Origin of the sequence: Streptomyces sp. NPDC052701 (assembly GCF_040678355.1) — a bacterium.
Taxonomy (GTDB): Bacteria; Actinomycetota; Actinomycetes; order Streptomycetales; family Streptomycetaceae; genus Streptomyces.
This window is the reverse complement of sequence record NZ_JBFATO010000040.1, coordinates 1-54,408: the sequence shown is the minus strand read 5'-3', so window position 1 is coordinate 54,408 and position 54,408 is coordinate 1. Positions and strand designations below refer to the sequence as shown.

Here is a 54,408-nt window from a genome sequence, read left to right as displayed (position 1 = left end):
CCGGTCAGGCCGACGAACGAGGGGTCGATGCCCTTGAGCCACTTGCCGAGCTCGGCCGGGGTGTCGCGGTCCGGGTCGGTGGTGACGAACACCACGCGCAGCTTGTCCTGCTGGGCCTTGGGCAGCTCCTTCTTGGCCACGGCGATGTTGTTCATCGTCGTCGGGCAGACGTCGGGGCAGTGCGTGTAGCCGAAGTAGATCAGCGTGGGCCTGCCCGCCGTCTCCTTGCGGAAGTCGTACTTCTCGCCCCGCGTGTCGGTGAGGACGAGGTCCGGCTTCTCGAACGGCTTGTCGAGGACGGTGGCGGCCTTGTCGGAGGACGCCTCCTCCGAGACGACGGCGACGGGCTTGCCGGCGTCGTCGCCGCTGCCGCAGGCGGTCAGGGTGAGGGAGGCGGCGGCCAGCAGGGCGGCCGCGGCGAAAGTCTTGGTGCGCATAGAGAAATGTCCCGGATGTGAGAGATCCGGCGCGCGCCGGGGTGCTCCCGGCCCGTGGGCGGGCGGCCCGTGGACGGGCCCCCGGCGCGCGCCGCTGATGACTGCGGCGGTCTCAGACGGTGGTGCGCCTACGGCCCGCGAGCACGCCGTAGGCCACGCCGGCCGCGCCGACGACGATGCCCACGACGCCCAGGACGCGGGCGGTGGTGTCGGTGCCGTCGGACTCGGCCTCGGACTCGGCCTCGGCGGAGGTGCCGGCGGAGGCGTTCCCGGCCGCCTCGGCGTCGTCGGAGGCGGCGTCGTCCGACGTGCCGTGCGCGTGCCCGTCCTCGGAGGCCTCGGACAGCGCCAGCACCGGCGCCGGGTTGTCGGGCTCCTCCTGGCCCTCCTGCGGCACCTCGATCCAGCGGACGACCTCCTTGTTGGAGTACGTCTGCAGGGCCTTGAACACGAGCTCGTCGGTGTCCTCGGGCAGCGCGCCGAGGGAGACCGGGAACTTCTGGAAGAAGCCGGGCTCGATGCCCTTGCCGTCGGCGGTCCAGGTGACCTTGGTGACCGCCTCGCCGATCTTCTTGCCGTGCAGTTCGAGCGGCTCGGGCAGCTTCGACTTGGTGACCTCGATGTCCCAGCCCTCGACCGGCGCCGGCATGACGGAGGCGATCGGGTGGTCGGTGGGGAAGGCGACCTCGAGCTTGGTGGTCGAGGCGTTGTCGCGCTCGTTGGGGACCTTGAAGCCGACGACCGCGTAGTCGCCCTTCGCGGCGGCGCCCTCGGGCTCCACGGTGACGTGCGCGAACGCGGGGGCGGACAGGGCGAGGGTGGCGGTACCGGCGACGGCGGCGACGGCGGCGATACGGGAAGCCTTCATGGCAGGAGCACTCCGCTTCGAGTGTGGTGTCGACGAGGGGGAACGGATGCGCGCGTGGAGGCCCCGGCCGGGCGGCCGTACGGCTCCCGGACGGCGGGCGCACGCGGCGCCGGGCGCACCCGCGCGGGCCGCGCGACGACGTCCCTGCCCCGGTGTGGCGGAGTGGTGGTGGCGTCGCGTCAGGCGGCCAGGGCGAGTGCGGCGGCGGCCGGCGGGCCGCGCCGGATCACCGTGTGCTGGAGCGCGGTGGCGGAGGGCTTCGGTGGCGCGGGCGGAGCGGTGCGCGGCGGACGCGGGAACCCCTCCGGGGCTCCCGGAAGCCCGGCGCGCAGGGCGCGCACCAGCGCGAGCGCCGCACGCAGGGACCGTACGAGTGCCCCCTCGGCGACACCGTGCGCCGACTGGGCCGACAGCTCCGCGAGCCGCAGCAGGGCCAGGTCGCCCCGGCGCAGCAGCCATCCGGCGACCAGTGCCGCGAGGAGGTGGCCGAGCAGCATCGGCAGGGACGGCAGCAGCGGTGCGGGGGAGTCCGCGGCGGTCGGCAGGGCGTCCGCCGGATGGTGCGCGCCGGGGCCCGTGGCCGGGTGGAGGCGCGCCTGCGTGAGGATCTCCCGGGCCCGGGCGGGACTGATCGCCGCCGCCGTCCCGCACGTCAGCCGCGCGGCCTGCCGGACCAGCGCGGCGTCGGACACGGCGGCCGTGGAGCCCGTCGCCGCGTGCTGGCCCAGCCCGAACAGCGTGTGCAGCACGGCCTGGCCGGCCGTCAGCAGGGCCACGATTCCCGGCAGCGCGCGTTCGCGCCCGGCGAGCGGCGCCGCCACCACGACCATCCCGAGGAAGCCCGCGCCCAGTGTCCACAGCGGGACCGCGGCGCAGGAGGCCAGCGCGTGACCGGCCCCGGCCAGCACGACGCAGACCGCGGCGAACACCGCGGCCCGCAGGATCCGGAGCTCGTGTCCGGGCCGCGCCGTGCGCGGCTGGGGGGCAGACATGGCGGGCTCATCATCCCACTGGCGCGGCCGGCTCCGTGCGCCAGGTCCGCACCCTGCCGTATGACCGGAAGGTCATCCTCTGTCCGCGCGCCCCCCACATACACCGGTCGCGCCCGGGACGCATCCGCCGTACGGGCGGCATCACGCCGACTTCGCGCTTACGGACGGACACTCAGGGCAATACGTAACGGTACGTCGAGCCGCGGCCAGGAGGCTGGAACATGAGCATCTGGTGGTCCGTCCATCTGCGGCGCGAAGCTGCGAGCGTGCCGCTCGCCCGGCGCCTGCTGCTCGGCACGATGGAGACCGCGGGCGTCGATCCCGACGTCTCCTACGACCTCTCCGTCGCCCTGAGCGAGGCCTGCGCGAACGCCGTGGAACACGGTGGGGACGACGCGCGGGACGACCGCTCGCAGGCGTACCGGGTGACCGCCTACCTCGACGGCGAGAAGTGCCGCATCGAGGTCACCGACGCGGGCCCCGGCTTCCCCGGCGCGGGCCGCCCCCGCCTCCAGGCCCGCTCCGTCCCGTCCGACGCGGAGCACGGCCGCGGCCTGTGCCTCATCCGGGAGCTCGCCGACCACGTCCACATCGGCAACGAACCGGGGCGGGGCGGTGCGGTGGTGAGCTTCGACAAGATCCTCAAGTGGCGGAAGGGCGCGCCGCTGATGGCGGTGTAGCGCCGCGCGGGCCGCCACGGCGGGCACCCGGGCCGTGTGCACGCCCCCGGCGGGACACCGCAGGGGCACCTCCCGCGCGACGGCGCGGCCGGCTTCCGGGGACCGCGCGGCCCGCGGGAGCCGAAGCGCCCGCGAACCGCCCCTCAGCCCTTCTCCAGCACCTTCCCCAGCGCCTCCAGCGCCTGCGGGTACACCCGCTCCCGGGGCGTCCCGTACCCCACGACCAGCCCCTGCGGCCGCCCCTCGCCCGGCGTGTGCCAGTGCTCGCCCAGGCTCCCCACCGCGAGCCCCTCCGCCTCTGCCCGGGCCAGTGCCTGAGCCTCGTCGCCGACCGGCACCAGCGCGTGCAGCCCGGCCGCGATCCCGCGGATGCGGCGCCGCGTCCCGAGCCGGTCCAGGAGCTGGTCCCTGCGCCGCCGGTAACGCAGCCGGCAGGCGCGCACGTGCCGGTCGTACGCGTGGCTGTCGATCAGCTCGGCGAGCGCGAGCTGGCCGATGGACTCGGTGTGGTGGTCGCTGTGCAGCTTGGCGTCGGCGACCTCGTCGACGAGGTGGGGCGGCAGCACCATCCAGCCCAGGCGCAGCGCGGGTCCCAGGGTCTTGGAGGCGGTGCCCAGGTAGACGACCTGCCCCGGCGCCATGCCCTGGAGCGCGCCGACGGGCTGCCGGTCGTAGCGGAACTCCCCGTCGTAGTCGTCCTCGACGATCAGCCCGCCCCGCGCGCGTGCCCAGTCGGTGAGCGCCCGCCGCCGCTCGGGGTGCAGGGTCACGCCCGTCGGGTACTGGTGGGCGGGCGTGACGACGACGGCCCGGGCGTCGCCCAGGTCCCCGGCGCGCGCGCCCCGCTCGTCGACCCGCACGGGCACCACGGTCCCGCCGTTGTGCCGCACCACCTCCCGGTGGAACGGCAGCCCGGGATCCTCCATGGCGATCTCGCCGCCGTCCAGCACGCGCGTGAGGAGGGCCAGCCCCTGTACGTACCCGGAGGTGATCACGATCCGCTCCGGCGGCGCGATCACCCCGCGCGCCCGCCCCAGGTAGCCGGACAGCGCCGTGCGCAGCTCGATCCGGCCGCGCGGATCGCCGTAGTCGTACGCCAGGGAGGGCGCCGTCGCGATCGCCCGGCGCAGCGCCCGCAGCCAGGCCGCCGCGGGGAACGCCCCCACGTCGGGGCTGCCGGGCCGCAGGTCGAAACGCGGCGCACGCGCGTGTGCCGGGGCGTCCGGCTGCTCGGCGGGGACGGACGGCAGCGCGGCGACCCGGGTGCCCGAGCCCTGCCGCGCCGTCAGGTACCCCTCGGCGACCAGCTGGTCGTACGCCGCCTTCGCGGTGCCGCGCGAGACGCCGAGCTCGGCCGCGAGCCGCCGGGTCGCCGGCAGCCGCGTCCCGGGCGCCAGCCGCCCCTCGCGCACGGCGTCCCGCAGGGACCGCTCCAGCCGCGCTCTCCGCCCCTGCGCCGAGTCCGGCTCCAGATGCAGGTCCACCCCGACACCGGACCAGAAGTCCGTCACGAAACCCTCCCCCTGGGCGCGTCAAAAACCCAGGGGACCTGCGTGGTCCCCCGGGCACACCGATGGCCGGGTACCCCGTGCGGCACCCGGCCATCCCTCGTGCGTCAGCCCTTGAGGGCCGCCATCCACGCCTCGACCTCGTCCGACCGCCGGGGCAGCGCGGCGCTCAGGTTCCGGTTGCCGTCCTCGGTGACCAGGATGTCGTCCTCGATGCGCACGCCGATGCCCCGGTACTCCTCGGGCACGGTCAGGTCGTCGGCCTGGAAGTACAGGCCCGGCTCGACCGTGAGCACCATGCCGGGCTCCAGGGTCCCCTCGACGTAGGTCTCGGTCCGCGCTGCCGCGCAGTCGTGGACGTCCATGCCGAGCATGTGGCCGGTGCCGTGCAGCGTCCAGCGGCGCTGCAGGCCCAGCTCCAGGACCCGCTCGACCGGGCCCTCGACCAGGCCCCACTCGACGAGCCGTTCGGCCAGCACGCGCTGGGCCGCGTCGTGGAAGTCCCGGTACTTGGCGCCCGGCCGCACGGCCGCGATGCCGGCCTCCTGGGCCTCGTACACGGCGTCGTAGATCTTCTTCTGGATCGCGTCGAAGCGGCCGTTGACCGGCAGCGTGCGCGTGACGTCGGCGGTGTAGTACGTGTGCGTCTCCACGCCCGCGTCGAGCAGGAGCAGGTCGCCGGAGCGGACCGGGCCGTCGTTGCGCACCCAGTGCAGGGTGCAGGCGTGCGGGCCGGCGGCGGCGATGGTGCCGTAGCCGACGTCGTTGCCCTCCACGCGCGCCCGCAGGAAGAACGTTCCCTCGATGTACCGCTCGCTGGTCGCCTCGGCCTTGTCCAGGACCTTCACCACGTCCTCGAAGCCGCGCACCGTGGAGTCGACGGCCTTCTGCAGCTCGCCGATCTCGAAGTCGTCCTTGACCAGCCGCATCTCGGAGAGGAAGACGCGCAGCTCCTCGTCCCGCTCGGCGGTGACCTTGTCGGTCAGCGCGGCCTCGATGCCGGCGTCGTGGCCGCGCACGACCCGCACCGGTCCGGTGGCCTCGCGCAGCCTGCCGGGCAGCTCGCGCACGTCGGAGGCGGGGATGCCGTACAACTGCTCGGCCTCGGTGAGGGAGTGGCGGCGGCCGACCCACAGCTCGCCCTGGCCGTCCAGCCAGAACTCGCCGTTCTCGCGGTTGGAGCGCGGCAGCAGGTAGATCGTCGCCTCGTGGCCCTCGCCCCGGGGCTCCAGGACGAGGACGCCGTCCTCGGTCTGGTTGCCGGTGAGGTAGGCGTACTCGACCGACGCGCGGAACGGGTAGTCGGTGTCGTTGGAGCGGACCTTGAGGTTGCCCGCGGGGATCACCAGGCGCTCGCCCGGGAAGCGCGCGGACAGCGCGGCACGGCGCGCGGCGGTCTCGGCGGCCTGGGGGATCGGCTGCAGGTCACGCAGTTCGGTGTCGGCCCAGCCGCTCTTCATGTTCTCGGCGAGCTCGTCGGACACGCCCGGATACAGGCCGTTCTTGCGCTGCTTGATCGGCTCTTCCTCGGCGGTTTCCGGGGTCTCCGGGAGCTCCTCGGCCACGGTCATCCTCCTCGATACGGCACTGGACCGCCTCCCATCGTACGGACGCGGCGAAAGGGGCCCACGGCCGGACGAGCGGGACGCGTCACTCGAAGCGCGCCGCCAGCAGCACCACGTCCTCCTCGCTGTCCGTCGCGTCCCGCCCGTCCGGCAGCACGGTCCGCAGGACGTGGTCGGCGACCGCGCCCGGGTCGCCCCGCAGCGCCCTGGGGACGCCGGCCGCCGCCGCGTGCAGGCGGGCGAAGGCGCGGTCGGTGGCCTCGCCGGTGCGGTGCAGCAGTCCGTCGGTGTACAGCAGCACCGTCTCGCCGGGCTCCGCGTGGACCTCCACGCTCGGCGCCTCCCAGCAGGCGAGCATGCCCAGGGGGGCCGAGACGGAGGTCTCCACGAACTCCGTGCGGCGGGCGCCGATCAGCAGCGGCGGGCTGTGCCCGGCGCCGGCCAGCGTGATCTTGCGGGCCGCGGGCTCGCAGTAGCCGAACAGGGCGGTGGCCGAGCGGGCGGGCTCGGTCAGCCGCAGCAGCAGCTCCAGGTCGGACAGCACGGCGACCGGGTCCTCGCCCTCCATCACCGCGTACGCCCGCAGGGAGGCCCGCAGCCGGCCCATCGCGGCGACGGCGCTGGGCCCCGACCCGGTGACGGACCCGACGGCGAGGCCGAGCGCGGCGTCCGGCAGCGGCAGCGCGTCGTACCAGTCGCCGCCGCCGCGCGGCCCGGCGCGGCGGCGGGCCGCGAGCTGGACGCCGGCGACGCGCGGCAGGCGGGAGGGGAGCAGTTCCTCGGACATGGTCGCCAGGTACGCGCGCGTGCGCTCGACCTCGAGGAGCCGGGCGAGGTGCTCGGCGGCGTAGCGGGCGTACAGGCCGGCCAGGTGGCGGCGGCGCTCGGACGGTTCGGCGGGTTCGTCGTAGAGCCACGCGGCGGCGCCCAGGCGGCCGGCGGCGCCGGTGGACAGGGGGAGGGCGTAGCTGGCGGCGAAGCCGAGGCGGGCGGCGACCTCGCGGTGGCGCGGGTCGAGCCCCTCCTCGGCGAACAGGTCGGGCTGGGTGATCTCCCGGTCGCCGTCCGGCAGTCCGGCCGCCGTGTCCAGGAGCCGCCCGTGGGGCAGGGAGCTGCGCGGCACGGTCTCGATGTGGCCGAGGTCGGCACGGCCCAGGCCGAGGCCGACGGTGGTGTCGGGGCCGAGGCCGTCGGCGGGTTCCAGCACGACCAGGCCGCGCCGGGCGCCCACCAGGGCGGCCCCGGCGTGCAGCAGTTCCTCCAGGGCCGCGGTGAGCGTGTGGGTGCGGGCCAGGCGTTCGGTGAGTTCGTGGAGCGTCGTGAGGTCCGACACCCAGCCGGCGAGACGGTCCTGCAGGACGGCGGCGGGCGCGTTCAGGGGGCTCGGCGGGGCGGCCGGTGAGGAACCCGCGGGGGCGGACGCGACAGTGTGTGCGGGAGCCGGAACCGTTGAATCGATTCCGGCCACTTTCGAGGGGTGCGGGGCGTTCATGATGTCCGGCTTTCCGACCGGTGCGTACTGCTCAAAAGCATCGCAAACCCCCATGTCATTCTGCGTCGCCGGCAGTGTCTCCACATGTACACGCACTCGTAAGGAGATGTCCAGCATTGTCCTGCTGGGATTCCTGGTGTCCATGAGGCTGGAGTGAACTCCCTCTCGGCCTCTTGCAGAAAAGCGAATTTGGCTTAAAACTGCCTGAGGGGACGGCTTATTGCGGTCGACTGGGCTTGCTCGACGGAGCGTCACAGCGGTCGTGATGGGTACCTACTCGGTGAAGGCCAGGGGCGGTTGGGAACTGCCCGGAACCTGGCGGCTGACCCGGGCGTCCTATCCACCGACGACCGTGCCCCATCCTCCCGTGGCGGAGGCGGAGAGAAATACGCGCGACGGCAAACGCCAGACTTCGCCACCCCACGCCATGCCCATGCTTCCGATGGACGTTGTGTGGGCGGAACAGCTGCGGACGCAGTCAGTGCTCCACCCATGGGGGTTCCCCTTGTCTGCGGCAGGGGTGTGATGCGCCAACAGGTACGCACAGTGAAGTGATCGACACATGGTGTGATGTGACCCACGGTGTTGCCAGGCGTGCAACGGAAAGGAACGAGCGCTCATGCGCGAGATCCTCGGAAGGCGACGCAGGCTCCTGTCCCGACGGAAGGACGGCAGGCCTGAGTTGATCGACGCGGCCCTGACCTTCGCGACGGAGTGGCAGTGGCCCGTGCTCCCGGGCGTGACGGCGGATCCGCGGGGCGGGTCCCGCTGCGGCTGCCCCGACCCGGACTGCACGGTGCCCGGCGCGCATCCCTTCGACCCCGGCCTCCTCGCGGCCACCACCGACGCGCGCATGGTGCGCTGGTGGTGGAGCAACCGGCCCGGCGCCCCGATCGTCCTGGCCACCGGGGGCAAGGCGCCCTGCGCGGTCTCCCTGCCCGCGCTGCCGGCCGCCCGCGCCCTCGCCGCCCTCGACCGCCGCGGCATGCGGCTCGGCCCCGTCGTCGCCTCCGCCGCCCGCTGGGCGATCCTCGTCAAGCCGTACTCCATGGAGCAGCTCGGCGAGCTGCTGTACGCCAAGGACTTCGTGCCCGGCTCCCTCCGCTTCCACGGCGAGGGCGGCTACCTGGCCCTGCCTCCCTCCGAGACCGGGCACGGCGAGGTCCGCTGGGAGCGTGCCCCGCTGCCCGGTTCGGCCTCGCCGTGGGTGCCCGACGTGGAGGCCGTGGTGGACGCCGTGGTCGAGGCCCTGACCCGTACGGGTGTGAACGCGCCCGAGGTGTGAGGGTGCCGGGCGCGCCCGCGCCCGGCACCCGCCCCGGGACGTCGTCCTCCGGGGCCATGCCGCGTCGTGCCGGGGCCGGGGCCGGGCCCGGGATCCCCGATGAGTCCGTCCGCCCTCGGCGTCGTGGTGGCGTGCGCGGTCGCGCTGCCGCCGGCCGTGGCGTCCGCGGGTCCCGTCCGCGACCGGACCGCTCCCGTCCCGGACGCCGTACGGCCCGCCCCGCGCGACGCGGCGAGGCGCCCGCCGCCCCGCCGCCCCCGGGTCTCGGCCTGTCCACCGCCGTGCGCCGCGGACCCGGCCTCTCCTCCCCCGACGGCATCCAGGCACAGAACTGCGTGGTCGCGCGGGCGAGGACACCTGGGCGCGGACCCGCCACCGCGACACGACCGGCGAGGCGCTGGACGCCGTGCTCGGCCTCATGGGCCCGACGACCGGACCGTGCGGCTGCGCCGCGCGGTGGGTACCGGGGACGAGCCCGGGACGAGCCGGGACGTGCGAGACACCCAGGGGGCGCAGCCGGGGGGGCCTGGCGGCGTACACCGCCGTCGCGGAGTTCGCGGAGTTCGCGGAGTTCGCGGAGTTCGCGGGCCGGTCCGGACGGGGGCGCTGCTGCCGCGGCCGGGAAGCAAATCGCCGACGGGAAGGGCATGTGACGCCCTGCTGCGGTGGGCGGGCGGCGGCCCGCACGGAAAGACCCGGTTGCTGGCGACGGGGGATGCACCAGCAACCGGGCTATGGGAACGGTAACAAGAGATCGGCGGTTCGCAAATTCGATCTCATTCTTTCCGGTCACCGACTGGCTTGCCCGTAAGGGGAGTTGTCCGGGACGCGCCCCTCGCGGGCCCCGGTCCGGGGGCCCGGCTGAACGGCCGGTCAGCCGGACCGGGGCGTCGTCGGCACCTCAGCTGAGCGTGACCTGGCGGTTGGTCAGGCCGCCGCGCGCGCGGCGCTCGTCGGCGGTCAGCGGCGCCCGGTCGGCCAGGGCCTCGGCGAGGCGCTCGGCGAACTCGGCGGCCGGCTTCTCCACGTCCTGCGCGCCGACCCCGCTCGGCAGGTCCCACACCGGCACGGTGAGCCCGTGAGCGCGGAAGGAACCCACGAGACGGGTGCCGTCGCCCAGGCTCGACCGGCCGGCCGCGTGCAGGCGCGCGAGCGCGTCCAGAAGCTGCTCCTCCGGATGCGGCATGACCCAGCGCAGGTGGTTCTTGTCCGGCGTCTCGCACCAGTACGCGGCGTCCACGCCCTGGAGCCGGACGGTCGGGATCGCCGCGGCGTTGGCCCGTTCCAGCGAGGCGGCCACCTCCGCGTTGGCGTTCTCCGGGTCCGGGACCCAGAACTCGAAGCCGCTGTGCACAACTGGCTCGAACGCGCCTTCCGGGTCGAGCAGGTCCTGCAGCCGCGGACCGTCGGCCGGAGCGCGGCGGCCCTGCACCGGCGTGCCGGGCTGCGCCTCCAGGGCCCGCCGGAGGGTGTCGGCGAGGTCGCGGCTGATGTCGCCCGAGGCGGTGTCGTTCTGCAGGCCGAGCAGTACCGAGCCGTCGTCGCGGCGCAGGGCGGGCCAGGCCATCGGCAGGACCGTGGCCAGCGTCACCGACGGGACGCCCGCGGGCAGGCCGCCCTTGAGCGTCAGCTCGACCGTGGCGGCCGGCACCAGTTCGCGCAGCGCCACCCAGTCGCACTCGCCCGGCAGGCCCTCGAACGGGCGGCGCACCAGCTCGGTCGCGGCCTGTGCGGCGGCCCGGCCGTGACAGGCCTTGTAGCGGCGGCCGCTGCCGCAGGGGCAGGGCTCGCGGGCGCCGACGACCGGAATCTCCCCGTCAGCGCCTCCGGCGCGGGCTCCGTCCGTGAGCTGCGGGCGCTTGGCCTTCGTCTGCGGTCGCTTCTTGGCCATCGTGGGTGTCTCCCGGTTACGGCTCGTCTCGTACGGGCGGGAGCCTAGCCGTTCGCGTCGGCGGTGACGGGACGCTGCGGACGACGTGCCGTCCGCGGACGACGCGTCGCCCGGGGACGGCCGGCGGGATGGCCCGGGGGCCGCCGGGAACGGGGCCGGTCCCGCGCCGGGTCAGGGAGCGGATCAGCCCTCTGGCCGGGGCGGAGCGGGCCGCGCGGGTCCGGGCGGGTCCGGGATCAGTCGATGTCCTCGAACGCGTCCGTGAAGTCCAGGCCCGGCATCTCGGAGATCCGCGGGGCGGTGACGCGCGTCGCGAAGTCGTCGCGGCGGTGTCCGGCGTCCGGGTCGTACACGTCGTCGTGGACGACCACCCACACCGTGACCTCGCCCCGGACGTCGTCCCGCACGCCCCAGTCGTCGGCCAGCGCGGTGACGATGTTCAGCCCGCGTCCGCCGTGCGCGGTGACCGAGGGCGTGGCCGGCGCCGGGCGGGTCGGGCCGCCGCCGTCCGTGACCTCGACGACGAGCCGGCCGCCCGGGTCCACGCGCCATGCGGCGCGGACGTCGCCGTCCCCGGCCAGGGCGTCGCCCAGGGGCCGGCCGTGCTTGCACGCGTTGCTCAAGAGTTCGGAAAGGATCAGTACGGCGTCGTCGATGACCGGTTCCGCCACGCCACCCCTGCGCAACTGATCACGCATCCGGTGCCTTGCCTCCCCCACGCCCGCAGGGCCATGGGGTACGGCCATGCTCGACGACGTGGGCACCTCCTGTGCCACCACCAACGCCACCCCCGAGACCTCCTTCGCCCCACGCCACGGTGTGGATGCCCCATTGGCCTGTACCGGAAACCGGCCGGTCCGCGTCCGGAGAGGCATTCGCAACGATCGAATACGCACCGAACGCGCCGGAGCACTCCTTGTAAGCGTATGGCTGGATTTCGTCGGTGTGGCCGAGACGTGAGGATGCGCCCGCCGGACGGCGGGGGTCAAGGGGCGTGCGGTAAGTGTGAGGCGGCAGTGACGCGGGAGGCGTTCACCGGCCGAGCTGGTCGAGCACCGCGCGCGGGCGGTTGGTGATGATCGCGTCGACGCCCAGGTCCACGCAGAGGTCCACGTCCCGGGGTTCGTTCACCGTCCACACGTGCACCTGGTGGCCGGCCTGCTTGACGCGCTCCACGTAGGCGGGATGGTTGCGCACGATCCGGATCGAGGGGCCCGCGATCCGGACGCCCGCGGGCAGCCGCCCGTCGCGCAGCCGGGGGGAGAGGAACTGCGTCAGGTGGACCGTCGGCAGCGTCGGCGAGGCGGCGCGCACGCGGTGCAGCGACCGCGCCGAGAAGCTCATGACGCGGACCGGCGACTCCTCCGGGGAGGCCGGGGCGTCGAGGCCGAACCGCTTCAGCAGGACGAGGAGCCGTTCCTCGACCTGTCCCGCCCAGCGCGTGGGGTGCTTGGTCTCGACGGCCAGCTCCACCCGGCGTCCGGCGTCGGCGACGAGTTCGAGCAGCCGCTCCAGGGTGAGGACCGAGGTGGCCTCCCGGTCCTCCGGGCGGTGCTCCCAGTCGGGCTCCTCGCCGCGCCCCCCGAGGGCCTCGCGGGTCTTCCAGGAGCCGAAGTCCAGGGTGGCGAGGTCGGCGAGCTCCAGGGCGGAGACCGCGCCGCGGCCGTTGGACGTACGGTTGACGCGACGGTCGTGGACGCACACCAGGTGCCCGTCGGCCGTCAGGCGCACATCGCACTCGAGGGCGTCGGCACCGTCCTCGATCGCCTTCCGGTACGCGGCCAGGGTGTGCTCCGGGGCGTCCTCGGAGGCCCCGCGGTGGGCGACGACTTGAATCAGCTGCTGCCGTGCGTGGGTCACCGCGTCATGGTGCCACCACGCGCGGGTAGACGTCCGGTCGGACGGACCGGGCGGATACGGCGGTCCGGACGGAGGCACCGGGATTGCATCCTTATCGCTAGTAATGACCTATATAAAGAATGACCCAGGACCCACAGCCACCGCTTACGGTGCCCTGACGGCCGGTGGGAAAAGCTGACGGCATACAAAAGGACATGCGCAGCCGCATCGCGCCGGACGCCGACCTGCGTGAACGGGCGTGACCGAGTGCGACCGAGAACAACAGCCGTGGACCGAGGAGAGAAGCTGTGAGCACCGAGAACGAGGGCACCGCGGTACCCCCCGCCCCGTCCGCACCTCCCGTGCCGGTGGATGCTCCCGCTGCTCAGACGCACCAGGAGCGCGCGGCCGCGGACGGTGGCACGCCGGCCGCGGCGAGCGCGCCGGGCGCCCACGCACAGGGAACCCCCGACCAGCCGGGCCACGGCTCCGTTCCCGGTCCGGCCCCCGCCGGCCCCGGCTCGGCGCCCCACGCCTCCTGGCCCCCGCCCCCGCCGCCGTCCACCCCGTCCTACGGCGACGGCGGCGCGGGATACGGCGCGGGCGGCTGGGGCTCGTCGTACCAGCCGCCGGCGCCGAAGGCCGGCCGCGGGCGCGGCGGCCTGGTCGCCGCGGTCCTGGCGGCCGCGCTGGTCGCGGGCGGCGTGGGCGGCGGCCTCGGCTACACCCTGGCCAGGAACAACGACGACACCGGCTCGACGACGGTCTCCGCCTCGACCAGCGGCGGCGACGTCAAGCGTGACCCGGGCACGGTCGCGGCCGTGGCGGCCAGGGCGCTGCCGAGCACGGTCACCATCGAGGCCGAGAGCGACAGCGGCGAAGGCGGCACCGGCACCGGCTTCGTCTTCGACACCCAGGGCCACATCGTCACCAACAACCACGTGGTGGCGGGCGCCGTCGACGGCGGCAAGCTCACCGCGACCTTCCCCAGCGGCAAGAAGTACGACGCCGAGGTGGTCGGCCACGCGCAGGGGTACGACGTCGCGGTCATCAAGCTCGAGAACGCCCCCTCCGACCTCAAGCCGCTCACCCTGGGCGACTCCGACAAGGTGGCCGTCGGCGACTCGACGATCGCCATCGGCGCCCCCTTCGGCCTGTCCGACACGGTGACCACGGGCATCATCAGCGCCAAGAACCGCCCGGTGGCCTCCAGCGACGGCACCGGCAGCCAGGCCTCCTACATGAGCGCCCTGCAGACCGACGCCTCGATCAACCCGGGCAACTCCGGCGGCCCGCTGCTGGACGCCCAGGGCAACGTCATCGGCATCAACTCCGCGATCCAGTCCACCGGCAACGGCGGCTTCGGCACCGGCCAGTCCGGCTCGATCGGCCTGGGCTTCGCCATCCCGATCAACCAGGCCACGTACGTCGCCCAGCAGCTGATCAAGACCGGCAAGCCGGTGTACGCCAAGATCGGCGCCTCGGTCTCCCTGGAGGACACCTCGGGCGGCGCGCAGATCACCGACCAGGGCGCCGGCGGCTCCGAGCCGGTCGAGCCGGGCGGCCCCGCCGCCAAGGCCGGTCTCAAGCCCGGCGACGTCATCACCAAGCTCGACGACCGGGTGATCGACTCCGGCCCGACCCTGATCGGCGAGATCTGGACCCACAAGCCCGGCGACAAGGTCACGATCACCTACGAGCGCGGCGGCAGGGAGCGCACGGTCGAACTCACCCTGGGCTCCCGCGTCGGCGACAACTGACCCACGCACGCGCGGGCCGACCCGTTACCCTTGTCCCCGCGCCGCCGATCACGGCCGGCGCGGGGAGGCGTGCCCGAGCGGCCGAAGGGAACGGTCTTGAAAACCGTCGTGGCAGCGATGTCACCGTGGGTTCAAATCCCACCGCCTCCGCGCGATGAGCAGTGAGAACGGCCCCTGACCGGGGAGATCGGTCAGGGGCCGTCGTGCTGCGTGCCATCCGTGAGTGCCCGTCGCTCCCCGGTGTTTCCCGCTCGATCGGGCACGGCTGGGGCACGGGATCTGGGCCGTACGCGTCACTTCCTGCGGACGGACACGAGCGCCAGCCCCATGCTCGCGAGCAGCACGAACACCACGAGCGAGGCGAAGAACAGGGCCTCGACCCAGCCGGCGTTCGCACCCGTGAGCGTGCCGTCCGCGGACGCGCATGCCACCTCCGGCGGAAAGCTCTGCCGACGCAGGTCGCCACAGGTGTTCGGCAGATCGTCATTCACGACGTACGCGTTCACCCAGCAAAGCGCCCAGCTGACGAGGAAGACACCCAGCGAGGCCGAGGAGACGCCCCACAACGCGGTCGGGCGGACTGCCGCGGAGCCCGTCGGAGATGCCGTCATGCCCGGGAGCGTACCGGCTGATCTTCCTGGCGCTGTGACCAAACCGGTTATCCGACCACCCCCTCCATACCCGCTCCTCACCCCAGCTCCCACGCCCCGTCCGTACGACCGCATGGGCCGGGCGGGCGGGCGAAGCGACCGGCCGCAGCGCTGGACGCTGCGAAGCCGGAAGAGGGGCAACCCGGCTTCCCCGGTGCACCGTTGGTACGGAGCACCGGTCCCGAGCCGGACGAGTCGGGCGCGCCATCGTCACCGCTCCGACGCCGGCAGGGCGGCGCGTACCAGGTGGCATCCCCGGGCCGGCCTCCGGCAGAGAAGGAGGATCCCCAGGACTGTTCTCCGGAGCCGATGCACGGACAGGACGCGTTCTCCCGCCTCGAAGCGGCCGCCGGCGGCCGTGACCGGGGTTGCCACGGGGACGGCGAATCGCATCCCGTCCACTTGGCACGCTGTCGAGTCGTCAAGCCTCCGGGCTTCGATCCCGAGGCAAACCAGATCGGTGAAAGCATGTCGTGATGGATCCGGCACCAAAGGGAAGTGACACACCGCCACGGCTCGCTCAGCAACCAACGCAACCTGGATCCAGGCATCTTGCGTTGCTCTTTGTGTGAGGGTTACGCCGGGTGGAACAGTGCACTCATGGCGTACACGTCGAAGTACCTGGAGCTGGCGGATGCACCGGCCGCTCGGATCCGGAGGGGGGAGTGCGCACCCGGTGACCGGTTCCCCACCGTGAACGAGCCGGCCGGAGCGCACAGCGTGGCACCCGGCACCGCCAGCCGGACGGTGCAGGTGCTCGAGGAACGCGGTCCGCTCTCGGGCAAGGCCGGCGGCACCACCCGGGTGCGTGTGCAGCCGCCCCACCAGGTCAGGGCCAACGCCCGCTACCAGGTGGAGAAGGATCTCGTCCTCCGGCCGGAAGAGGAGCGCGCGACCGCCGGCGTCGCGGAACTCGACTCCGGCGTGTCGCTGTCGACCACGTACGAGGACCGGGTCGAGCTGGACGTGATCCCGGCCCCGCCTGACGTGGCCGGGTTCCTCGGGCTGGAGACGGGAGCCCTGGTCCTGCGCCGCACCAGCACTCGCCGGCACGAGCAAGGCGCAGGCGCCGACAGGTCCGTCTCGTACGTGCCGCACGACCTGGCCGGCCGGAACCCGCGACTCTTCGGCCTGGAACGAGAGCCCTGGCCCGGCGGAGCTCTGCACCGACTCCACACCGTGGGCATCGAAGTCGACCGCATCGAGGACCGGGTGGCAGCCTCGATGCCCACCGCCGCTGAGACGGAAGCACAGGACGTCCCCCGGGAGTTCCGGTGCTCCGGGCGAGGAAAGTTTCGTACTCCACGGCCGGTCAGGCCGTGGAGGTGACCGACATACCGCTGCCTGCGGACCGCGTGGAAATCCGTTACGTCACACCCCTGGGGCGATGGTCATGACCCGAATCATCAGCGTGGTGACTCCCGTCTACGACGGAGGGGAGAAGTACCTGCGCGAAGCGTACGAGTCCGTTCGGGACGAGCGTGAGCGTCTTCCCGACGGGTGGGACGTGCAGTGGTTAGTCCAGGAAGACGGGACCACGGGCAGGCCGCTGGAAGCCATTCCGAGCGAGCCCTGGATCTCGCCCGGGATGGCGGGTAAGGGCGGCGCCGGGGTGGCGCGCACATCGACCCTGTCGCGCGCGACCGGCGAGTTGGTACGCACGCTCGACGCGGACGACATGATCACCCCCGGGGGCCTGGCCCGGGACATCGCTGCGATGGAGGAGCACCCGGAGATGGGATGGTGCATCTCCGCGGGGCTGGACCTGCTGCCGGACGGGTCCACGGTCGCCGGGCCGTACGACCCCCCGGAGGGGCCCCTCACCTATGAGACGCTGCTGACTGCGTACGATCAAGATCGTTTTCCGGTTGTGGGGACACATCTGACGGCGCGAACGCCGCTGCTCCTCGCGGTGGGGGCGTGGCCGGCCCTGCCGGCATGGGAGACGATCGCCGTGGTTCTTTCCTGCGCCGCCGTCTCCGACGGGTGGATGATCCAGGCGCCGGGTGGCTTCTACCGAAAGCATCCCGACCAGACGACCGCGCAGACCGACTACGTCGGAATCACTGACGCGGATCAGCTTCGAGTCGTCATCAGGGCGCAGGCCGAAGCCCTGCGTGCCTCCGGCTGGCGGTGGCGCGGCCAACCTCCGGCCAACATGGCTCGGAGGAAGCGGCTCGGAGCATCTGAGGCGCAGGTCAGCACACATCTGGACGCGTGAATACGGCTGGCCCCGGAAACCGCCGTGGCAGCGATGTCACCGTGTGGCCGGGGTGCAGGCGCGGACAGGTCGTACGGGCATCGGTGCCGGTCGCGCCCGATGGGGGTTCCCGGCCGGGGCGAGCGGACGGGGCGTGTCGTGCCCCGCGGCGACCGTGCCGCAGTGGATGAATCCTTTCCCGGTGATCACCGCCGGGCGGTGCAGTCCGTGTTGGATTTTCATACAGCGGTATATAGGGGTGGAGTTGATTGCGACAAAATAATTTTCCGTGGATTCCTTCACCCGTTCGCCGCAGCACCCGTCACGGTGGGTGTGCGTTAGTTGAAGCATGACGAAGGCAACTGGGGACGGTTTTTTCGGCATTCTTGCAGCTCAGGGGCGGGTGGGTGAGCCGGTTGGCCTAGCGGTGGCGTGGGGGCCGCACACCTGTGTTCCCGCTCCCGGGCACTCGTCGGCCACCGCCGGCGGAACTCTGACCAAAGGCGGACTCCCGGTCACGCCCCGGGGGGCCGAGTCGCTGTTTCGGAAATTCCTGGAAGTGATGATCCGCCTGGAATCCGGGATCTCCCGCCGTTGGATCGGCGCCCGATACCGTTCCGCATTCTCCGGAGCGGAATAGTCGGGCCGCATCATGTACAACGAACAAACCGACCGCCGTGGCGTTTTCGATCATCCGGGCGTGTTCCAGGAGGCCGGCACGGGCCGGCACCGAGCCCCCGCGGACGTTTTTCTGGACCACCCGGTACCGGCCGACCTGATCTGGGATCCCGCCGAAGAACTGGCCTTCATGCTGCAGGACGCCATGGAGGAGGAACGCGAGCTGCGCCCGAGGATCCCCGCGGCTCGCGAGGAGGCCGCGGCTCGCGAGGAGGCCGCGGCTCGCGAGGAGGCACCGGCCGACGGTCCGGCGCCCGGCACGCCACTGGACGACCTGCAGGAGATCACGGCGGAACTGCCGCCGTTGAGGCAGGCTTCCGGGGGGCACCGCAAGGTCCGTGAACGCCGGCGTCTCGACTACCTGCGCATCCTCAGCCTGTTCATCGCCGGGCTGGCGGCGGCCATCGCGTCCGCGGTGAGCTTCCTCGGCGGCATGGTCGCCTACGGTCCCCTGTACATCGTGGCCGAATCCCGCGCGTCGAGCGGCATGGCCCCCTGGTGGCCCCTGCTCGTGTACGGGCCTTGGCTGGTGGGGGCCCTCTCCGTCCTGCGGGCCGCGCTGCATCGGCGACGCGCCCTCCACTCCTGGTGCGTGGTGCTCTTCTTCTCGGCGACCGCGGTCCTGATGTGCGTCATGCAGACGCCGAGGTCGATCACGGGCCACGCGGCGGCGGCCCTGCCGTGCATCGCGTCGCTGGCGTGCTTCCAGCAACTGGTCCGCCAGATCACCCTGACCCGCCCGCCCCGGCGCGCCTTGCCCCGGCACCGGCTGCGGCGTCCCGCCCCGGACCTCCTCGTGGCCGAACCGGCGCCGTGCGAGGCGTCACGGAATCCTTTGCGCAAACCGCTGTGAGACGGGGAGCCGGCGGGCCCGAGGGAATGCCGGCGCCTTGAGGGCTGCGGGCGCCGCCCGGACCCGCCGACGCCCTGCGCGCCCGGGCCGCCCGCCGCCTCGGTGCGCTGGGGACGCGGGGGCCAGGAGCGGGGGGGTGAGCGGTGTCCCCTCCCGCGTCACGGCTCGCAGCCCCGAGCCGGTTCCTCCCACCGCGCCTCCCGCGGCGCCGGCTCCGCGGCGCAGCCGGACGGGACGCGCGCGATGGGCCGGAACCGGACGACGGCGAGGCGGGAGCGGTGCGGACGGGCCTGCGGGGGCGGCCCTCCGGCACGCCGCCGTACGTCGGCGCGAGCCGCGGCTCGAAGAGGCCGATCCGGCGGCCGGAGGCCAGGACGGCGCGGGCGAGTGCCATGGCGGGCACCCCGAGGCGGTGGCGCATGGCGGTGGCGCATGGTGGTCTTCCGGCTCTCGGGGCGGTGCCCGCCCCGCTGACGGGCGGCTTTCCGGCCCTGTCACGCGGGGCCGCCCGGGTGTCCGGCGCGGCCCCGCGGCTCCTGCGGTCCCGCCGGCCCCTGTCACGGCCGGTGTCCGGTCATCCGCGCCGCCGACGCGATCGTCGCGCGGGCCTCGCGTTCGGACAGGCCCGTGTCGAGGGCCGCGTCGACCAGGGGCTCGACCAGAGCGGGGCCGATGCCGTCCTCGTAGGCGCGGCAGGCCGCCCAGAACAGGCGGGTGTTGCGCTGGCCCTCGTGGGCGGCGAGCACGAACTGCACGAGGCCCTGGCCGTGCCCGCCCGCCGACGGGGGCGTGGCGGGGTGGTGCCGGCGGGGCGGTGGGAGCAGGAGCCGCAGGAGGGAGCGTGGGCAGGCGGCGGGCGGCAGGTGCGCGGTGCCCGGAGCTGTCGTGTACACGCCGTGGTCGGTACGGGAGCCGGGGCCGACCAGGTAGCCGCCGGCGCCGCGGATGTCGATGCCGGGGGCGAGACGGCCCGCCGAGTTGGGGACGACGACGTCGGGCGGGCCGCTGAGCCACAGGTGCCGGCCGCCGCTCGGGGTCAGCACGACCACCGTGGCGGGGATCGTGAACAGGTGGCGCAGGGCCAGTTCGCGCAGCGCGGCCGAGGCGTCCGTGCCGGTCTTCACGTCCAGGTCGACGCCGATCAGGTGGTGCGGGGGCAGTCCGCAGGCGATGCCGTAGCCGGTCGCCCGGGGCGCGGCGGCGAACAGTTCGCGGATGCGGGCCGGGTCGGTGGAGGCGTCGTGGACCCCGTGGCCGGGGCGGCCGCACTCGCCGTGGCAGGGGACGGGGTCGGGGTCGTCGCGGTGGGGGGAGCGCAGGGCCGGAAGTTTCGTCCGGGACAGGGGGATGACGGCCAGTCCGCGTTCGGCGGCTGACAGGGCGTGCGCGAGGGCCAGCGTCGTGGCCTGCCGGTCGGTGGTGGCCATGACGCTATTTTCGTACTCGTGTTCGAAAAAGAAAAGGGGGCGTGGGTGCGGCGCGCCGGGGCGAGCCGGGTGGTCACGGCCTCGGCCGGGGCGGCGGCAGTGTGGCCGTCGGCTTCGCGCCGCCGTGGGGGTGGCCCGAGGGGGGCGGGTGCGGCGCTGCCGGTCCCCTCGCCTCCCGTACGGCTGTGCTCCGGCGCCGCCGCGCGGGCTTTCCCGTACGAGGCGCGGGCGGGGGAGGGGCGGTCCGCGTGCTCCGCGGGTCGGCGCCCGAAGGGCCGACCCGCAGGGGCGAACCCTCAGCTCGCCTCCTCCCCCCGTCCACCTTCAGGAGGTGCAGCCGGCCCCGCCCCTACAACCTGAGGCGGACTCGTCTTCGGCACCTGCGGCCGATCCGCGCCGGGCCCCCCGCTCATAGCGTTGAGCCATGACCACACCCGTCTGCACCAGCGCTTCGGACGCCGCTGCTCCAGCGACAGCGACGCGGACCCTCCCGTACCCGTCGTTCTCGTCGTACATGAGGGCCCGTCAGCCGGTGCTGCTGCGTACCGCCCGGTCGCTGACCGGGAACCCCAGCGACGCGGAGGACCTGCTGCAGACCGCGCTCACCAAGACGTACGTCGCCTGGGAGCGCATCGAGGACCACCGCGCGCTCGACGGCTACGTGCGCCGGGCCCTGCTGAACACGCGGACGTCCCAGTGGCGCAAGCGCAAGGTGGACGAGTTCGCCACCGACGAGCTGCCGGAGCCGGAGCCCGTGCCCGGCTGCGACGACGACCCGGCCGAGCGGCAGGCGCTGCACGACGCGATGTGGCGGGCGATCATGCGGCTGCCCGCCCGGCAGCGGGCGATGGTCGTCCTCAGGTACTACGAGGACCTCAGCGAGGCCCAGACCGCCGAGGTGCTGGGCGTCTCCGTCGGCACGGTGAAGTCGGCCGTGTCCCGGGCCCTGGGCAAGCTCCGGGACGACCCTGAGCTCGAACTTGTTCGATAGTGGGCCGAAGCGTCCGATGACGTCGCCCGATCGATCACCCCGGGCCTAGTGACATACCGCGTGGTATGGGCGCAGAATCAGCGCAGCCCTTACCGCCACGCAGGCAATGTCGCTCGGGAGGACGCCGTGCTGAGCACCATGCAGGACGTACCGCTGCTGATTTCGAGGATCCTGACCCACGGGTCGACGATCCACGGGACGTCGCAGGTGACCACGTGGACCGGTGAGGGCGAACCGCACCGCCGCACCTTCGCCGAGATCGGTGCCCGCGCCGCCCAGCTCGCCCACGCGCTGCGGGAGGACCTCGGGGTCGTCGCCGACGAGCGGGTGGCCACCCTGGCCTGGAACAACGCCGAGCACGTGGAGGCGTACTTCGCCATCCCCTCCATGGGCGCGGTGCTCCACACCCTCAACCTGCGCCTTCCGGCCGAGCAGCTGGCCTGGATCGTCGACCACGCCGCCGACCGGGTGGTCATCGCCAACGGTTCGCTGCTCCCGCTGCTCGCCCCCCTGCTGCCGCACCTGAAGACGGTCGAACACGTGGTCGTCTTCGGTCCCGGTGACCGCTCCCCGCTCGCCGACGCGACCGCGCGGGTGCACGAGTACGAAGACCTGCTCGCCGGAAAGCCGACCGTGTACGACTGGCCGGAACTGGACGAGCGCCAGGCCGCCGCCATGTGCTACACCTCCGGCACCACCGGCGACCCCAAGGGCGTGGTCTACAGCCACCGTTCCATCTACCTGCACTCCATGCAGGTCAACATGACCCAGTCCATGGGCCTGACCGACCAGGACACCTCGCTGGTCGTGGTCCCGCAGTTCCACGTCAACGCCTGGGGGCTGCCGCACGCCACCTTCATGACCGGCGTGAACATGCTGATGCCGGACCGCTTCCTGCAGCCGGCCCCCCTCGCCGAGATGATCGAGACCGAGCGGCCCACCCACGCGGCCGCCGTCCCCACCATCTGGCAGGGCCTGCTCGCCGAGCTGACCGCCAGGCCCCGGGACGTCTCCTCCCTCACCCAGGTCACCATCGGCGGCTCCGCCTGTCCGCCCTCCCTCATGGAGGCGTTCGACGAGCTGGGCATGCGGGTCTGCCACGCCTGGGGCATGACCGAGACCTCCCCGCTCGGCACGGTGGCCCGTCCCCCGGCCCACGCGGTCGGCACCGACGAGGAGTTCGCCTACCGCCTCACCCAGGGCCGCTTCCCGTCCGGTGTCGAGGCCCGCCTCACCGGCCCCGGCGGTGAACGCCTCCCCTGGGACGGCAGGTCCGCCGGCGAGCTGGAGGTCCGCGGCCCGTGGATCGCCGGCGCCTACTACAACGGCCCCGACGCCGAACCCCTGCGCCCGGCCGACAAGTTCAGCGCCGACGGCTGGCTGAAGACGGGCGACGTGGGGACGATCTCCCCCGACGGCTTCCTCACCCTCACCGACCGCGCCAAGGACGTCATCAAGTCCGGCGGCGAGTGGATCTCCTCGGTCGAGCTGGAGAACGCCCTGATGGCCCACCCGGACGTCGCCGAGGCCGCCGTGGTGGCCGTCCCCGACGACAAGTGGGGCGAGCGCCCGCTGGCCACGGTCGTCCTCAAGGAGGGCGCCACCGCCGACTTCGAGACCCTGCGCGCCTTCCTCGCCGACGAGGGCAGGATCGCCAAGTGGCAGCTCCCGGAGCGCTGGACGGTCATCGAGTCGGTGCCGAAGACGAGCGTCGGCAAGTTCGACAAGAAGGTGCTGCGCAGGCGGTACGCCGAGGGGGAGCTGGACGTCACCCGGCTCGGCTGAGTCCGCCGGGTTCCGCGGAGCCCCTGGCTGCCGCCGGGGCTCACCCACCCGGGGCGGCGCGCCGCCCGTCCCCGGTAACGCCGAGGACCGGGCAGGTGCGCCGGGCGAACCGTGCGGCCCGTGCGTGGGGCCCCCGGCGGAGCCGCCGGGGCTCCACGCCGGGGTGTCCGTCGAGGTCGGGCGGTGAGACGGCCGGACCACCGCTCGGGCCCTGGCGGAGGATTTCCGGCAGGGTGCCGGACGGGCCGGCCGCGACGTCGCGGAGGTTCCCCGGCAAGGGCCGCAGGTCCCTGCCACCGGGCCAGGCGCGGTCGTCCCGACCCACGGGTGTGTGATCTCCGCGCACGGGACGGCCCGTCCGCCCTTCCTTCCCGGCGCCGGTCGGACGGCGCGCAACCAGTACCGCGGAGCGACTCCCCGGCCGCCCCGGCCGCCCCGGCCGCCCCGGCCAGGACGGCCAGGACGGCCAGGGCGACCGCGGCCGGCGCGGCCCGTCGCTTCACCGCCGCGGCCGGCTCAGCCCCCACCCCAGGACCAGCCACAGCCCCGCCACCGCGCACACCCCTCCCCAGTCGAAGTGGGCGAAGGCGGTTCCCGCGAGGGCCGAGGCGACGGCGCCGCCCGTGAAGCCGGCGACGACGTAGGCCGTATTGGCGGTGGCCGGGGCGGAGGTGGTCGTCAGGGCCAGGGTCTGGTTGGCGACGTGCGAGGCGACCAGCGCCGCGTGGAGGGCGAGCGCGGCGGCGAACAACGCCCCCATCACCTGCCCGCCCAGCCAGAACAGCGGCACGGACACGGCGGCGAGCAGATAGGCGGACCGCACGACCCTGGCGGCGCCGAAGCGGTCGACGAGTCCGCCCGCCAGCGGGGCCACCACGCTGGCCGCGAGGCCGAAGAGGCCGAAGAGACCGGCGGTGGCGGTGGACAGCCCGTAGGCCGGCCCCGTCAGCAGCAGCGCGAGCGAGGTCCACAGCGCGCTCCACGCGCCGAACATCCCGGCCTGCCGCAGGCAGGCGCGTCGCAGGTCGGGCGAGCTGCGGACCACCGACGGCAGGGCGGCGAGGCCGGACGGCGGGGAGCCGCCGTCCCGGGCCCGCCGCCTCGACGGCAGGGCGTACGCGGTCGTCAGCCCCAGGGCGGCGGTCAGCACGGCCGCGCCCGCGAACACCCACCGCCAGCCGAAGGTCTGTCCGGCCAGACCGCCGAGCACACGGGCCGCGACGATGCCGGTGAACAGTCCGGCGATCACGGCCGCGACGTGGCGGGCGCGGCGGTCGGCGGGCGCGCGTTCGGCGACCAGCGGGACGAGCAGCTGGGGGATGACGGTGGCGGCCGAAGCGACGAAGACGGCGGCCGCCAGCGTGGTCGTCCCCGGTGCCGCCGCGCTCGCGGCGAGGGAGAGGGTGGTGACGACCGTGAGGGCGGCGACCAGGCGGCGCTGGTTCACGCGGTCGCCGAGCGGGGCGAAGAGGAGCAGGCCGACGGCGTAGCCGAGCTGTGCGACCGAGGCGATCCAGGCGACGGCCGAGGGGGTCGAGCCGAAGTCGTGGGCCATCAGGGACAGCAGAGGAGCGGCGAGGTAGATGTTGGCCGCCGTGACCGCGCTGCAGGCGGCGAGCAGGGTGAGGAAGAGGACGGCCGCCGTGGCGCGGGGCCCCCGGGCGGGAACCGGGCGGGTGGTGCGGCGGGTCGGGCTTGCTGAAGGCATGCGCGGGTGACTCCTTCGAGCCTGCTCTAGTAACCAACCAGTTGGTTGCGTGGCGGGAAAACAGTCTGCGACTGTCGGCGATTCCTTGTCAACCAAACAGTTGGTTGCTTGTCGCGCTACCCTGTCCCCATGGCAGCAAGGGACCCCGAGGCCACCAAGGCGCGCATCTTCGAGGCGGCGGTCGCCGAGTTCGCCCGGCACGGCATCGCGGGCGCCCGCATCGACCGCATCGCCGCCGAGGCGAAGGCCAACAAGCAGCTGATCTACGCCCACTTCGGCAACAAGGCGGAGCTGTTCGCCTCCGTCCTGGAGAAGAAGATGGTGGATCTCGCCGAGGCCGTCCCCGTCGACCCGGACGACATCGAGGGCTGGGCCGACCGGCTGATGGACTACCACGCCGCCCACCCCGAACTGCTGCGCCTGCTGTTCTGGGAGGGCCTGGAGTACGGCACGACGGAGCTGCCCCACGAGGAGGAGCGCCAGGAGCACTACGCCCGCAAGGTCGCCGCCCTGCAGGACGGTCAGGACCGGGGTGTCGTCACCGACGCCATCCCGGCGCAGGACCTGCTGCTCCTGCTGACCGCGGTGGTCAACTGGGCCGCGGTCGTCCCGCAGATGCGGCGCATCCTGGTCGGGGACCGGGAGACGGACCGGGACCGGCTGCGGGCGTCCGTGCGGGAGGCGGCCCGCCGTCTGGTCGCGCGCTGACGCCCCGGGAAGCCGACGCCCCGGACCGGCCGCTCAGTTGGTGCCGATCCGGGCCAGCAGGTCGACGATCCGTGCCTGCACCTCGTCGCTGGTGGACCGCTCCGCGAGGAACAGCACCGTCTCCCCGGAGGCGAGGCGCGGCAGATCGGCCTGGTCGACGGCGGCGGTGTAGACGACGAGCGGGGTGCGGTTGAGCTGTCCGTTCGCGCGCAGCCAGTCGATGATCCCGGCGTTCCCGGCCCGGCGCCGGTGTACTTGCATCAGGTCCATCACGACCAGGTTCGGCCGGAACTGCCCCGCCAGGGCCACCGCGTCCGCGTCGCTCGCGGCCCGCGCCACCTGCATCCCGCGCCGCTCCAGCGTCGCGGTCAGCGCCAGCGCGATCTCCGCGTGCTCCTCGACGAGCAGGACGCGCGGCGGGTGCTGCTCGCTGTCCCGCGGGGCGAGCGCCTTGAGGAGCACGGCGGGATCGGCGCCGTAGGCCGCGTCCCGCGAGGCCTGCCCGAGCCCGGCCGTGACCAGCACCGGCACCTCGGCCGCCACTGCCGCCTGCCGCAGCGACTGCAGGGCCGTGCGCGTGATCGGACCGGTCAGCGGGTCCACGAACAGCGCGGCGGGGAACGCCGCGATCTGCGCGTCGACCTCCTCGCGCGAGTGCACGATCACGGGCCGGTAGCCGCGGTCGCTCAGCGCCTGCTGGGTGCTGACGTCCGGCGCCGGCCACACCAGCAGCCGGCGCGGGTTGTCCAGCGGCTCGGGCGGCAGCTCGTCGTCCATCGGCTGCGGGCGCGGCGGGTCGGCCACCTCGACGGCCCCGCCGGGACCGTCCAGCGGCTCGGGGCCCTCGGCGGCGTTCTCGTCCGGCGCGCCGATGGCGTACGACCGTCCGGCGCCCTCGGTCGCCGGCGCGAGCCGGGACTGGCCGGCCGGCGAGTGCTGTGGCTGCGGCTGGGCCGGGGCCTGCGGCGGCTGCTCGGCCGGCGGCTGCGGACGGACGGCCTGCTCCGGGCGCGCGGTCTGTTCCGGGCGCGCGGCCGGGTCGGGCGGCGTACCGAGCTTGCGGCGCCGGCCCGAACCGCCCGGCTGGTGCGGCGCGGGCGTGGCCGACGACGGGTGCGGAGCGGGAACGGCCGCGGGCTGCTGCACCTGGGCCGCCTGCCGGTTGAACGGCACGCCCTGCCCCAGCGTCCGCACGCTGATCGCCCGCCCCTGCGTCGAGTTCGGATCGGCCGGCACCGCGGCCTCGGCGGGCAACGGCTGCGCCACCCGCTGCGCCTGCGCCGCCCCCTCGGGGGGCAGAGGACCACCGGGTGCGGGTGCGGGTGCGGGTGCGGGTGCGGGTGCGGGCTGGGCCGGGACCGGAGCGGGGGCGGCGGGCTGTGCCTGCGGGGCGACGGCTTGCGGCGGTACGGGCGTGCCGGCACCGGAGGTGTCGGTGACGGCGGGCCACGGCTGCGGGGCGGGGGTGCCCTGACCGGGGGCCGCCCCGGCGGGGAGCGGCTGGTCGGCGGGCTGCTCCGGCGCCGCGACCGGCGGCGCGGGCGCGACGGCACCCTGACCGGCGGGCGACTGCCCCGGGACGGCCTGCTGCGCGGGCATCCCGCCCTGCGCCGGGACGGCCTGCGGCTGCGGCTGGGGTTGAGGATGTGGCTGGGGCTGGGGCTGGGGCTGGGGCTGGGGAACCTGCCCGGGCACGGTCGCCCGCCCGACCTGACCGGCGGCGCCCTGCGGGGGCACGGCACCACCCTGAGCGGGTACGGCCCCGCCCTGCGGGGGAACCGGCACCCCTTGCGGGGAAGCCGGTACGCCCTGCGGCGGTACGGGCGCGCCCTGGGCGGGAACCACCGAGCCGTGCGGCGGAACGACGCCACCTTGCGGCGGGACCGGTGTCCCCTGCGGCGGGACCGGTGCTACCCCTTGCGGGGGAACGGGCGCGCCGTGCGGCGGCATCGCGGCGCCCTGGGCGGGAACCGCCACGCCGTGCGGCGGCACCGCCGTACCGTGCGTGGGTGTCCCCTCGCCCGGGCCGCCCTGCCCGGCGCCCGTCTGCCCGGTGACACCCTGGCCGGCCGCGGCCTGTCCGGGCACGCCCTGAGCCACGCCCGCCCGCACCGGCACCGCCGCCTGCTCGACGGCCTCCTGGGCGGGGACGCCTTGTACGGCAGGTCCGTGCGCGGGGGCTCCCTGCGCCCCGGGCCCCGGTGCCACCGCTCCCTGCCCGCCGGTCGCCTGCGCGGGAACGCCCTGCGCCGGCACCGCCTGCGGCTGCGCTCCCTGCGGCTGCACGCCCTGGGCCGGCGTCCCGGCCGCACCCGCCGGCTGGGCGGCGGCCCGACGGCGGCGGCCCGTCGGCGCGCTCGTGGGGTGCGGCTGCGGCGGGGTGTGGTCGTCGGACTGGTCGTGCGGTACGGCATCGTGCCGGCCGTCCTCGAGCAGCGCGTCACCGGAAGCGGCCGGGCCGGGCACCGGCACCGGCCCCTGCGCCTGCCGGACGTGTCCCTGCCCGTCACCGACCGGGCCGTCACCGGGCGCCGGACCGGCCGGCTCCGCCGGGGGCACCGCCTGCGGTGCCTGGTCCGCCTCGGCCGGCGGCAGGGCGAACACCGTGCGCGGCGCCGCCTCCTGGGCGGCGGCCCGCTCGTTCGCGGCGGCCAGGGCACGCCGACGACGCCCCGTCGGCTGGGGCTGCGCCTGCGGAACCTGGGGCGTCCCGGCCTCGCCGGACGGCGCGGGCAGCGCCGGAGGCAACGCGTGCTGCTCGCCCGTGTCACGCCTGGCGCGCCGCCCGGAGGGCACGGGCACGCCCTGCGGCGGCACCGTCCCGCCCAGCCCCGTGCCCGAGGCGGCGGTCCCGGCGGCGTGTTCGGCGGCCGTGACCACGGCACCCTCGGCGACCCCCGGAGCCGTACCCGCGTCACCCGTCTCACCCGCGCCGGCGTCCTCGGCCGGCCGTCCGCGCCGCCGCCCGGTACCGCCGGAGGCCACCGCGTCCTCGGCGGGCGCCTGGGCCGGCACGGCCGGCTCCCCGGCCGCCCGCCGCCTGCGCCGCCCGGTCGGCACGGCGACCTCCGCACCGGAGCCGCCGGCACCCTCGGTGCCCTCGGCACCCTCGGCCCCGCTCTCCAGGAAGGCGTCGACGGACGCCCGCCGTGCCCGGCGCCGCCCGCCACCGGAGGTCTGCCCGGCGGCGGCCTCCTCGGCCGCCGGCGCCGGCGCTTGGGCCGGGGCCGGGGCATCGGCGGGAACGGCCCCCGCCCCACCCCCGATCGGCACTTCGAGCACGTACGCACTGCCGCTCATGCCCGGCACCTCGTGCGTCTGCAGCACGCCGCCGTGGGCCCGCACGATCCCGCGCACGATCGGCTCGTGCACCGGGTCGCCCCCGGCGTACGGTCCGCGCACCTCGATCCGTACGACCTCGCCTCGCTGCGCCGCCGCCACCACGACGGTGTTGTCCATGTAACCGCCCGCCGAGACGGGCGCGTTGCCGGTCGCGTCGACGCCCGCGACGTCGGCGACCAGGTGGGCGAGGGCGGTGGCCAGCAGCCGCGGATCGACCTCGGCCTCGATGGGCGGCGCGTGCACGGCGAACTGCACCCGCCCGGGCCCGACCAGCTCGACGGCCCCGTCGACACCGGAGGCGACGACGGCGTCGAGCATCACCTTCGTACGGGAGACCTGCTCGCTGCCGGTGTCCAGCCGCTGGTACCCGAGGACGTTGTCGATGAGGGTGGTGATGCGCGAGTAGCCCGCCGACAGGTGGTGCAGCACCTGGTTGGCCTCGGGCCACAGCTGCCCGGCGTCGTCGGCGGCCAGCGCCGACAGCTCGCGGCGCAGCTCCTCCAGGGGACCGCGCAGCGAACGGCCCAGCAGCGTGAGGAGCTGCTCGTGCCGGGCGGCGAGGGCCTCGTACCGGTCCTTCTCCCGCTCGCCGAGCGCGGCGTAGCGCTCCTCGCCCGCGGCGAGTTCCTCCGCGTGCTTCTCGCGCAGCTCCTCCAGTTCGGTGACGTGCTGCTGGCGCAGGGCGGTGAGCTCGGAGGCGTGCTCCTCGGCGATCCGCTCCAGCTCCTCGGCATGGCTCTTCTCGGCCGCCTCCTTCTCCTCGACCAGCGCGTCGTACGGCCGCCGGTCGGTGAAGGTCATCACGGCGCCGACGAGCTGGTCGCCGTCGCGCACGGGCGCGGTCGTCAGGTCGACCGAGACCTTCTCCCCGTTCTTGGCGAAGAGCACCTGCCCGCGCACCCGGTGCTTGCGCCCGGACCGCAGGGTGTCGGCGAGCGGCGACTCGTCGTAGGGGAAGGGGGACCCGTCGGCACGGGAGTGCAGCACGAGGGTGTGCAGCTCCCGCCCGCCGAGATCACTGGCGCGGTAGCCCAGGATCTGCGCGGCGGCCGGGTTGACCAGGACGATCCGCCCGTCGGTGTCGGTGCCGACGACGCCCTCGGCCGCGGCCCGCAGGATCATCTCGGTCTGCCGCTGCGAACGCGCCAGCTCCGCCTCGGTGTCGACGGTCCCGGACAGGTCGCGGACCACGAGCATGAGCAGCTCGTCGCCGGCGTAGCTGTAACCGTCGTAGGCCTGCTGCCCGTTCTCCAGATTCGCACTGGTGACCTCGACCGGGAACTCGCTCCCGTCGGTCCGCCGCGCGATCATCCGGGTCGGCTTGGTCCTGGCCCGCGGGTCGATGTGGTCGGGCCGCCGCATGGAGCCGGGAATGAGCTTGGAGTCGAACTGCGGCAGCAGATCCAGCAGCCCGCGTCCCACCAGAGCCGTGCCGGGCGCCTCGAACGCCTCCAGGGCGATGGTGTTGGCGTTGACGACGGTCCCGTTGGCGTTGACCAGCACCAACGCGTCGGGAAGCGCGTCCAGTATGGCTGCGAGGCGAGCAGCGCCTCGGGATGGCCTGCTGCTCACGAGACGCTTCCTCCCTGTTACCGCACCTTGCCGACCGCTCGGGCCATCTTGCCAACCGGCCCGCAGCGTGTCACGCGAGGGAGTCTAAGGGCTGGGGTTGCGCTCGCGACGCCGGATGAGAGGGAGCTCGCACGACGAGGTGACGCGGAAGCGACCCCCGCGCGGCGCGCGACCCCGGTCCGCCGCCCGCGCGCCCGCCGACTGCCTGCACCGACGTCGCCGGACCTTCGCGAGACCTTTACGCACTCCGTCCCCGGGGTCCTCGTTTCGGACGTTCTGAGTCGAACGGTGCGCCGGGGCTCCCGCCGGACCCGTACGGCGCACGGAGCGCACGGACGTACGGCCCGTGCGCCCCCGGCGGTCCCGCGGACGCTCACGGGCCCGCCCGCGCCGGTAGGCCGCCCCGGCCTACCGGCGCTGTGCGGAGCCGGCCCCCGAGCCGATCCCGGGCAGCAGCGGTACCAGCCGGTCCCAGCGGTCGATCTCGCATCCGTCGCTGCGGTCGTACGTCGCGTCGACGGGGCGCCCCGCCCAGGTGCCGGTGACGCGCGCGGTGGCCGAACCGCCGTACTGCATGGTGCAGACGCTGCCCTCGGGCACGGGGGCGAAGACGTCCCGGCCCCACAGCGTGTTCCGCTCGACGGCGCCGCACGCGCCGTCCGGATCGGGGTGGCTGCCCCCTCCGGGGCGGCAGTACAGCTCGAACGTCCCGTCCACGCCGCGGCCCGCGCCGCGCACGGTGACGGTGAGGTGGTCCCGGTCGCCCCGGCCCCCGTCACGGGCCGACGGCACCGGCGTGCCGGCGGAGGGCGCGGCGGACGCGGCCGGGGGCGCGGCGGACAGCGAGGCGACGGCGGCGACGGAGGCGGCGGCGCCGGCGACGAGACGCCGCAGCACGGGGCGGGCGGCGGGCCGGGAAGCGGGCCGGGGCGCACCCCGGCGGTTGACCTGAGACATGACCTGACTAACGCGGCGGCGCCCCGGACGTTGCGCGCCCGCCCTCCGCGCGGCGGAAAGGGCTTTGCCCTGCGGCCTTCCCGCCTAGTACCGTGGGGGGCGATTGGTGACAGCACGCTCGACTGTGTCATCATCGGCACGCACCACTCACTCGCGCTCGCGCGGGAGGTTGTGCCTGGAGGCGTCGCCTAGTCCGGTCTATGGCGCCGCACTGCTAATGCGGTTTGGGCCTTAAAGCCCATCGAGGGTTCAAATCCCTCCGCCTCCGCACCTCGTACGAAGCCCCGGTCCCGTGGACCGGGGCTTTGTCGTCTCCTCGGCGCGTCCCGGCGTTTTCGCAGGTCACAAGGGGTGCGGCCAACGGATTTCACATGGCGGCGGCAGTCATGTAATGTTCTTCCTGTCGCCGCGAGCGGGCCGGAAGGGCCGGGAGCGGCGAAAAAACAGAACAAGCACTCGTAGCTTAACGGATAGAGCATCTGACTACGGATCAGAAGGTTGCAGGTTCGAATCCTGCCGAGTGCGCAGTAACCCAGAGGCCCTGTGGATCGCTCCACAGGGCCTCTGGCGTTTTTCTCGACGGCGCTGTGCGACGCGGCGTCGGACGGCGACCGCCCGGAGGGCGGGTGGCGGCCGGGGGAGGCGGCGCATGAGTGGCGGGGGCTCCTTCCCGGCGTGAGAGTGGGAACTACGGGCAGTGGCCGGGCGCAGGCGAAGGCGCTCGGCCGCTGCCCGCAGCCGTCAGGACGAAACCTCACGGCGTGGCGCGCACAGGGCCCAGATGACGAAGCCGTCGATGACGATGAGCACGATCGACCAGACCGGCGCGTAGGGCAGCCACACGAAGTGGGCCACCATGCTCAGCCCGGCGAGCGCGACGGCCACGGCGCGGGCCCAGATCGCTCCGGTGAACAGGGCGAGGCCGGCGGCGGTCACCACGATGCCGAGGAGCAGGTGCAGCCAGCCCCAGCCGGTGAGACTGAACGCGTAGGTGAAGTCCGGGGTGGCGACGAAGACGCCGTCCCCGGCGATGGCGGCGATCCCCTCGAAGATCGCCATGATCCCGCCGAAGATCATCAGGACGGCGGCCGCTGCGGTCCATCCCGTCGCCCAGGCGCTCCGTGCTTCCCAGCCGGTGCGGTGGTGGCGTGTCCCGCTGACGTTGCCGGTCATTCGTTCGCCCTTCGCGGAAGGAGGCCGCACCTGCCGTCCGTGCCCCGAGCGCCGCGACCTCCCTTCAAGGCTTGCACCGCCCGGGCCGCCCGGCACGTCGGCGGCGCGGCCCGGGAACCGGTGGTCGCACACGGGAGCGCGTGCCGGGAGGGCGGGGGCGGGCCCGGGCCTCACTCGCTCCGGCCGCGCTCCTCCAGATACGCCGCGGCCAGGGCGCCCGCCCGGGTGAACCAGTCGTGCAGGACGGCGATCTCGTCCGGGGTGTAGTCGGCGAAGAGGGCGGTGAGGCGGGCGTAGTACGGCTCGTACACCTCGCGGACGCGGGCCACCGCGGCCGGTTCGGCGGCCACGCGGACGCGGCGGCGGTCCGTGGGGTCGGGGCGGCGGGTGATGTAGCCGGCGCGTTCCAGCCGGTTGAGGATCCCCGTCACCGCGCCCGTCGTGACGTGGGCGCGTTCCGCCAGGTCGCCGGCGGTCGGCAGGTTCTCGCCGGCCTCCAGGACGAAGGCGAAACAGGTGAGGTCGGTGACGTTCAGGCCCAACTGCTGGGCGATCTCGTGCTGGCCCACCAGGTGGGTCGCGATGAGGCGGTCCATCGCCGACAGGGCCTGCTCCGGGGTGGCGGCCGGACGCGGCTTGGCTTGCATGTCAGCGAATCCCTTACTTCGTGAGAGTTTTTATGTTAAATTGCTTACGTCGTGAGGCATCGGGTTCCGGGACTGCGCCCGGTGACGCGGTGGCTCGTGCGGCGCGGCGGCCGCGCCGGGTGCGGCGCCGGAAGGAGAGACGTGAGCGCACATCAGTATGACCACGGGCACACGGTCGCAGGATGGGTCGGTTTCGGTGTCGCGGCCGTCGGGACGGTGCTGCTGGGGGCCGGGGTGTGCCTGGTCTCCGGACCGCTCCTGGTCGCGGGGCTCGTCGTCGAGGTGGCGGCACTCCTGGTCACCTGGGTGCTGCACCTCGCCGGCTGGGGCAAGCCGTCGGGGCTGCGGCCCAGGGAGCAGTGGGGGTGGCGGGTGAGGGACCCGGGCGCGCGCGAGGGGCACGCCGACTGTCTGGGGTGCCGGCTGGCCGGGCGGCGGCCGGAGCGTGCCGCGGCCGAAGCGGGCGCGGGCGCGACGGTCGCGGCCGTCGCCGACGGGCGGAGGGCTCGCGCAGCGACGCCGGTGAGGACGGGGGAGGCGGAGCCCGTGGGGGCCGGGGAGGGCTGAACCCGCGGGCTGGGAAAGGCCCCGGGGCGGGCCCTGACGGCTTCGGCCGCCGCTGCGAGGAGCCGTTGTCAGTGCCGGGTCCTAGTCTCGGAAGCGATGGGACGGACGTGGGCGTGCTCGGGGCTGCGGTGGTCGGCGGACGGTCCCGTGCTGGCATGGGAGGGCGGGCGGCGCACTGCGCTGACCTGGGGGAAACGGGTGGCCTTCGGGGTCGCGGAGGGGGGTGCGCGGACCTGTGCCGGGGCGCGGGGACACCCGTGTCCGGTGCGGGCGGGCGTGCCGGCGCGGAGCACGGGGGCGCGGTGCGAGGAGTGCGCGCGGCTGGACCGGGCGCACTCCGTGGCCGCCGACACGCTCACCGACGACCCGCGGCCGTACCACGTCTATCTGGCGTGGTTCGGGCCCGGCATGACCAAGGTCGGGATCACGGCGGTCGAGCGGGGGCGGGCGCGGCTGCTGGAACAGGGCGCCGTCTGCTTCAGCTGGCTGGGGGCCGGGCCGCTGATGGCCGCGCGGCGGGCCGAGGAGCTGCTGCGTGCCGCGCTGCGGGTGCCCGACCGCATCCCGTACGCCCGGAAGCGGGCGGTACGGTCCGCGCTGCCCGCGCCGGAGGCGGCGCGCGCGGCCGAGATCGCGGAGCTGCACGCGCGGGCGGTGTCGCTCGGGGGATGGCCGCAGACGCTGGTGCCCCGGCCGTTCCGGCCCGTGGACCACGTCCGGGTGTTCGGGCTCGCGGATCTCGCGCCCGCGGCCGGGGAGGTGACGGAGCTGGTCCCCGGCGGCGCGGTGAGCGGGGAGCTGGTGGCGGCCGCCGGACCCGACCTGCACCTGGCGACGGAACGCGGGGTGGTCGTGCTCGACACGCGGCTGATGCGCGGGTGGGGGCTGGTGCCCGCCGGGAAGGACACCGGGTTCGCCGTGCCCGTACGGGAGTTCCGGGAACCGGCGGGTGCGCAGGAAGAGCTGTTCTGAAGCCCTCGGTCCTCCGGCCCTCGCCCCAGCCCCCACCCTCACCCCGCCCCCTTCCCCATGCCGCTCCGGTGCGGGGTCCCGCGGCTGCTCCCGGCAAAGGGACGGATCCCGTTCGGATCCCTTTCGGCAAGGGAGTGGACCCGGCACGCGGGCGGGCCCGATCGTGGGTGACATGAGCGATCACCCCATGGCACCTGTCGACCCCCTCGGCGCCGCCACCCCCGTCGCGGCGCACGAACCGCCGTACTACGCCGTCGTCTTCACCTCCGTGCGCACGGAGGGCGACGGCGGCTACGGCGAGACCGCCGAACGCATGGAGGAACTGGTCCGGGAGATACCCGGCTTCCTCGGGCTGGACCACGCGCGGAGCCCGGGCGGGCTGTCGATCACCGTCGGCTACTTCCGGGACGCCGACGCCATCGAGGAGTGGCGGAGCGACGCGGAGCACCGCGCGGCCCAGGAGAAGGGGCGCGAGCACTGGTACGAGCGGTACACCCTGCACGTCGCCAGGGTCGAGCGCAGCCACGGGTTCGTGCGGGGAACCCGGCCCCGGGAGCAGGGGCCGCGCGGACATGGGTGACGGACCGGTGAGCGGGGAGGCGGAGGAGGTCCGGCGCTTTCGTGAGCGGACCGGCCTCCCGGGCCTCGTCGACGTCCACGCCCACTTCATGCCCGGGCGCGTCCTGCGCAAGGTCCGGAACTACTTCGACGCGCTCGGGTCTTCAAGGCGCACGTGCAGGTGGGGGCGTACGACCCGGCCGACGAACTCCTCGACGACGTGTGGGGGCTGCTCGCCGAGGCCCGGATCCCCGTGGTGACCCACTGCGGCTCCGGGCCCGCGCCCGGCAGGCACACCGGGCCCGGGCCGGTCGCCCGGGTGCCGGCGCGCCACCCCCGGCTGCGGCTGGTGGTCGCGCACCTGGGCATGCCCGAGTACGAGGACTTCCTCGGCCCCGCCGAGCGGTACGGGGACGTGCGGCTGGACACCACCATGGCGTTCACCGACTTCGGCGAGGGGCTGATGCCGTTCCCCCGACGGGCCCTGCCCCGGCTGACCGGGCTCGGCGACCGGATCCTGCTCGGCTCGGACTTCCCCGACATCCCCTATCCGTACGTCCACCAGCTGCACGCCCTGGAACGGCTCGGCCTCGGCGAGGGGTGGCTGCGGGCGGTGTGCCACGACAACGCGGCCCGGCTCTTCGCGCTGTGAGCCCCGGGGGGTCGCCGAGCCCCGCGGTGCCCCGGGGCCTCCCCGTCGTTCCCCGGGGAGCGGGCGTGCGTTTCTCAGAGAAATCACAGGGTGCCGAAAGGGTGCTCTCAGAGCCCTCCGGCATCGTGCGGAGCATGACCACGACCTCGCCCCAGGGGCGCACCGAACTGCTGAGGCCGGACGGGAGTCCCGTCCGGGTGCTGGTGGTGGACGACGAGGCGCCGATCACCGAGCTGCTGTCCATGGCCCTGCGCTACGAGGGCTGGCGGATCCGCACCGCGGGGGACGGCCAGGGCGCCGTGCGGGCCGCGCGCGAGTTCCGGCCCGACGCCGTCGTGCTGGACATGACGCTGCCGGACATGGACGGGCTGGCCGTGCTCGGCCGGCTGCGCCGCGAACTGCCGGACGTGCCCGTGCTGTTCCTGACCGCCAGGGACGCCGCCGAGGACCGCGTCGCCGGGCTGACCGCCGGCGGTGACGACTACGTCACCAAGCCCTTCGGCCTGGAGGAGGCCGTCGCGCGGCTGCGCGGGCTGATCCGCCGCTCCGGGGCCGCCGACCGGCGCTCCGGCTCGCTGCTGGTCGTCGGCGACCTCACCCTCGACGAGGACAGTCACGAGGTCACCCGGGGCGGGGACGCCGTCCACCTGACCGCCACCGAGTTCGAGCTGCTGCGGTTCCTCATGCGCAACCCGCGCCGGGTGCTCAGCAAGGCGCAGATCCTGGACCGGGTGTGGTCGTACGACTTCGGCGGGCAGGCCAACGTCGTCGAGCTGTACATCTCCTACCTGCGGCGGAAGATCGACGCCGGGCGCGAGCCGATGATCCACACCCGGCGCGGCGCCGGTTACCTGATCAAGCCCGCGGCGTCGTGACCGGGCGGCGGCCGCGCACGCGGCCGCGCCGGCGGGCCGCGCACCCCGCGGACGCGGCCCGCCGTCGCGTCCCCGGCGCCGATCGCCGCGGTGCGCGCGGTGACCGGGGCCGTGACCGCACCGGCGACCCGGTGCCGGCGGCCGGCGGCACCGGCCCGTCCCCCACGCCGGCGCAGTTCAGGAAGTACGCGCGGGCGGGCGGGAGCCACTGCTTCGCCGCGAACGGCACCGATGGCCGCGCGGGCGGCGGCGGTGACGGCGCCTCCGCCCGGGTCACCGAGTGGGCCGAGGCCGGCTTCCGGCAGGTCACGGCGGGTTCGGTCGTCCTCCACGGCCTCGCGCGCAGGACGGGCGGCTGACGGCAGGCCGACGGTCGGCCGACGGGGAGGGCGGTGGCGCGGGCCACCGCCCTCCCCGTTTATGTGTTGTACGGCGTATGAGGGCTGTTCTACGGTGTACGGCATGACGACGTCCTCCCCGGAAGCGACCCAGGCGCACTCCCAGGGCCACCCCCAGCGCTGGCTGATCCTCGGTGTCATCTGCCTGGCGCAGCTCACCGTGCTGCTCGACAACACCGTCCTGAACGTCGCCATCCCCTCGCTGACCCGCGAGATGGACGCGGCGACCTCCGACATCCAGTGGATGATCAACGCGTACTCGCTGGTGCAGTCCGGTCTGCTGCTCACCGCGGGCAGCGCCGCCGACCGCTACGGCCGCAAGAAGATGCTGCTCACCGGCCTGGCGCTGTTCGGCATCGGCTCGCTGGTGGCCGGACTCGCCCAGACCACCGGCCAGTTGATCGCGGCGCGGGCCGGCATGGGCGTGGGCGGCGCGCTGCTGATGACGACCACCCTCGCCGTGGCGATGCAGATCTTCACCACCGAGGAGCAGCCCAGGGCGATCGGCGTCTGGGCCGCCGTCAACTCCCTGGGCTTCGCGGCGGGACCGCTGATCGGCGGCTTCATGCTCGACCACTTCTGGTGGGGCGCGATCTTCCTGGTCAACCTGCCGGTGGCGGCGCTGGGCCTGGTGGCCGTCGTGGCCCTGGTTCCCGAGTCGAAGAGCCCCCAGGGCGACCGCCCCGACCTGCTCGGCGCGCTCCTCTCCACGATCGGCATGACCTCGCTGGTGTACGCGATCATCTCCGGCCCCGGGCACGGCTGGACCTCCGGCCGGGTGCTGCTCACGGCGGGCGTCGCGGCCGTGGTCCTGGGCGCCTTCGCGTACTGGGAGAGCCGCGTCCCGTACCCCATGCTCGACCCGCACTTCTTCCGCAACCGGCGGTTCACGGGCGCGGTCGCCGGCGCGGTGCTGATCGCCTTCGGCATGGGCGGGGCGCTGTTCCTGCTCACCCAGCACCTGCAGTTCGTCCTCGGGTACGGCGCCCTGGAGGCGGGCCTGCGGACCGCTCCCCTGGCCCTGACGATCGTCGCCCTCAACTTCTCGGGCGTGGCGGCGAAGTGGACGGCGAAGCTCGGGGTGCCGGTCTCCATCGCGCTGGGCATGACGCTGATGTCCGGCGGGCTGGTGTCCATCGCCACGCTGGCCGAGCACGGCTACCCGGGCACCCTGCTCGGCCTGGTCCTGATCGGGGTGGGCGGCGCGATCGCCAGCCCCGCCATGGCGCACGCCGTGATGAGCGCGATCCCCCGGGAGAAGGCGGGCGTGGGCGCCGGCGTCAACGGCACGGTGGCGGAGTTCGGCAACGGGCTGGGCGTCGCGGTGCTCGGGGCGGTGCTCACCTCCCGCTTCGCGGCGCTGGTCCCGGTGGCGGCGAGCAGCCTGCCGGCGGCGCTGGCGTCGGCGGGGTCGGCCGGGGAGCGGGAGCGGATCATCGACGCGTTCTCCTCCGGGCTGGAGACCAGCCTGCTCGTGGGGGCGCTGGCCGTCCTGCTCGGGGGACTGCTCGCGGCCGCGCTGCTGCGCAGGGCGGAGCGGGCGGACTCGCGGGCGGCGGGCGCCTGAGGGATCGGCCGGCTGGGTAGTCGTGCGGCTGCGGCCCGCGGGTGGTCGATCGCGCAGGTCCCCGCCCTTTCGGAAGGGGCGCTTAGCATGACCGGCAGCGGAGAGTCGAGGAAGGTGCGCCATGGCGAAGGCAGCCCAGCGGTCCGTGCGGACCAGCGTCTGGCTGGAGGGCAAGCCCCGCCGGGGAGGGCGCGGCGGAGGGCAGCCGTCCGGGCTGGACCGGGACCGGATCATCGAGGTCACCGTGCGGCTGCTGGACGCCGAGGGGCTGGCCGGGTTCTCCATGCGCCGCCTGGCAGCGGAGCTCAACGTCACCGCGATGTCCGTCTACTGGTACGTCGACACCAAGGACGACCTCCTCGAACTCGCCCTGGACGCGGTCATGGGCGAGTTCGCGCTGCCCGACCCGGACGCCGGCGATGACTGGCGCGACCAGCTGCGCGTCCTGGCCCGGGAGTACCGCGGCCTGCTGGTGCGCCACTCCTGGGTGTCGCCGCTGGCCGGCACGTACCTCAACATCGGCCCGAACTACCTGGCCTTCGCCCGGACCGTGCAGCGCGTGATCCGCAGGACCGGGCTGCCCGAGCACCGGGTCACGGGCGCGATCTCGGCCGTCTTCCAGTTCGTCTACGGCTACGGCACGCTGGAGGGCCACTTCCTCGCCGGTGCCGCCTCCACCGGCATGACCCCGGACGACTACTTCCGGCACGCCCTGAGCGCGGTCACCGAGGCACCGCAGGCCGCCGAGATCATCCGGGAGTCCAGGAAGATCATGGAGGCCCGCGGCGGCGACACGGTGCGGGAGATGATGGAGCGCGACTTCGAGTTCGCCCTGGACCTGCTGATCGCCGGCATCGAGGCGATGGTGGCCCGGGGCTGAGCGGCCCGCCCGGCTACTCCCCCTCGACCAGCCGCGCCGGGAAGCCGCCGGTGGCCACCGGCCCCCACTTCTGCGGCGTGATCCGGATGACCGACTTGCCCTGCCTGACCATCGCCGCGCGGTACTCGTCCCAGTCGGGATGCTCCCCGGCGATGTTCCGGTAGTACTCGACGAGCGGCTCCACGGAGTCCGGCGCGTCGACGACCTCGGCCGAGCCGTCGATCTGCACCCACGGCCCGTTCCAGTCGTCGCTGAGCACGATGACGCTGACCCGCGCGTCCCGCTTGGCGTTGCGGGTCTTGGCCCGCTCCGGGTAGGTGGAGACCACGATCCGCCCCGAGTCGTCGACCCCGCAGGTCAGCGGCGATCCCTGCGGGCTGCCGTCGGCGCGCCGGGTCAGCAGGATCGCGCGGTGCCGCGGGCGGACGAAGTCCAGCAGCTCGTCCAGGGAGACACGGGTGTTGGTCGCGACGTTCGGTGCCATGGGGCAAGCCTAGGGTCTGTCGTCGAACTCCCGCCCGCCCTCCGGGCGGACGACGGGAGTCCGACGACAGGCCCTGGACGGACCCTAGGCCGCGAGGGCCTCGTCGAGGCTGTCGTACACCGGGACGTCCCGGCGCAGTCCGGTCAGCTCCAGCACCCGGCGCGGTACGCCGTTCGCCTCCGCCACGACGACGACCCGGGCGCCGGGGCGCAGCCGCCGGCGCACGTCGTTGACGAGGCGGACGCCCTGGGAGTCCATGAACCGGGTCGCGGACAGGTCCAGGACCAGGGTGCGCAGCCGGCCGGCGCGGGCCCGGGCCGCGGACAGGATGAGGGTGAGGAGCTCGTCGGCGTTGCGGGCGTCGATCTCGGGGGGCAGGGCGAGGAGGACACGGCCGGGGTGGTCGCGCGGCTCGGTGGGAGGCGGGGGGAAGGGCACAGCACTCACCTGGCAGACGTTCGTCCGGATTCCGGTAAGGCCGCTTCCTGACCTGTCGGCCCATTCCACCACGCCGGGGCGCGGGTGCGAAAGCGCTCCCCCCGACCCGTCGGCCGGGCGTCACCTCGGCGCAACCGAGCAGCTAAAGTGCTGTCCGTCCTGTGCTCGCAGTCGGGAATGTGCTGCGGAGCTCTCCTGCGCACGGTCGGTCGGCCGTGCATGCCGAAGAGGTTCGTGGTGGCTGCGTCCGAGTTTTCTGATTTGCCCCGTTTTCCGGCTGGGCTGGAGCTGGCGGAAGCGCTGACGGCGGCGGCTCGGCAGTTGCACGAGACGCCCACGCCGCACAGCACCCTGCACACGGCGGTCCGGCTGGCGGTGCACCTCATGCCCGGTGCCGATCACGCCGGGGTCTCCGTCATCGAGCGCAGCAACCAGCGCCGCACGGTCGCCTGGACCGACGAGGTCGTGCGCTGCGCCGAGACCCCGCACACCGATCGCGGACGGCAGCCCTACTGGGAGCGGCTGTGGACCACCCCCGTGGTGCGGATGGCGGACAGCGAGGCCGACGACGGCGGGGAGACGCTGTCCGGTCTGGGCCTGCGCTCGGCCCTGTCCCTGCGGCTGCGCGCCGACCGCCGCCGGCTGACCGTGCTCACGGCGTACGCCCGCAAGCCGGACGCCTTCGACGAGGACGCCACCCGGATCGGCCGGCTGTTCACCGCGCACGTCAGCATCGCCCTCGACTCGGCGACCGTGCGCGAGCAGCTCACCGAGGCGATGCACACCCGGGACCTGATCGGCCAGGCCACCGGCATCCTCATGGAGCGCCTGGACATCGACGCGGCCGGGGCCTTCGAGAGCCTGGTGCGGGCCTCCCAGCGGGAGAACGTGAAACTGCGCGACCTGGCCCGCCGGATCGTGGAGCCGCACAACACGCCGTGAGGGGGCGGCGCGTGGCGCCGGGGGCGTTAACGGTCGCCGACGGGATATCCGTACGGTCATGAGATCCGAGACGTCCGACACGCTGGAGACGGAGATGGCGCGCAGCAGCGGTCTCGACACCCTGCTGCGCGATCTGACCGACCGCGCGGTGCAGGAGGTGCCGGGCGCGGCGGCCTGCAGCGTGACGGTGCGCCGCGCCGGCCGGCTGCTGACCCTGGCCGGCAGCCGGGGCCTGCCCAGCGGCCTCGACCAGCGTCAGTACGAGAACGGCTCGGGTCCCTGCGTCGACGCCGCCGACACCGGCACCGAGCAGTACGCGCCCGACCTGGCCACCGAGGCACGCTGGCCGTCGTACACGGAGTTCGCGCGGTCCGCCGGCGTCCGCTGCGTGCTGGCGCTGCCGCTGCCCGTCGAGGGCGAGGCGGGCGCCGCGCTCAACTTCTACGGCGTGGAGCCCGGAGCGCTGGGGACCGGGCGGGACGCGGCCCGCGCCTTCGCCGCCCGGGCCACGGACGCGATCAACGTGGCCCTGCGCATCGAGCACAGCCGCTCGTCGGCGGCCGACGTGCGCACCGCCCTGCTCTCCCGCAGCGTCATCGACCAGGCGATCGGCATCCTCATGGCGCGGGAGCGGATCGACGCCCGCAACGCGCTGGAACGGCTGCGCCGCGTCTCGCAGGACAGGAACGTCAAACTCCGCGACCTGTGCGCCCATCTGGTGGCCACGGTCGCCGAGCCGGCCGGCCCGTCCTCACGCCGCGGGCAGTGACGTGCCCTGCACCGCCTGGATGTCCAGCTCCACCCTGAGCGTGGTGCCGATGGCGGCGATGCCCGCCTGCAGCACCTGGTTGTAGTTCATCGCGAAGTCCTCGCGCCGCAGTTCGGTCGTGGCGCGGAAGGCCGCCCGGACCCCGCCCCACGGGTCCGGGCCGGTGCCGAGGTAGGACAGGTCCAGGTCGACCGGCCGGACCACGCCGTGCAGGCCCAGTTCGCCGTGGACCGTCCAGCGGTCGGAGCCGGCCGCGGTCAGGCCCGTGGAGCGGTAGGTGATCTCCGGGTGCCGCTCGACGTCCAGGAAGTCCGCGGACCGCAGGTGGGTGTCGCGCACGCCGTTGCCGGTGTCGATGGACGCGGCCCGGATCACCGCCTCCACCCGGGACTTCGCGACGTCGTCCGGGGCGATCTCGATGGAGCCGGAGAACTCCGTGAACCGGCCGTGCACGCTGGAGATCCCCAGGTGCTGCGCCACCGCGGCCACGCTGGAGTGCGCCGGGTCGACGGTCCACGGCCCCGGCGGCGGCAGCTCGGTGCCGCCCTGCCGGGCCAGGGTCACCGTGCCGACCTCGGCCCGCCCGCTCGCGGTGACGAGCGCGCCGGCGGCGGCGGGCGCGTAGCCGACGGCCGTGACGATGACGGTGTACGCCCCCGGCGCCAGCGGGGTCGCGTCCCGTACGGCCCCCTCGGCGTCCGCCTCGGCGCGCAGCACCTGGGCGCCGGTCGTGTCGGCCACCGTGACGACCGCGTGCGACACGGCCCATCCGTCCCGGGTACGGATCCTCGCGGTCAGTCCCATCCCGTTGTCTCTCCCTGAGAAGTACCGGAAAGCTGAAGTACCGGAAAGCTGAAGTATCTGAAAACTGTCGAAAACAGCAGAAATCGGTCGTGGTGGTCGTAGTGCGGAAGCCGGCCCGCGGCGGGGCGCGCCCGGAGCCCGGAGCGCGCCCGCCCGCCGCGGGCCGGGGCCGGTCTACTCGCCGGGGTGGGCCAGCTCGATGTCGTGGCCGTCGACGCCGGGGCCGGTCACCGTCAGGGCGGTCGCCACCGGCGGGTAGCCCGTGGCGATGACGGTGTACTCGCCGCCGTCCAGGTCGGTGAAGGCGTACGCCCCGTCCGCGCCGGTCGTGGCCGAGCCGACCACGTTGCCCGCCGCGTCCACCAGCGTCACCCGGGCGTCCGCGAGCGGACCGTGCGGGGCCCGGACGACACCCTGGAGCCGGGCGCCCGTCTCCAGGTCGACCTCGACGCGGGTGACCCCGGTGCCGCCCACCTCCACGGGCAGCGCGCGCGGCCGGTACCCGGCGGCGTTCACCGCGACGGTCACCGTGCCCGGCACCAGCTCGGCGAAGGAGAACTCGCCCTGCTCACCGGTGGCCCGGGCGGCCAGCAGGTCCCCGCGCACATCGGTGACGATCACCATCGCGTCCTCGACCGGCAGCCCGCTCCCGGCGGCCCGCACCAGGCCGGTCAGCCCGCTGGTGCCGTTGAGCAGGACGTCGTAGGCGACCGGTTCGCCGTTCACCACGATCGTGGACGCCTGCGGCTGGTAGCCGTCGGCGGAGGCGATCAGGACGTACGAACCGGCGCCCGGGGCGTCCAGCGCGTAGGAGCCGTCGGCCTGCGCGACCGACCGGCCCAGCTGCCGTCCCGTCAACGAGATCAGCGTGACGGCGGCCTGCGGGACGGGTGCGGACTCGGCGCCGCGCACCCGGCCGCGCACCGGGATCCCGTCGCCCGGGGAGCCGGACGGCCCCTCGGGGCGGACGGCCGTGGCGAGGGCCGCGAGCCGCTGCGTGTCCGTGCCCTCGCCGGACGGCCCGGTGTGCGCCACGGCCCGGCCCGGTGCCTGGTCCGGCTCCTGGTCCGGCGCCTGGTCCTGCGTGGCCGGGGCGGGCGCCCCCGCAGGGGTCCCGGCCTCCGCCGCCTGGGCGAGCGCGCCCGTGGTCCGCAGCGGGACCTCCTTGATGAACAGCGTCACCAGGAAGGCGAGCAGGGCGACCGGGGCGACGTACAGGAAGATGTCGGCGATGCCGTGTCCGTAGGCGCTCTCCAGCCAGGTGCGGACGGGGGCGGGCAGCGCGTCCATGTCCGGCAGCTCGCCGCTGCCCACGGCCTTGCCGGCCGCCATCCGCTCCCGCGGGCCGAGCGCGCCGATGGTGTCCTCGGCGTAGTGGGTGATCCGGGACGACATCACCGAGCCGAGCGCGGAGACGCCCACCGCGCCGCCGAGCGACCGGAAGAAGGTGACCACCGAGCTGGCGGCGCCGAGCTCGTGCGGGGCGACCTGGTTCTGCGTGGACAGCACCAGGTTCTGCATCATCATGCCGGTGCCGAGGCCCATGACCGCCATGAAGAGGGCGATGTGCCAGTACGGGGTGTCGTAGCGCATGGTGCCCAGCAGGCCCAGGCCCGCCGTCAGCAGGGCGCCGCCCGCCACCAGCCAGGCCTTCCACCTGCCGGTCCGGGTGATGACCAGGCCGGAGACGGTCGAGGAGACGAACAGGCCGGCGATCATCGGGATCGTCATGACGCCCGACATGGTCGGGGACTCGTCCCGCGCGAGCTGGAAGTACTGGCTGAAGAAGACGGTGCCCGCGAACATCGCGATGCCGACGAACAGCGAGGCCACCGAGGCCAGCGTGATGGTGCGGTTGCGGAACAGGCCCAGCGGGATGACCGGCTCGGCGGCCCTGGTCTCCACGAACACGAAGACCAGCGCGAGCACGAGCGCGCCGCCCACCATGGCGTACGTCTGCCAGGACAGCCAGTCGTACTTGTCGTCGGCGAAGGTGACCCAGATCAGCAGCAGGCACACGGCGGCGGTGATGAAGAAGGCGCCGGCCCAGTCGACCTTGACCTTGCGCCTGCTCTCCGGCAGGTGCAGCGTCTTCTGCAGCACCAGCAGCGCGATCAGCGCGAACGGCACGCCGACGTACAGGCACCAGCGCCAGCCGAGCCACTCGGTGTCCGTGATCACGCCGCCGACCAGCGGACCGCCGACCGTCGCCACGGCGAAGGTGGCGCCGAGGTAGCCGGAGTACCGGCCCCGCTCGCGCGGGGAGATCATCGCGGCCATGATGATCTGCGCCAGCGCGGTCAGACCGCCGGCGCCGAGGCCCTGGATGACACGGGCGCCGATCAGCATGCCGGGGTTCTGCGACAGACCCGCGACGATCGAGCCGGCGATGTAGACGCACAGGGCTATCTGGACCAGCGCCTTCTTGCTGACCAGGTCGGCGAGCTTGCCCCACAGGGGGGTGGAGGCCGTCATCGCCAGCAGCGCGGCGGTCACCACCCAGGTGTACGCGCTCTGGCCGCCGCCCAGGTCCGTGATGATCTCGGGCAGGGCGTTGGAGACGATGGTGGAGGACAGGATGGCGGCGAACATGCCGAGCAGCAGCCCGGACAGCGCCTCCATGATCTGCCGGTGCGTCATCGGAGCGTGGCCGGCGGAGGAGCCTCCCCCGTGCTTGGCATGAGCCCGCACACCGGCTGGTGTGGTCGTTGCCATGGGCTTCCTTCTCTTACGTGCTTGCGGGTGTACGGGTGGTCCCTGCGCGTGCGGACGGTGCGGGCCGGGGCGGCGGTCCCGCCCGGTGGGCGGACCGGCGGTCGCCGATGCTCTCCCGGAGCCGGGCCATCAGCCGGGTGAGCTGGCCGACGTCCTCGTCCGACCAGTCGCTCAGGCGTTCGGTCAGGACCTGGGTGGTGCGCCGGGACAGTTCGTCGAGCTGTGCCCGGCCGGCGGGCGTCAGACGCAGGATGCGCGAACGCTTGTCCGCCGGGTCGGGGGAGCGCTCGATCCAGCCGCGCTCGGCGAGATGGGCGACATGGCGACTGGTGACCGACATGTCCACGGCGAGCAGCTCCGCGAGCTTGCTCATGCGTATGTCGCCGTGGCGGTCGACCAGGGCCAGGACGGTCGCCGAGCCGCTGGGGCAGTCGGCCGGCAGGATGCGGCTCAGCTCCCGTTTCACGGCGCCGAAGGCGCTGAACTGACGGATCAGCTCCTCGTATCGCGCCCTCTCGGCCATCACACCTCCCATTTCGTTGCTTAGGGCAACCATAGAAGCTGTTGGTTGCTACAGGCAAACAAAAAAGGGGGAGCGGGTGACAAAAACTTGGCAAAGGCATGTATTGCGGCAGTGAACACGCAGGTGGTGCCGGCGGGCCGGACCGGCCGACCCGCACTTGGGCCGTCACCGCGGATTCGCTAGGGTCTCGGGCCATGGCTAACAACCCGGGCCCCCAGGGCAATTACGACCCCGCCGGCAGCACCCAGATGTTCCGCGCGTTCGTGGACGAGGCCGCCCCGCAGTCCCGTCAGGCCGCCGCTCCGGCCGGCCCCCGCATCGGTCTGATCGTCGGCGTCGTCGCCGTGGTGGCGATCGTGGCGGCGGTGGCCTGGCTGGCGCTGGCGTAACCGGGCGGGCGCCCGCCCCTTTTGGGCTTCGCGCCCGCCCCTCCCGGGCTTCGCGCCCGCCTCTCCCCGGGCTCCGCGCCCGCCCGCGGCGGCAAGGGAACGCGTCGGGGAAGGCGCCCCGCCCGGACCCGGTCCACACACACGACGGCCGCCGCGGCGCCCGGGAAGGCGTCGCGGCGGCGATGGCCGTATGCGCGTGCGGGACGTCAGTCGGAGATGAGCCCGTCCCGCAGCTGCGCCAGCGTCCGGGTCAGCAGCCGGGAGACGTGCATCTGGGAGATGCCGACCTCCTCGCCGATCTGCGACTGGGTCATGTTGGCGAAGAAGCGCAGCATGATGATCCGCCGCTCGCGGGGCGGGAGCTTGGCCAGCAGCGGCTTGAGGGACTCGCGGTACTCCACGCCCTCCAGAGCCGTGTCCTCGTAGCCGAGCCGGTCCGCGAGCGAGCCCTCGCCGCCGTCGTCCTCGGGGGCGGGGGAGTCCAGCGAGGAGGCCGTGTACGCGTTGCCGACCGCGAGCCCGTCGACGACGTCCTCCTCGGACACGCCCAGCACGGCGGCGAGTTCGGTGACCGTCGGGGACCGGTCGAGCTTCTGGGAGAGCTCGTCGCTGGCCTTCGTCAGCGCCAGGCGCAGCTCCTGGAGCCGGCGCGGCACCCGCACCGACCACGACGTGTCGCGGAAGAACCGCTTGATCTCGCCGACGACGGTCGGCATCGCGAACGTGGGGAACTCCACACCGCGTTCGCAGTCGAAGCGGTCGATCGCCTTGATCAGCCCGATGGTGCCGACCTGGACGATGTCCTCCATCGGCTCGTTGCGGGAGCGGAAGCGGGCCGCGGCGTAGCGCACCAGCGGGAGGTTGAGTTCGATCAGGGTGTCCCGGACGTAGGCACGCTCGGGGCTGTCCTCGTCGAGCGCGGCGAGCCGCAGGAACAGGGAGCGGGACAGGGTGCGGGTGTCGATGTCCTCCGGGGCCGGCGCGGCCGGGACCTGGGAGGCGGGGAGAGCCGGGGCGGACGCGGCCTCGAGGCCCGGGACGTCACCCGTGACGTCGTCGAGCGTGTCGAGCGCGTGGGGCACTGTGTCGCTCTCCGCGAGCGTGAGCACCTTCGAGCTGCCCTGTTCTACGGACATGCCACCCCCTTTGGGTCGCGGGACGGTCGCGGCGCACGCTCCCCTTCCGGGAACGCAGCCTTCACCTGAATACCGGAGCCGGAGCTCCGGCAAACGCTCTTCACGCAGAATGTCACATGTCGGCAACGCGCTGTAGTGACATGTCGACATGCGAGACGTGAAACGGCCCTGGAAACAAAGGGTCTGACGGTGTTTCGGCACGGAACCGCACGGAAGTGTCCCGGCGGGCGATTCGCCCACTCCGGTGATGTCTCGATCAGGTATTCGGTTAGGCGTCGATCCGGTTCGCGGAGCGCAGCCGCTGGAAACTGCGTGCCAGCAGCCGTGAGACGTGCATCTGGGAGACGCCGAGTTCCGCGCTGATCTGCGACTGGGTGAGGTTGCTGTAGTAGCGCAGCAGCAGGATCCGCTGCTCCCGTTCCGGGAGCTGGACCAGCAGGTGCCGTACGAGGTCGCGGTGCTCCACGCCGTCGAGCGCCGGGTCCTCGTAGCCGAGCCGGTCCAGCAGCCCGGGCATCCCGTCGCCCTCCTGCGCGGCCTCCAGCGAGGTGGCGTGGTAGGACCGCCCCGCCTCGATGCAGGACAGCACCTCCTCCTCGGTGATGCGCAGCCGCTCGGCGATCTCGGCCGTGCTCGGGGAGCGCCCGAGGGAGGTCGTCAGGTCCTCGGTGGCGCCGTTGACCTGCACCCACAGCTCGTGCAGCCGGCGCGGTACGTGGACGGTGCGGACGTTGTCGCGGAAGTACCGCTTGATCTCGCCGATCACGGTCGGCATCGCGAACGTCGGGAACTGCACGCCCCGGTCCGGGTCGAAGCGGTCGATGGCGTTGATCAGGCCGATGGTGCCGACCTGGACCACGTCCTCCATCGGCTCGTTGCGGGAGCGGAAGCGGGCGGCCGCGTAGCGCACCAGCGGGAGGTTGGCCTCGATGAGCGCCCCGCGCACCCGGTGGTGCTCCGCAGTCCCCGGCTGGAGTTCCTTGAGCTGGGCGAAGAGCACCTGGGTCAGCGCGCGGGTGTCGGCGCCGCGGCGCTTCGCCGGGGTCTCGGTCTCGGTCTCGGTCTCGGCCGGGTCCGGAGCCGGGTCCGGAGCCGGGGCCTGGGCGGGAACCTCGTCCTGGGGCGGCGCAGTACTGGCCGACACGGTCAACGCCACCTCTTCATCCGTCAACTCATCCGTCAATCCGTCCGTCAAAAGCGGTCATAGCATCACAAGACAGTCCATTGTGCGCAAGCACCGCATAACGCCGTGTTGAGGGGCAAGTTTGCAGGGTAAACGCGACAAAGCCCCCCGCCGTCCCGGCGGAGGGCTCCCGGGGGCGGTGCCTCAGAACTCGTAGTCGGCGATCACCCAGGTGGCGAACTCGCGCCACAGCGCGACGCCCGCCTGGTGCTCGGGGTGCTCCACGTAGCGGCGCAGCGCCTCGGGGTCGTCGAAGGCGGAGTTGATCGCGAAGTCGTGGGCGACGGGCCGGTCGCTGAGGTTCCAGCCCAGCTCCCAGAAGCGGATCTCCGGGATCTTCCCCTCCAGCGCGCGGAAGACCTCGACGCCCTCCACCACGCGCGGGTCGTCGCGCCGGACGCCCTCGGCGAGCTTGAAGAGGACCAGGTGGCGGATCATGACTTCCCTCCGTTGGCGACCCAGGTCGCGAAGTCGCCGAGGGCCTTGGCCGCGTCCGATATGCCCTCGAACCCTATCTGGACGTAGTCGGCGGCCTTGGCCGGGTCCGTGATGATCACGTAGAGCACGAAGACCGCGAGGACGTAGACGGCGATCTTCTTGGCGTTCACCGCCATCGCGGCCTCCCCTGTCATTGAGCTGCGCCGGGCGCGCTCATGATCGCACGAAGGGCCCCGTCTGACGACGAGGCCCTTCTCCAGCGGTAGCGGAGGGATTTGAACCCTCGGTGACTTGCGCCACACTCGCTTTCGAGGCGAGCTCCTTCGGCCGCTCGGACACGCTACCGAGGGAGACCTTACAGCAAGGTGGGCACTGCTTTGAAATCGGTATTCAACGATCCCGGAAGAAGCCGGTGAGGAGCCGGGCGCACTCCTCGGCGAGCACGCCCTCGATCACCTCGGGCCGGTGGTTGAGCCGGCGGTCGCGCACGACGTCCCAGAGGGAACCGGTCGCGCCCGCCTTCTCGTCGCGGGCGCCGTAGACGACGCGGTCCACCCGGGCCTGCACGAGCGCGCCCGCGCACATCGTGCACGGCTCCAGCGTGACCACGAGGGTGCAGCCGGTGAGCCGCCACCGGCCGGTCGCGGCGGCGGCCCGCCGGACGGCGAGGACCTCCGCGTGGGCCGTCGGGTCGCCGGTGGCCTCGCGTTCGTTGTGCCCGGCCGCGAGCACGGTACGGCCGTCCGGGGCCAGCACGACGGCGCCGACGGGGACGTCGCCGCCCCGGGCGGCCTGTCCGGCCTCCTCCAGGGCGAGCCGCATCGCGGCCCGCCAGCGGTCCCGCACCGGGTCCGGGGGCCCGGCGACGGTCGGGTCGGTGTGGTCGGTCGGGTCGGTGTGGTCGGTCGGGTCGGTCAGCGGACGGTCTCCAGGGTCTCCGAGGCGCCCAGCGCCTCGGCGATCTCGGTGAGCGCGTCCTCCGACAGGGAGCGCAGCTCCTTCTCGCTCACGCCGAGGTCCTCCAGGATCTGGGCGTCGCCGACCGGGCCGTGCGGCACCGCCTCGGCGGAGCCGGCGGCCGCGCCGCCGTCCTCGTCGGCCTCGTCGTCCTCGTCGTCCTCACCGTCCTCCGTGCCGTCGAGGTCGAGGGCGTCCAGGTCGGGGCCGTCGTCGCCGGGCTCCCGGCCGAGCAGCTCGTCGGTGAGCAGGATCTCGCCGTAGCTGCTGCGGGCAGCGGCGGTGGCGTCCGAGACGTAGATACGAGGGTCGTCCTCGCCGTCCACGCGGACGACGCCGAACCAGGCGTCCTCCTGCTCGATCAGCACGAGCACCGTGTCCTCGTCGGGAGAGGCTTCCCGGGCCAGGTCGGCCAGATCCGACAGGGTCTCCACATCGTCGAGCTCTGTGTCGCTCGCTTCCCACCCGTCTTCGGTGCGCGCGAGCAGTGCGGCGAAGTACACCGTGACTCTCCCACTGGTCATAGGCGTGCCGGTTGGGATTCCCCCCGGCGGAGGTTGCGGGCGGGGAGTGCTGCTCCGAGCCCCGCCCACTCGGAATCGTGGCAGAAACAAGGCGTTCAGGGGACGTCTTCGGCTCCCTGTGTCCGCAGTTTCGACCACGCGTCCCGGGGGAGGAACGCGCACCCGTCCGTGCAGGACCCACCAGCGCACTCGTTGCCGCCACTTGCGGATCGTACGCGGCTTTTCCCGCAGTCCACGCACCTCCGCCCCGGCAACGCGCGAAAGCCCCGCGATCTTCCGGCCGGGGAGCACGCACACCGGTCCCCCCGCCCGGGGGCCTACCAGCGGAACGTGCGCATGCGCATCGCGTGCCTCAGGCGTGCCGTCTTGGCGCGGCGCGGCTGGACACGGGCGCGCAGTTCCCGGGCCTCGGCGAGGTCCCGCAGGAACTCGGCGCGGCGCCGGCGCCGTTCGGCGTCCGTCTCCGCCGCGTCGGGCCGCTCGCGCGGCGACGGATCGTCTCGGGGATCCCGGTCGGGCATCGGCTCACCACCCTTGTTCCGTCCCTCCCACTTTCCCCCGGACGGCCGGTTCGACGCCAGTGGCGGGCCGGTGACCGGCCCGCATACCCGCCGAAGGCGGGGACGCCGGGCCTCTGCGGCCCGGTTAGTGTGGTGGACATGCGTCTCCACGTCGTCGACCATCCCCTGGTCGCCCACAAGCTCACCACGTTGCGCGACCAGCGCACCGACTCCGCGACCTTCCGCCGTCTCGCCGACGAGCTGGTCACCCTGCTCGCCTACGAGGCCACGCGCGACGTGCGCACCGAACAGGTCGACATCCAGACGCCGGTCGCCCGGACCACGGGCGTCAAGCTCTCCCACCCGCGTCCGCTGGTGGTGCCGATCCTGCGGGCCGGCCTGGGCATGCTGGACGGCATGGTCCGGCTGCTGCCGACCGCCGAGGTGGGCTTCCTCGGCATGATCCGCAACGAGGAGACGCTGCAGGCCTCCACGTACGCCACGCGCATGCCGGAGGACCTCTCCGGACGCCAGGTCTACGTCCTGGACCCCATGCTGGCCACCGGCGGCACGCTGGTCGCCGCGATCCAGGAGCTGATCAAGCGCGGCGCGGACGACGTGACCGCCGTGGTGCTGCTGGCCGCGCCGGAGGGCGTGGAGGTCATGGAACGCGAACTGGCCGGCACCCCGGTGACGGTCGTGACGGCCTCGGTCGACGAGCGCCTCAACGAGCACGGCTACATCGTGCCGGGCCTCGGCGACGCGGGGGACCGGATGTACGGAGCCGCCGAGTAGCCCTCCTCAGCAGCCCTTCCTCGCGGCGGGCGTCGGCTCGGGACTGGCCAGCGCGGCCAGCGCCCGGTCGGCGTCCGCCTTCTTCGCGAGCTGCTCGAAGCCGTCGCCCAGGATGAGGTCGACGGCGGTGCCCTTGCGGGCCGCGTCGGTGCGCCGCTCGGCGCCGGACAGCTGGGCGGCGAGGACGGACAGCGAGGTGTCCCGGGCGGACACGGGGCCGAGCAGGACGCCGGTGCCCTTGACCTTCTTGTCGTACTCCTCGGGCGCGTTGCCCACGTCGCCGATCGTGAAGCCGCGCTTCTTCAGTTCGTCCGCGGTCTTCTTGGCGAGACCGCTGCGGGTCGTGGCGTTGAGCACGTTGACCGTGATCCGGCGCGGCTCGGGCAGGGCGCGGGCGCTGGGCGAGGGGCTCGCCTCGGCCGGGCAGCCTGCCTTGGTGCCGGCCGCCGAGGCCTTTCCGCCGCCGCCGGTGAAGATGTCGACGAGCTGCAGCGTGCCCCAGCCGAACACGCCGAGCACGGCCGCGGAGGCGACGGCGAGGAGCACGAGCCTGCCCCGCCGCCGGGGACGGCGCATCCGCGGGTACTTGTCCCCCGTGATGCGGTACTGGCCGCCCATGCCGGGGGGAGTCAGCATGCTCATGGGCGCAGCGTAGTGTGCGCGGGCGACTCTGCCTACTAGATGATCATTCGACGTCGCCCGGTCCAACCCGAAAGGGCCAAGACGCGGGGGCGCGGCCCGGTCAGTCGAGTTCGAGCACCCGTGCGTGCAGCACCTGGCGCTGCTGGAGCGCCGCGCGCACCGCGCGGTGCAGGCCGTCCTCCAGGTACAGGTCGCCCTGCCACTTCACGACGTGCGCGAAGAGGTCGCCGTAGAAGGTGGAGTCCTCGGCGAGCAGGGTCTCCAGGTCGAGCTGCTGCTTGGTCGTCACGAGCTGATCGAGGCGGACCGGGCGCGGCGCGACGTCCGCCCACTGCCGGGTGCTCTCCCGGCCGTGGTCGGGGTACGGCCGGCCGTTTCCGATGCGCTTGAAGATCACACGGAAAGCCTACCGGTCATGACCTTCCGGGCGCAGCCACGGTGGCGGAGTGCGACGCCGGAAAAGGCGGTCGAAATCGGGATGAATCGGGAAGCGGTTCTGGAGGAGCGGCCGTGAAACCGTCCCGCGGGCCGCCGCGGGCTCCCGCCGCCACGGCCGGGGCGGCCCCGGGTTCCCCGGCGGCCGCGGCCGTGCCTTCCCGGCGGCGGTCGCGCGGAGCGTGCGCCCGACCGGCCCGAAAGGGGCCGTTCCCTTCCCGGACTCCCCCGACGGCAGGGCGGCGGTGCCCCCCCCGGGCCCGCCGCCGCCCGCCGGTCCGGCCGGTCAGCCGCGTTCTCGCTCCTTCTGCGGCTTCCGCGGCTGCCGCGCGTCGGGTTTGGGCTCGGGCCTGGGCGTGCTGCGGGCGGCCTCCGCGCGCAGCAGGGCGCGCATCACCGCGTACGGGTCTTCGAGCATGGCGGTCGTTCTCCTTCCGTGGGTGCGTGCGTGGCTTCGGGGACCGGTGGTCGGTCCGGTCAGCAGCGCAGGACCACACGGCGCAGCGCGTTCCCGGTGTGCGGCGGCCGGGGCGGCCGCGGGGCGGGCCGCGGTCCGGAAGCGGCCCGCCGGGCGGCCGGTGACGGCGCGGGGCGCGGCGGTGCGGCGGGGCGCCGGCCGTGCCGCGGCGCGGATCGCACGGCGGAGTCCGGGACGTCGTGCTCGACGGCCGGGCAGCCGTTGTCCCCGGGCGCCGCGCCGGCCGGCGCCGCCTGGGCCCGGACGGGCGCGCCCGCCACGAGCAGCGTGAGCAGCAGGACGAGCACCCGCAGCCGCCCGCTCCGGCGCGGGGCGCGCGGGGCGGCGGGGTTCACGCGAGGTCCTTCGCCGGGGCGCGCACGGCGCCCGTCCCGTCGGCGGCGGGATCCTCCCGTCCGGCCTGCGGCGTGCCCGGATCCGCGGGGCCGTGGAGGTCTCGACGGCGCCGGCCGCCCCGGGGCTGGCGCCCGGCCCCGGGGACGCGGTGCCCGGTCCTGGGGGCGCGGTGCCCGGGACGGTCCCGGCCGCTCCGGCGCGGATCCCGGGGAGGACCGGTCGGCCGCGGGCGGCGGCGAGGGTCCGCGCGATGCCGCGCACCGGCCGGCCGGCACCGGTCCACGGCCCGGGCGGTGGGCCCGGCCGTGGTGGTCCGGGCGGGTGGAGGGGGTTGGGTGGGACTGGGCGTGGTGGTCCGGGCGGGTGGAGGGGGTTGGGTGGGACTGGGCGTGGTGGTCCGGGCGGGTGGAGGGGGTTGGGTGGGACTGGGCGTGGTGGTCCGG

Annotated in this window: 52 protein-coding genes, 4 tRNA genes and 1 pseudogene (1 of these 57 only partly in view); 24 read left to right on the top strand and 33 right to left on the bottom strand. The window is 74.0% G+C overall.

Annotated features, from left to right (window positions below; genetic code table 11):
• The 3 genes from AB0L29_RS30830 to AB0L29_RS30820 form a co-directional block, all read right to left on the bottom strand.
• Window positions 1-437 carry the 5' portion of an SCO family protein gene (locus tag AB0L29_RS30830; protein ID WP_365831782.1) on the bottom strand. The gene continues 217 nt to the left of window position 1, outside the view, so only the first 437 of its 654 coding nucleotides appear in the window; the start codon lies at window positions 435-437; its stop codon lies beyond the left edge, outside the window.
• Window positions 438-549: 112 nt separating this feature from the next.
• Window positions 550-1,305, bottom strand: coding sequence for a YcnI family protein (locus tag AB0L29_RS30825; protein WP_365831780.1), 756 nt, complete (start codon window positions 1,303-1,305; stop codon window positions 550-552).
• A 179-nt stretch (window positions 1,306-1,484) separates the two neighbouring features.
• Complete coding sequence (locus AB0L29_RS30820; protein ID WP_365831778.1) at window positions 1,485-2,297, bottom strand: hypothetical protein; 813 nt, start codon at window positions 2,295-2,297, stop codon at window positions 1,485-1,487.
• Window positions 2,298-2,518: 221 nt separating this feature from the next.
• Here AB0L29_RS30820 and AB0L29_RS30815 point away from each other — a divergent pair, with 221 nt between their 5' ends.
• Window positions 2,519-2,977: an ATP-binding protein gene (locus AB0L29_RS30815; RefSeq protein WP_365831776.1), complete on the top strand. Its 459-nt coding sequence runs from the start codon at window positions 2,519-2,521 to the stop codon at window positions 2,975-2,977.
• A gap of 143 nt (window positions 2,978-3,120) precedes the next feature.
• Here AB0L29_RS30815 and AB0L29_RS30810 read toward each other — a convergent pair whose 3' ends face one another.
• From AB0L29_RS30810 to AB0L29_RS30800, 3 genes are all read right to left on the bottom strand, one after another.
• Window positions 3,121-4,488: a PLP-dependent aminotransferase family protein gene (locus AB0L29_RS30810; RefSeq protein WP_365831774.1), complete on the bottom strand. Its 1,368-nt coding sequence runs from the start codon at window positions 4,486-4,488 to the stop codon at window positions 3,121-3,123.
• 104 nt (window positions 4,489-4,592) lie between these two features.
• Window positions 4,593-6,056, bottom strand: coding sequence for an aminopeptidase P family protein (locus AB0L29_RS30805; protein WP_365831772.1), 1,464 nt, complete (start codon window positions 6,054-6,056; stop codon window positions 4,593-4,595).
• Between the two features lie 79 nt (window positions 6,057-6,135).
• Complete coding sequence (locus AB0L29_RS30800; protein ID WP_365831825.1) at window positions 6,136-7,659, bottom strand: PP2C family protein-serine/threonine phosphatase; 1,524 nt, start codon at window positions 7,657-7,659, stop codon at window positions 6,136-6,138.
• 502 nt (window positions 7,660-8,161) lie between these two features.
• Between AB0L29_RS30800 and AB0L29_RS30795 the strand changes: the two genes are divergently transcribed.
• Window positions 8,162-8,827 carry a bifunctional DNA primase/polymerase gene (locus AB0L29_RS30795; RefSeq protein WP_365831770.1) on the top strand — a complete coding sequence of 222 codons (666 nt, stop codon included), beginning with the start codon at window positions 8,162-8,164 and terminating at the stop codon, window positions 8,825-8,827.
• A 901-nt stretch (window positions 8,828-9,728) separates the two neighbouring features.
• Here AB0L29_RS30795 and AB0L29_RS30790 read toward each other — a convergent pair.
• The 3 genes from AB0L29_RS30790 to AB0L29_RS30780 form a co-directional block, all read right to left on the bottom strand.
• A complete protein-coding gene (locus AB0L29_RS30790; RefSeq protein WP_365831768.1) occupies window positions 9,729-10,718 on the bottom strand; it encodes a DUF5926 family protein in 990 nt (329 codons plus the stop codon).
• A gap of 236 nt (window positions 10,719-10,954) precedes the next feature.
• The gene (locus AB0L29_RS30785) at window positions 10,955-11,593 is read right to left on the bottom strand and encodes an ATP-binding protein (protein WP_365831766.1); all 639 of its coding nucleotides are present in this window, start codon (window positions 11,591-11,593) and stop codon (window positions 10,955-10,957) included.
• A gap of 157 nt (window positions 11,594-11,750) precedes the next feature.
• Window positions 11,751-12,578 (bottom strand): glycerophosphodiester phosphodiesterase, encoded by an 828-nt coding sequence (locus AB0L29_RS30780; RefSeq protein WP_365831764.1) that lies wholly within the window; start codon window positions 12,576-12,578, stop codon window positions 11,751-11,753.
• Window positions 12,579-12,865: 287 nt separating this feature from the next.
• Here AB0L29_RS30780 and AB0L29_RS30775 point away from each other — a divergent pair, with 287 nt between their 5' ends.
• Both AB0L29_RS30775 and AB0L29_RS30770 read left to right on the top strand, forming a co-directional pair.
• Window positions 12,866-14,317, top strand: a complete 1,452-nt coding sequence (locus AB0L29_RS30775) for a trypsin-like peptidase domain-containing protein (protein ID WP_365831762.1) — start codon at window positions 12,866-12,868, stop codon at window positions 14,315-14,317.
• 63 nt (window positions 14,318-14,380) lie between these two features.
• Window positions 14,381-14,467 (top strand) — tRNA-Ser (locus AB0L29_RS30770).
• 143 nt (window positions 14,468-14,610) lie between these two features.
• Here the strand turns inward: AB0L29_RS30770 and AB0L29_RS30765 are convergent.
• Window positions 14,611-14,928: a hypothetical protein gene (locus tag AB0L29_RS30765; RefSeq protein WP_365831760.1), complete on the bottom strand. Its 318-nt coding sequence runs from the start codon at window positions 14,926-14,928 to the stop codon at window positions 14,611-14,613.
• A gap of 639 nt (window positions 14,929-15,567) precedes the next feature.
• On the opposite strand from AB0L29_RS30765, the gene AB0L29_RS30760 reads away from it, so the two are divergent.
• The 3 genes from AB0L29_RS30760 (at window position 15,568) to AB0L29_RS30750 (ending at window position 18,698) form a co-directional block, all read left to right on the top strand.
• Complete coding sequence (locus tag AB0L29_RS30760) at window positions 15,568-16,296, top strand: GntR family transcriptional regulator (RefSeq protein WP_365831758.1); 729 nt, start codon at window positions 15,568-15,570, stop codon at window positions 16,294-16,296.
• 64 nt (window positions 16,297-16,360) lie between these two features.
• Window positions 16,361-17,188: a glycosyltransferase gene (locus tag AB0L29_RS30755; protein WP_365831756.1), complete on the top strand. Its 828-nt coding sequence runs from the start codon at window positions 16,361-16,363 to the stop codon at window positions 17,186-17,188.
• Window positions 17,189-17,819: 631 nt separating this feature from the next.
• Complete coding sequence (locus AB0L29_RS30750) at window positions 17,820-18,698, top strand: DUF2637 domain-containing protein (protein WP_365831754.1); 879 nt, start codon at window positions 17,820-17,822, stop codon at window positions 18,696-18,698.
• Between the two features lie 557 nt (window positions 18,699-19,255).
• Here the strand turns inward: AB0L29_RS30750 and AB0L29_RS30745 are convergent.
• Window positions 19,256-20,125 carry a bifunctional DNA primase/polymerase gene (locus AB0L29_RS30745; protein WP_365831752.1) on the bottom strand — a complete coding sequence of 290 codons (870 nt, stop codon included), beginning with the start codon at window positions 20,123-20,125 and terminating at the stop codon, window positions 19,256-19,258.
• Between the two features lie 424 nt (window positions 20,126-20,549).
• On the opposite strand from AB0L29_RS30745, the gene AB0L29_RS30740 reads away from it, so the two are divergent.
• Together AB0L29_RS30740 and AB0L29_RS30735 are read left to right on the top strand one after the other, a co-directional pair.
• Window positions 20,550-21,116 (top strand): SigE family RNA polymerase sigma factor, encoded by a 567-nt coding sequence (locus tag AB0L29_RS30740; RefSeq protein WP_365831750.1) that lies wholly within the window; start codon window positions 20,550-20,552, stop codon window positions 21,114-21,116.
• A 138-nt stretch (window positions 21,117-21,254) separates the two neighbouring features.
• Entirely contained in the window at window positions 21,255-22,901 is a 1,647-nt protein-coding gene (locus AB0L29_RS30735; protein ID WP_365831823.1) for a long-chain fatty acid--CoA ligase, read from the top strand.
• A gap of 499 nt (window positions 22,902-23,400) precedes the next feature.
• On the opposite strand, the gene AB0L29_RS30730 is transcribed toward AB0L29_RS30735, so the two are convergent.
• Window positions 23,401-24,609: an MFS transporter gene (locus tag AB0L29_RS30730; RefSeq protein ID WP_365831748.1), complete on the bottom strand. Its 1,209-nt coding sequence runs from the start codon at window positions 24,607-24,609 to the stop codon at window positions 23,401-23,403.
• Between the two features lie 129 nt (window positions 24,610-24,738).
• On the opposite strand from AB0L29_RS30730, the gene AB0L29_RS30725 reads away from it, so the two are divergent.
• Window positions 24,739-25,317: a TetR family transcriptional regulator gene (locus AB0L29_RS30725; protein WP_365831746.1), complete on the top strand. Its 579-nt coding sequence runs from the start codon at window positions 24,739-24,741 to the stop codon at window positions 25,315-25,317.
• Between the two features lie 33 nt (window positions 25,318-25,350).
• Here AB0L29_RS30725 and AB0L29_RS30720 read toward each other — a convergent pair whose 3' ends face one another.
• Both AB0L29_RS30720 and AB0L29_RS30715 read right to left on the bottom strand, forming a co-directional pair.
• Window positions 25,351-30,231 carry a PAS domain-containing protein gene (locus AB0L29_RS30720; protein WP_365831744.1) on the bottom strand — a complete coding sequence of 1,627 codons (4,881 nt, stop codon included), beginning with the start codon at window positions 30,229-30,231 and terminating at the stop codon, window positions 25,351-25,353.
• 408 nt (window positions 30,232-30,639) lie between these two features.
• Window positions 30,640-31,188: an SSI family serine proteinase inhibitor gene (locus AB0L29_RS30715; RefSeq protein WP_365831742.1), complete on the bottom strand. Its 549-nt coding sequence runs from the start codon at window positions 31,186-31,188 to the stop codon at window positions 30,640-30,642.
• A 177-nt stretch (window positions 31,189-31,365) separates the two neighbouring features.
• On the opposite strand from AB0L29_RS30715, the gene AB0L29_RS30710 reads away from it, so the two are divergent.
• Both AB0L29_RS30710 and AB0L29_RS30705 read left to right on the top strand, forming a co-directional pair.
• A tRNA-Ser gene (locus AB0L29_RS30710) sits at window positions 31,366-31,456 on the top strand.
• 184 nt (window positions 31,457-31,640) lie between these two features.
• Window positions 31,641-31,713 (top strand) — tRNA-Arg (locus tag AB0L29_RS30705).
• A gap of 216 nt (window positions 31,714-31,929) precedes the next feature.
• Here the strand turns inward: AB0L29_RS30705 and AB0L29_RS30700 are convergent.
• Window positions 31,930-32,361 (bottom strand): hypothetical protein, encoded by a 432-nt coding sequence (locus tag AB0L29_RS30700; RefSeq protein WP_365831740.1) that lies wholly within the window; start codon window positions 32,359-32,361, stop codon window positions 31,930-31,932.
• A 170-nt stretch (window positions 32,362-32,531) separates the two neighbouring features.
• The gene (locus tag AB0L29_RS30695; RefSeq protein ID WP_365831738.1) at window positions 32,532-33,008 is read right to left on the bottom strand and encodes a MarR family transcriptional regulator; all 477 of its coding nucleotides are present in this window, start codon (window positions 33,006-33,008) and stop codon (window positions 32,532-32,534) included.
• 141 nt (window positions 33,009-33,149) lie between these two features.
• Here AB0L29_RS30695 and AB0L29_RS30690 point away from each other — a divergent pair, with 141 nt between their 5' ends.
• The 8 genes and pseudogenes from AB0L29_RS30690 (at window position 33,150) to AB0L29_RS30655 (ending at window position 39,477) form a co-directional block, all read left to right on the top strand.
• Window positions 33,150-33,575 (top strand): HGxxPAAW family protein, encoded by a 426-nt coding sequence (locus AB0L29_RS30690; RefSeq protein ID WP_365831736.1) that lies wholly within the window; start codon window positions 33,150-33,152, stop codon window positions 33,573-33,575.
• Between the two features lie 96 nt (window positions 33,576-33,671).
• Complete coding sequence (locus tag AB0L29_RS30685) at window positions 33,672-34,547, top strand: DUF2797 domain-containing protein (protein WP_365831734.1); 876 nt, start codon at window positions 33,672-33,674, stop codon at window positions 34,545-34,547.
• A 172-nt stretch (window positions 34,548-34,719) separates the two neighbouring features.
• Complete coding sequence (locus tag AB0L29_RS30680) at window positions 34,720-35,127, top strand: antibiotic biosynthesis monooxygenase (protein WP_365831732.1); 408 nt, start codon at window positions 34,720-34,722, stop codon at window positions 35,125-35,127.
• A pseudogene (locus tag AB0L29_RS30675) lies at window positions 35,120-35,757 on the top strand (amidohydrolase family protein). The gene AB0L29_RS30680 and the pseudogene AB0L29_RS30675 overlap by 8 nt, the downstream one beginning before the upstream one ends.
• 134 nt (window positions 35,758-35,891) lie before the next feature.
• Complete coding sequence (locus AB0L29_RS30670) at window positions 35,892-36,632, top strand: response regulator transcription factor (RefSeq protein WP_365831730.1); 741 nt, start codon at window positions 35,892-35,894, stop codon at window positions 36,630-36,632.
• 131 nt (window positions 36,633-36,763) lie between these two features.
• Window positions 36,764-36,991 carry a hypothetical protein gene (locus AB0L29_RS30665; protein ID WP_365831728.1) on the top strand — a complete coding sequence of 76 codons (228 nt, stop codon included), beginning with the start codon at window positions 36,764-36,766 and terminating at the stop codon, window positions 36,989-36,991.
• Window positions 36,992-37,094: 103 nt separating this feature from the next.
• Window positions 37,095-38,597: an MFS transporter gene (locus AB0L29_RS30660; protein ID WP_365831726.1), complete on the top strand. Its 1,503-nt coding sequence runs from the start codon at window positions 37,095-37,097 to the stop codon at window positions 38,595-38,597.
• Between the two features lie 121 nt (window positions 38,598-38,718).
• Window positions 38,719-39,477, top strand: coding sequence for a TetR/AcrR family transcriptional regulator (locus tag AB0L29_RS30655; protein WP_365831724.1), 759 nt, complete (start codon window positions 38,719-38,721; stop codon window positions 39,475-39,477).
• Window positions 39,478-39,490: 13 nt separating this feature from the next.
• Here the strand turns inward: AB0L29_RS30655 and AB0L29_RS30650 are convergent, their stop codons facing one another.
• Window positions 39,491-39,961, bottom strand: coding sequence for a PPOX class F420-dependent oxidoreductase (locus tag AB0L29_RS30650; protein ID WP_365831722.1), 471 nt, complete (start codon window positions 39,959-39,961; stop codon window positions 39,491-39,493).
• A gap of 84 nt (window positions 39,962-40,045) precedes the next feature.
• A complete protein-coding gene (locus AB0L29_RS30645; RefSeq protein ID WP_365831720.1) occupies window positions 40,046-40,408 on the bottom strand; it encodes an STAS domain-containing protein in 363 nt (120 codons plus the stop codon).
• 210 nt (window positions 40,409-40,618) lie between these two features.
• Between AB0L29_RS30645 and AB0L29_RS30640 the strand changes: the two genes are divergently transcribed.
• Window positions 40,619-41,341, top strand: coding sequence for an ANTAR domain-containing protein (locus tag AB0L29_RS30640; RefSeq protein WP_365831718.1), 723 nt, complete (start codon window positions 40,619-40,621; stop codon window positions 41,339-41,341).
• 58 nt (window positions 41,342-41,399) lie between these two features.
• Complete coding sequence (locus AB0L29_RS30635; protein ID WP_365831716.1) at window positions 41,400-42,110, top strand: GAF and ANTAR domain-containing protein; 711 nt, start codon at window positions 41,400-41,402, stop codon at window positions 42,108-42,110.
• Here the strand turns inward: AB0L29_RS30635 and AB0L29_RS30630 are convergent.
• The 3 genes from AB0L29_RS30630 to AB0L29_RS30620 form a co-directional block, all read right to left on the bottom strand.
• Window positions 42,093-42,914, bottom strand: coding sequence for a YceI family protein (locus AB0L29_RS30630; RefSeq protein ID WP_365831714.1), 822 nt, complete (start codon window positions 42,912-42,914; stop codon window positions 42,093-42,095). The genes AB0L29_RS30635 and AB0L29_RS30630 overlap by 18 nt on opposite strands.
• A 174-nt stretch (window positions 42,915-43,088) precedes the next feature.
• A complete protein-coding gene (locus AB0L29_RS30625; protein ID WP_365831712.1) occupies window positions 43,089-45,629 on the bottom strand; it encodes an MFS transporter in 2,541 nt (846 codons plus the stop codon).
• 13 nt (window positions 45,630-45,642) lie between these two features.
• Window positions 45,643-46,152 carry a MarR family transcriptional regulator gene (locus tag AB0L29_RS30620; protein WP_365831710.1) on the bottom strand — a complete coding sequence of 170 codons (510 nt, stop codon included), beginning with the start codon at window positions 46,150-46,152 and terminating at the stop codon, window positions 45,643-45,645.
• Window positions 46,153-46,346: 194 nt separating this feature from the next.
• On the opposite strand from AB0L29_RS30620, the gene AB0L29_RS30615 reads away from it, so the two are divergent.
• On the top strand, window positions 46,347-46,541 hold the full coding sequence (locus AB0L29_RS30615; protein ID WP_365831708.1) for a hypothetical protein: 195 nt from the start codon (window positions 46,347-46,349) through the stop codon (window positions 46,539-46,541).
• Between the two features lie 206 nt (window positions 46,542-46,747).
• On the opposite strand, the gene AB0L29_RS30610 is transcribed toward AB0L29_RS30615, so the two are convergent.
• From AB0L29_RS30610 to AB0L29_RS30575, 8 genes are all read right to left on the bottom strand, one after another.
• Window positions 46,748-47,677 (bottom strand): RNA polymerase sigma factor SigF, encoded by a 930-nt coding sequence (locus tag AB0L29_RS30610; protein WP_365831706.1) that lies wholly within the window; start codon window positions 47,675-47,677, stop codon window positions 46,748-46,750.
• Window positions 47,678-47,945: 268 nt separating this feature from the next.
• The gene (locus AB0L29_RS30605; RefSeq protein WP_365831821.1) at window positions 47,946-48,827 is read right to left on the bottom strand and encodes an RNA polymerase sigma factor SigF; all 882 of its coding nucleotides are present in this window, start codon (window positions 48,825-48,827) and stop codon (window positions 47,946-47,948) included.
• Between the two features lie 177 nt (window positions 48,828-49,004).
• On the bottom strand, window positions 49,005-49,298 hold the full coding sequence (locus AB0L29_RS30600) for a Dabb family protein (protein WP_365831704.1): 294 nt from the start codon (window positions 49,296-49,298) through the stop codon (window positions 49,005-49,007).
• Window positions 49,295-49,474, bottom strand: coding sequence for a hypothetical protein (locus AB0L29_RS30595; protein WP_365831702.1), 180 nt, complete (start codon window positions 49,472-49,474; stop codon window positions 49,295-49,297). Before AB0L29_RS30595 ends, AB0L29_RS30600 begins: the two co-directional genes overlap by 4 nt.
• A gap of 84 nt (window positions 49,475-49,558) precedes the next feature.
• Window positions 49,559-49,643: transfer RNA gene (locus AB0L29_RS30590), tRNA-Ser, on the bottom strand.
• 45 nt (window positions 49,644-49,688) lie between these two features.
• Window positions 49,689-50,120: a tRNA adenosine(34) deaminase TadA gene (gene tadA / locus AB0L29_RS30585; protein ID WP_365831819.1), complete on the bottom strand. Its 432-nt coding sequence runs from the start codon at window positions 50,118-50,120 to the stop codon at window positions 49,689-49,691.
• 92 nt (window positions 50,121-50,212) lie between these two features.
• On the bottom strand, window positions 50,213-50,758 hold the full coding sequence (locus tag AB0L29_RS30580) for a hypothetical protein (protein WP_365831817.1): 546 nt from the start codon (window positions 50,756-50,758) through the stop codon (window positions 50,213-50,215).
• 338 nt (window positions 50,759-51,096) lie between these two features.
• Complete coding sequence (locus AB0L29_RS30575) at window positions 51,097-51,300, bottom strand: hypothetical protein (RefSeq protein ID WP_365831700.1); 204 nt, start codon at window positions 51,298-51,300, stop codon at window positions 51,097-51,099.
• 138 nt (window positions 51,301-51,438) lie between these two features.
• On the opposite strand from AB0L29_RS30575, the gene upp reads away from it, so the two are divergent.
• Window positions 51,439-52,074 (top strand): uracil phosphoribosyltransferase, encoded by a 636-nt coding sequence (upp, locus tag AB0L29_RS30570; RefSeq protein ID WP_365831698.1) that lies wholly within the window; start codon window positions 51,439-51,441, stop codon window positions 52,072-52,074.
• A gap of 6 nt (window positions 52,075-52,080) precedes the next feature.
• Here upp and AB0L29_RS30565 read toward each other — a convergent pair whose 3' ends face one another.
• From AB0L29_RS30565 to AB0L29_RS30550, 4 genes are all read right to left on the bottom strand, one after another.
• Window positions 52,081-52,692, bottom strand: coding sequence for a LytR C-terminal domain-containing protein (locus AB0L29_RS30565; protein ID WP_365831815.1), 612 nt, complete (start codon window positions 52,690-52,692; stop codon window positions 52,081-52,083).
• Window positions 52,693-52,816: 124 nt separating this feature from the next.
• On the bottom strand, window positions 52,817-53,113 hold the full coding sequence (locus tag AB0L29_RS30560; protein WP_004943146.1) for a type II toxin-antitoxin system VapB family antitoxin: 297 nt from the start codon (window positions 53,111-53,113) through the stop codon (window positions 52,817-52,819).
• A 324-nt stretch (window positions 53,114-53,437) separates the two neighbouring features.
• Window positions 53,438-53,569 (bottom strand): hypothetical protein, encoded by a 132-nt coding sequence (locus tag AB0L29_RS30555; protein WP_365831696.1) that lies wholly within the window; start codon window positions 53,567-53,569, stop codon window positions 53,438-53,440.
• 59 nt (window positions 53,570-53,628) lie between these two features.
• Window positions 53,629-53,964: a hypothetical protein gene (locus tag AB0L29_RS30550; protein WP_365831694.1), complete on the bottom strand. Its 336-nt coding sequence runs from the start codon at window positions 53,962-53,964 to the stop codon at window positions 53,629-53,631.
• Window positions 53,965-54,408: the final 444 nt, after the last annotated feature.

Excerpts from the sequence above, each read along its gene's own strand:
- AB0L29_RS30565 (WP_365831815.1), bottom strand. The coding sequence starts at position 52,692 with ATGGGCGGCCAGTACCGCATCACGGGGGACAAGTACCCGCGGATGCGC.
- AB0L29_RS30655 (WP_365831724.1), top strand. The coding sequence starts at position 38,719 with ATGGCGAAGGCAGCCCAGCGGTCCGTGCGGACCAGCGTCTGGCTGGAG.
- AB0L29_RS30785 (WP_365831766.1), bottom strand. The coding sequence starts at position 11,593 with ATGCCTCTCCGGACGCGGACCGGCCGGTTTCCGGTACAGGCCAATGGG.
- AB0L29_RS30805 (WP_365831772.1), bottom strand. The coding sequence starts at position 6,056 with ATGACCGTGGCCGAGGAGCTCCCGGAGACCCCGGAAACCGCCGAGGAA.
- upp (WP_365831698.1), top strand. The coding sequence starts at position 51,439 with ATGCGTCTCCACGTCGTCGACCATCCCCTGGTCGCCCACAAGCTCACC.
- AB0L29_RS30600 (WP_365831704.1), bottom strand. The coding sequence starts at position 49,298 with ATGATCCGCCACCTGGTCCTCTTCAAGCTCGCCGAGGGCGTCCGGCGC.
- AB0L29_RS30790 (WP_365831768.1), bottom strand. The coding sequence starts at position 10,718 with ATGGCCAAGAAGCGACCGCAGACGAAGGCCAAGCGCCCGCAGCTCACG.
- AB0L29_RS30640 (WP_365831718.1), top strand. The coding sequence starts at position 40,619 with ATGCCGAAGAGGTTCGTGGTGGCTGCGTCCGAGTTTTCTGATTTGCCC.
- AB0L29_RS30820 (WP_365831778.1), bottom strand. The coding sequence starts at position 2,297 with ATGTCTGCCCCCCAGCCGCGCACGGCGCGGCCCGGACACGAGCTCCGG.
- AB0L29_RS30635 (WP_365831716.1), top strand. The coding sequence starts at position 41,400 with ATGAGATCCGAGACGTCCGACACGCTGGAGACGGAGATGGCGCGCAGC.
- AB0L29_RS30680 (WP_365831732.1), top strand. The coding sequence starts at position 34,720 with ATGAGCGATCACCCCATGGCACCTGTCGACCCCCTCGGCGCCGCCACC.
- AB0L29_RS30755 (WP_365831756.1), top strand. The coding sequence starts at position 16,361 with ATGACCCGAATCATCAGCGTGGTGACTCCCGTCTACGACGGAGGGGAG.
- AB0L29_RS30750 (WP_365831754.1), top strand. The coding sequence starts at position 17,820 with ATGTACAACGAACAAACCGACCGCCGTGGCGTTTTCGATCATCCGGGC.
- AB0L29_RS30555 (WP_365831696.1), bottom strand. The coding sequence starts at position 53,569 with ATGCTCGAAGACCCGTACGCGGTGATGCGCGCCCTGCTGCGCGCGGAG.
- AB0L29_RS30740 (WP_365831750.1), top strand. The coding sequence starts at position 20,550 with ATGACCACACCCGTCTGCACCAGCGCTTCGGACGCCGCTGCTCCAGCG.
- AB0L29_RS30620 (WP_365831710.1), bottom strand. The coding sequence starts at position 46,152 with ATGGCCGAGAGGGCGCGATACGAGGAGCTGATCCGTCAGTTCAGCGCC.
- AB0L29_RS30725 (WP_365831746.1), top strand. The coding sequence starts at position 24,739 with ATGGCAGCAAGGGACCCCGAGGCCACCAAGGCGCGCATCTTCGAGGCG.
- tadA (WP_365831819.1), bottom strand. The coding sequence starts at position 50,120 with ATGCGGCTCGCCCTGGAGGAGGCCGGACAGGCCGCCCGGGGCGGCGAC.
- AB0L29_RS30695 (WP_365831738.1), bottom strand. The coding sequence starts at position 33,008 with ATGCAAGCCAAGCCGCGTCCGGCCGCCACCCCGGAGCAGGCCCTGTCG.
- AB0L29_RS30650 (WP_365831722.1), bottom strand. The coding sequence starts at position 39,961 with ATGGCACCGAACGTCGCGACCAACACCCGTGTCTCCCTGGACGAGCTG.
- AB0L29_RS30625 (WP_365831712.1), bottom strand. The coding sequence starts at position 45,629 with ATGGCAACGACCACACCAGCCGGTGTGCGGGCTCATGCCAAGCACGGG.
- AB0L29_RS30575 (WP_365831700.1), bottom strand. The coding sequence starts at position 51,300 with ATGCCCGACCGGGATCCCCGAGACGATCCGTCGCCGCGCGAGCGGCCC.
- AB0L29_RS30615 (WP_365831708.1), top strand. The coding sequence starts at position 46,347 with ATGGCTAACAACCCGGGCCCCCAGGGCAATTACGACCCCGCCGGCAGC.
- AB0L29_RS30735 (WP_365831823.1), top strand. The coding sequence starts at position 21,255 with ATGCAGGACGTACCGCTGCTGATTTCGAGGATCCTGACCCACGGGTCG.
- AB0L29_RS30660 (WP_365831726.1), top strand. The coding sequence starts at position 37,095 with ATGACGACGTCCTCCCCGGAAGCGACCCAGGCGCACTCCCAGGGCCAC.
- AB0L29_RS30760 (WP_365831758.1), top strand. The coding sequence starts at position 15,568 with ATGGCGTACACGTCGAAGTACCTGGAGCTGGCGGATGCACCGGCCGCT.
- AB0L29_RS30630 (WP_365831714.1), bottom strand. The coding sequence starts at position 42,914 with ATGGGACTGACCGCGAGGATCCGTACCCGGGACGGATGGGCCGTGTCG.
- AB0L29_RS30745 (WP_365831752.1), bottom strand. The coding sequence starts at position 20,125 with ATGGCCACCACCGACCGGCAGGCCACGACGCTGGCCCTCGCGCACGCC.
- AB0L29_RS30825 (WP_365831780.1), bottom strand. The coding sequence starts at position 1,305 with ATGAAGGCTTCCCGTATCGCCGCCGTCGCCGCCGTCGCCGGTACCGCC.
- AB0L29_RS30765 (WP_365831760.1), bottom strand. The coding sequence starts at position 14,928 with ATGACGGCATCTCCGACGGGCTCCGCGGCAGTCCGCCCGACCGCGTTG.
- AB0L29_RS30595 (WP_365831702.1), bottom strand. The coding sequence starts at position 49,474 with ATGGCGGTGAACGCCAAGAAGATCGCCGTCTACGTCCTCGCGGTCTTC.
- AB0L29_RS30685 (WP_365831734.1), top strand. The coding sequence starts at position 33,672 with ATGGGACGGACGTGGGCGTGCTCGGGGCTGCGGTGGTCGGCGGACGGT.
- AB0L29_RS30730 (WP_365831748.1), bottom strand. The coding sequence starts at position 24,609 with ATGCCTTCAGCAAGCCCGACCCGCCGCACCACCCGCCCGGTTCCCGCC.
- AB0L29_RS30795 (WP_365831770.1), top strand. The coding sequence starts at position 8,162 with ATGCGCGAGATCCTCGGAAGGCGACGCAGGCTCCTGTCCCGACGGAAG.
- AB0L29_RS30815 (WP_365831776.1), top strand. The coding sequence starts at position 2,519 with ATGAGCATCTGGTGGTCCGTCCATCTGCGGCGCGAAGCTGCGAGCGTG.
- AB0L29_RS30800 (WP_365831825.1), bottom strand. The coding sequence starts at position 7,659 with ATGCTGGACATCTCCTTACGAGTGCGTGTACATGTGGAGACACTGCCG.
- AB0L29_RS30715 (WP_365831742.1), bottom strand. The coding sequence starts at position 31,188 with ATGTCTCAGGTCAACCGCCGGGGTGCGCCCCGGCCCGCTTCCCGGCCC.
- AB0L29_RS30670 (WP_365831730.1), top strand. The coding sequence starts at position 35,892 with ATGACCACGACCTCGCCCCAGGGGCGCACCGAACTGCTGAGGCCGGAC.
- AB0L29_RS30700 (WP_365831740.1), bottom strand. The coding sequence starts at position 32,361 with ATGACCGGCAACGTCAGCGGGACACGCCACCACCGCACCGGCTGGGAA.
- AB0L29_RS30610 (WP_365831706.1), bottom strand. The coding sequence starts at position 47,677 with ATGTCCGTAGAACAGGGCAGCTCGAAGGTGCTCACGCTCGCGGAGAGC.